Annotated in this window: 50 protein-coding genes (2 of these 50 only partly in view); 32 read left to right on the forward strand and 18 right to left on the reverse strand. The window is 62.5% G+C overall.

The window, feature by feature from the left end:
* A protein-coding gene (gene bamA, locus C0058_RS11660) for an outer membrane protein assembly factor BamA (RefSeq protein ID WP_102368638.1) crosses the window boundary here: on the reverse strand, window positions 1-2,320 show its 5' portion. 53 nt of this gene lie to the left of the window's left edge; 2,320 of the gene's 2,373 nt are visible here — the first part of the coding sequence; it begins with the start codon at window positions 2,318-2,320; the stop codon falls past the left edge of the window.
* Between the two features lie 213 nt (window positions 2,321-2,533).
* Between bamA and C0058_RS11665 the strand changes: the two genes are divergently transcribed.
* From C0058_RS11665 to C0058_RS11675, 3 genes are all read left to right on the forward strand, one after another.
* A complete protein-coding gene (locus C0058_RS11665) occupies window positions 2,534-3,217 on the forward strand; it encodes a response regulator transcription factor (RefSeq protein ID WP_008430480.1) in 684 nt (227 codons plus the stop codon).
* The gene (locus C0058_RS11670) at window positions 3,214-4,494 is read left to right on the forward strand and encodes a HAMP domain-containing sensor histidine kinase (RefSeq protein ID WP_032898573.1); all 1,281 of its coding nucleotides are present in this window, start codon (window positions 3,214-3,216) and stop codon (window positions 4,492-4,494) included. The genes C0058_RS11665 and C0058_RS11670 overlap by 4 nt, the downstream gene beginning before the upstream one ends.
* 80 nt (window positions 4,495-4,574) lie before the next feature.
* Window positions 4,575-5,024 carry a hypothetical protein gene (locus C0058_RS11675; RefSeq protein WP_087695389.1) on the forward strand — a complete coding sequence of 150 codons (450 nt, stop codon included), beginning with the start codon at window positions 4,575-4,577 and terminating at the stop codon, window positions 5,022-5,024.
* Window positions 5,025-5,130: 106 nt separating this feature from the next.
* Here the strand turns inward: C0058_RS11675 and C0058_RS11680 are convergent, their stop codons facing one another.
* Complete coding sequence (locus C0058_RS11680) at window positions 5,131-7,956, reverse strand: winged helix-turn-helix domain-containing protein (RefSeq protein ID WP_102368639.1); 2,826 nt, start codon at window positions 7,954-7,956, stop codon at window positions 5,131-5,133.
* Window positions 7,957-8,532: 576 nt separating this feature from the next.
* On the opposite strand from C0058_RS11680, the gene C0058_RS11690 reads away from it, so the two are divergent.
* From C0058_RS11690 to C0058_RS11730, 9 genes are all read left to right on the forward strand, one after another.
* The gene (locus C0058_RS11690) at window positions 8,533-8,805 is read left to right on the forward strand and encodes a DUF2282 domain-containing protein (RefSeq protein ID WP_003211270.1); all 273 of its coding nucleotides are present in this window, start codon (window positions 8,533-8,535) and stop codon (window positions 8,803-8,805) included.
* The gene (locus C0058_RS11695) at window positions 8,802-9,230 is read left to right on the forward strand and encodes a DoxX family protein (protein WP_003211272.1); all 429 of its coding nucleotides are present in this window, start codon (window positions 8,802-8,804) and stop codon (window positions 9,228-9,230) included. The genes C0058_RS11690 and C0058_RS11695 overlap by 4 nt, the downstream gene beginning before the upstream one ends.
* 45 nt (window positions 9,231-9,275) lie before the next feature.
* A complete protein-coding gene (locus C0058_RS11700; protein ID WP_003211274.1) occupies window positions 9,276-10,043 on the forward strand; it encodes an alpha/beta fold hydrolase in 768 nt (255 codons plus the stop codon).
* Between the two features lie 25 nt (window positions 10,044-10,068).
* A complete protein-coding gene (locus C0058_RS11705) occupies window positions 10,069-10,341 on the forward strand; it encodes a hypothetical protein (RefSeq protein ID WP_003211275.1) in 273 nt (90 codons plus the stop codon).
* A 56-nt stretch (window positions 10,342-10,397) separates the two neighbouring features.
* Window positions 10,398-11,249, forward strand: coding sequence for a DUF692 domain-containing protein (locus tag C0058_RS11710; RefSeq protein ID WP_102370241.1), 852 nt, complete (start codon window positions 10,398-10,400; stop codon window positions 11,247-11,249).
* Window positions 11,246-12,022 (forward strand): DNA-binding domain-containing protein, encoded by a 777-nt coding sequence (locus C0058_RS11715; protein ID WP_102368640.1) that lies wholly within the window; start codon window positions 11,246-11,248, stop codon window positions 12,020-12,022. Before C0058_RS11710 ends, C0058_RS11715 begins: the two co-directional genes overlap by 4 nt.
* A 4-nt stretch (window positions 12,023-12,026) precedes the next feature.
* A complete protein-coding gene (locus tag C0058_RS11720; protein WP_102368641.1) occupies window positions 12,027-12,563 on the forward strand; it encodes an alpha/beta fold hydrolase in 537 nt (178 codons plus the stop codon).
* 92 nt (window positions 12,564-12,655) lie between these two features.
* Window positions 12,656-14,020, forward strand: coding sequence for an MFS transporter (locus C0058_RS11725; protein WP_023658995.1), 1,365 nt, complete (start codon window positions 12,656-12,658; stop codon window positions 14,018-14,020).
* Window positions 14,021-14,095: 75 nt separating this feature from the next.
* Window positions 14,096-15,226: an MFS transporter gene (locus tag C0058_RS11730; RefSeq protein ID WP_017478989.1), complete on the forward strand. Its 1,131-nt coding sequence runs from the start codon at window positions 14,096-14,098 to the stop codon at window positions 15,224-15,226.
* Between the two features lie 855 nt (window positions 15,227-16,081).
* Here C0058_RS11730 and C0058_RS11740 read toward each other — a convergent pair.
* Complete coding sequence (locus tag C0058_RS11740) at window positions 16,082-16,603, reverse strand: DUF3087 family protein (RefSeq protein WP_087693365.1); 522 nt, start codon at window positions 16,601-16,603, stop codon at window positions 16,082-16,084.
* A 153-nt stretch (window positions 16,604-16,756) separates the two neighbouring features.
* Between C0058_RS11740 and C0058_RS32780 the strand changes: the two genes are divergently transcribed.
* Both C0058_RS32780 and C0058_RS11745 read left to right on the forward strand, forming a co-directional pair.
* Window positions 16,757-16,930, forward strand: coding sequence for a hypothetical protein (locus C0058_RS32780; RefSeq protein WP_008430128.1), 174 nt, complete (start codon window positions 16,757-16,759; stop codon window positions 16,928-16,930).
* Between the two features lie 24 nt (window positions 16,931-16,954).
* Window positions 16,955-17,149, forward strand: coding sequence for a DUF6021 family protein (locus C0058_RS11745; RefSeq protein WP_003210890.1), 195 nt, complete (start codon window positions 16,955-16,957; stop codon window positions 17,147-17,149).
* A 35-nt stretch (window positions 17,150-17,184) separates the two neighbouring features.
* Here the strand turns inward: C0058_RS11745 and C0058_RS11750 are convergent, their stop codons facing one another.
* Window positions 17,185-17,430 (reverse strand): DUF6555 family protein, encoded by a 246-nt coding sequence (locus tag C0058_RS11750; RefSeq protein ID WP_023658994.1) that lies wholly within the window; start codon window positions 17,428-17,430, stop codon window positions 17,185-17,187.
* 158 nt (window positions 17,431-17,588) lie between these two features.
* Between C0058_RS11750 and C0058_RS11755 the strand changes: the two genes are divergently transcribed.
* The 5 genes from C0058_RS11755 (at window position 17,589) to C0058_RS11775 (ending at window position 22,571) form a co-directional block, all read left to right on the forward strand.
* Window positions 17,589-18,419, forward strand: coding sequence for an arylamine N-acetyltransferase (locus C0058_RS11755; RefSeq protein WP_102368642.1), 831 nt, complete (start codon window positions 17,589-17,591; stop codon window positions 18,417-18,419).
* A 123-nt stretch (window positions 18,420-18,542) separates the two neighbouring features.
* Window positions 18,543-19,295 carry an outer membrane beta-barrel protein gene (locus C0058_RS11760; protein WP_003210885.1) on the forward strand — a complete coding sequence of 251 codons (753 nt, stop codon included), beginning with the start codon at window positions 18,543-18,545 and terminating at the stop codon, window positions 19,293-19,295.
* A gap of 233 nt (window positions 19,296-19,528) precedes the next feature.
* The gene (locus tag C0058_RS11765) at window positions 19,529-19,897 is read left to right on the forward strand and encodes a cytochrome c5 family protein (RefSeq protein WP_003219191.1); all 369 of its coding nucleotides are present in this window, start codon (window positions 19,529-19,531) and stop codon (window positions 19,895-19,897) included.
* A gap of 77 nt (window positions 19,898-19,974) precedes the next feature.
* Entirely contained in the window at window positions 19,975-21,303 is a 1,329-nt protein-coding gene (locus C0058_RS11770; protein WP_168197529.1) for a D-arabinono-1,4-lactone oxidase, read from the forward strand.
* Window positions 21,303-22,571: a DSD1 family PLP-dependent enzyme gene (locus tag C0058_RS11775; protein ID WP_087693357.1), complete on the forward strand. Its 1,269-nt coding sequence runs from the start codon at window positions 21,303-21,305 to the stop codon at window positions 22,569-22,571. The genes C0058_RS11770 and C0058_RS11775 overlap by 1 nt, the downstream gene beginning before the upstream one ends.
* Window positions 22,572-22,698: 127 nt before the next feature.
* Here the strand turns inward: C0058_RS11775 and C0058_RS11780 are convergent, their stop codons facing one another.
* Window positions 22,699-23,640, reverse strand: coding sequence for a transporter (locus C0058_RS11780; protein ID WP_102368644.1), 942 nt, complete (start codon window positions 23,638-23,640; stop codon window positions 22,699-22,701).
* Window positions 23,641-23,843: 203 nt separating this feature from the next.
* Here C0058_RS11780 and C0058_RS11785 point away from each other — a divergent pair, with 203 nt between their 5' ends.
* Both C0058_RS11785 and C0058_RS11790 read left to right on the forward strand, forming a co-directional pair.
* Entirely contained in the window at window positions 23,844-24,881 is a 1,038-nt protein-coding gene (locus C0058_RS11785; protein ID WP_102368645.1) for an AraC family transcriptional regulator, read from the forward strand.
* 111 nt (window positions 24,882-24,992) lie between these two features.
* Window positions 24,993-25,430: a carboxymuconolactone decarboxylase family protein gene (locus C0058_RS11790; protein ID WP_003219182.1), complete on the forward strand. Its 438-nt coding sequence runs from the start codon at window positions 24,993-24,995 to the stop codon at window positions 25,428-25,430.
* A gap of 198 nt (window positions 25,431-25,628) precedes the next feature.
* Here C0058_RS11790 and C0058_RS11795 read toward each other — a convergent pair whose 3' ends face one another.
* The gene (locus tag C0058_RS11795) at window positions 25,629-26,393 is read right to left on the reverse strand and encodes a helix-turn-helix transcriptional regulator (protein ID WP_003219180.1); all 765 of its coding nucleotides are present in this window, start codon (window positions 26,391-26,393) and stop codon (window positions 25,629-25,631) included.
* 99 nt (window positions 26,394-26,492) lie between these two features.
* Between C0058_RS11795 and C0058_RS11800 the strand changes: the two genes are divergently transcribed.
* Entirely contained in the window at window positions 26,493-27,623 is a 1,131-nt protein-coding gene (locus C0058_RS11800) for an MFS transporter (protein ID WP_102368646.1), read from the forward strand.
* Here C0058_RS11800 and C0058_RS11805 read toward each other — a convergent pair.
* Window positions 27,613-29,775: a TonB-dependent siderophore receptor gene (locus C0058_RS11805; protein WP_102368647.1), complete on the reverse strand. Its 2,163-nt coding sequence runs from the start codon at window positions 29,773-29,775 to the stop codon at window positions 27,613-27,615. The two genes, C0058_RS11800 and C0058_RS11805, sit on opposite strands and share 11 nt — an antisense overlap.
* Window positions 29,776-29,965: 190 nt before the next feature.
* On the opposite strand from C0058_RS11805, the gene C0058_RS11810 reads away from it, so the two are divergent.
* Window positions 29,966-30,745 (forward strand): acetoin reductase, encoded by a 780-nt coding sequence (locus C0058_RS11810; protein ID WP_102368648.1) that lies wholly within the window; start codon window positions 29,966-29,968, stop codon window positions 30,743-30,745.
* 133 nt (window positions 30,746-30,878) lie between these two features.
* Here the strand turns inward: C0058_RS11810 and C0058_RS11815 are convergent, their stop codons facing one another.
* A complete protein-coding gene (locus C0058_RS11815; RefSeq protein ID WP_102368649.1) occupies window positions 30,879-32,744 on the reverse strand; it encodes a sigma-54-dependent Fis family transcriptional regulator in 1,866 nt (621 codons plus the stop codon).
* A gap of 310 nt (window positions 32,745-33,054) precedes the next feature.
* Between C0058_RS11815 and C0058_RS11820 the strand changes: the two genes are divergently transcribed.
* Genes C0058_RS11820 through C0058_RS11830 form a run of 3 tightly spaced genes read left to right on the forward strand, consistent with a single transcriptional unit; the run spans window position 33,055 to window position 36,185 of the window.
* Window positions 33,055-34,032 (forward strand): thiamine pyrophosphate-dependent dehydrogenase E1 component subunit alpha, encoded by a 978-nt coding sequence (locus C0058_RS11820; RefSeq protein WP_003219159.1) that lies wholly within the window; start codon window positions 33,055-33,057, stop codon window positions 34,030-34,032.
* A 39-nt stretch (window positions 34,033-34,071) separates the two neighbouring features.
* The gene (locus tag C0058_RS11825) at window positions 34,072-35,091 is read left to right on the forward strand and encodes an alpha-ketoacid dehydrogenase subunit beta (RefSeq protein WP_003219158.1); all 1,020 of its coding nucleotides are present in this window, start codon (window positions 34,072-34,074) and stop codon (window positions 35,089-35,091) included.
* On the forward strand, window positions 35,088-36,185 hold the full coding sequence (locus C0058_RS11830; RefSeq protein ID WP_102368650.1) for an acetoin dehydrogenase dihydrolipoyllysine-residue acetyltransferase subunit: 1,098 nt from the start codon (window positions 35,088-35,090) through the stop codon (window positions 36,183-36,185). The genes C0058_RS11825 and C0058_RS11830 overlap by 4 nt, the downstream gene beginning before the upstream one ends.
* Before the next feature lie 141 nt (window positions 36,186-36,326).
* Here C0058_RS11830 and C0058_RS11835 read toward each other — a convergent pair whose 3' ends face one another.
* Complete coding sequence (locus C0058_RS11835) at window positions 36,327-37,229, reverse strand: helix-turn-helix domain-containing protein (RefSeq protein WP_102368651.1); 903 nt, start codon at window positions 37,227-37,229, stop codon at window positions 36,327-36,329.
* 140 nt (window positions 37,230-37,369) lie between these two features.
* Between C0058_RS11835 and C0058_RS11840 the strand changes: the two genes are divergently transcribed.
* The 3 genes from C0058_RS11840 to C0058_RS11850 all read left to right on the forward strand — a co-directional run bounded on the left by C0058_RS11840 (window position 37,370) and on the right by C0058_RS11850 (window position 41,273).
* The gene (locus C0058_RS11840; protein WP_003219154.1) at window positions 37,370-38,728 is read left to right on the forward strand and encodes a glutamine synthetase family protein; all 1,359 of its coding nucleotides are present in this window, start codon (window positions 37,370-37,372) and stop codon (window positions 38,726-38,728) included.
* Window positions 38,729-38,889: 161 nt separating this feature from the next.
* Entirely contained in the window at window positions 38,890-39,978 is a 1,089-nt protein-coding gene (locus C0058_RS11845) for a polyamine ABC transporter substrate-binding protein (protein ID WP_003219153.1), read from the forward strand.
* Window positions 39,975-41,273 (forward strand): FAD-binding oxidoreductase, encoded by a 1,299-nt coding sequence (locus tag C0058_RS11850; protein ID WP_102368652.1) that lies wholly within the window; start codon window positions 39,975-39,977, stop codon window positions 41,271-41,273. The genes C0058_RS11845 and C0058_RS11850 overlap by 4 nt, the downstream gene beginning before the upstream one ends.
* Before the next feature lie 827 nt (window positions 41,274-42,100).
* Here the strand turns inward: C0058_RS11850 and C0058_RS11865 are convergent.
* The 7 genes from C0058_RS11865 to C0058_RS11895 are packed head-to-tail and all read right to left on the reverse strand — an operon-like array spanning window position 42,101 to window position 48,549.
* Window positions 42,101-43,132 (reverse strand): ABC transporter substrate-binding protein, encoded by a 1,032-nt coding sequence (locus C0058_RS11865; RefSeq protein WP_102370242.1) that lies wholly within the window; start codon window positions 43,130-43,132, stop codon window positions 42,101-42,103.
* Window positions 43,133-43,149: 17 nt separating this feature from the next.
* Window positions 43,150-44,253: an FAD-binding oxidoreductase gene (locus tag C0058_RS11870; protein ID WP_008430551.1), complete on the reverse strand. Its 1,104-nt coding sequence runs from the start codon at window positions 44,251-44,253 to the stop codon at window positions 43,150-43,152.
* Entirely contained in the window at window positions 44,250-45,593 is a 1,344-nt protein-coding gene (locus C0058_RS11875; protein WP_102368653.1) for an NAD(P)/FAD-dependent oxidoreductase, read from the reverse strand. The genes C0058_RS11870 and C0058_RS11875 overlap by 4 nt, the downstream gene beginning before the upstream one ends.
* On the reverse strand, window positions 45,590-45,880 hold the full coding sequence (locus C0058_RS11880) for a (2Fe-2S)-binding protein (RefSeq protein ID WP_003218277.1): 291 nt from the start codon (window positions 45,878-45,880) through the stop codon (window positions 45,590-45,592). Before C0058_RS11880 ends, C0058_RS11875 begins: the two co-directional genes overlap by 4 nt.
* Window positions 45,880-46,674 carry an ABC transporter permease gene (locus C0058_RS11885; protein ID WP_003218275.1) on the reverse strand — a complete coding sequence of 265 codons (795 nt, stop codon included), beginning with the start codon at window positions 46,672-46,674 and terminating at the stop codon, window positions 45,880-45,882. Before C0058_RS11885 ends, C0058_RS11880 begins: the two co-directional genes overlap by 1 nt.
* A gap of 4 nt (window positions 46,675-46,678) precedes the next feature.
* Complete coding sequence (locus C0058_RS11890) at window positions 46,679-47,524, reverse strand: ABC transporter permease (RefSeq protein ID WP_003218273.1); 846 nt, start codon at window positions 47,522-47,524, stop codon at window positions 46,679-46,681.
* Entirely contained in the window at window positions 47,521-48,549 is a 1,029-nt protein-coding gene (locus C0058_RS11895; RefSeq protein WP_003218271.1) for an ABC transporter ATP-binding protein, read from the reverse strand. Before C0058_RS11895 ends, C0058_RS11890 begins: the two co-directional genes overlap by 4 nt.
* A gap of 241 nt (window positions 48,550-48,790) precedes the next feature.
* Here C0058_RS11895 and C0058_RS11900 point away from each other — a divergent pair, with 241 nt between their 5' ends.
* Complete coding sequence (locus tag C0058_RS11900) at window positions 48,791-49,621, forward strand: IclR family transcriptional regulator (RefSeq protein WP_003218269.1); 831 nt, start codon at window positions 48,791-48,793, stop codon at window positions 49,619-49,621.
* A gap of 118 nt (window positions 49,622-49,739) precedes the next feature.
* Here the strand turns inward: C0058_RS11900 and C0058_RS11905 are convergent, their stop codons facing one another.
* Together C0058_RS11905 and C0058_RS11910 are read right to left on the reverse strand one after the other, a co-directional pair.
* Entirely contained in the window at window positions 49,740-50,438 is a 699-nt protein-coding gene (locus C0058_RS11905) for a response regulator (protein ID WP_008430557.1), read from the reverse strand.
* Entirely contained in the window at window positions 50,413-53,799 is a 3,387-nt protein-coding gene (locus C0058_RS11910) for an ATP-binding protein (protein WP_102370243.1), read from the reverse strand. The genes C0058_RS11905 and C0058_RS11910 overlap by 26 nt, the downstream gene beginning before the upstream one ends.
* 354 nt (window positions 53,800-54,153) lie before the next feature.
* Here C0058_RS11910 and urtA point away from each other — a divergent pair, with 354 nt between their 5' ends.
* Together urtA and urtB are read left to right on the forward strand one after the other, a co-directional pair.
* Window positions 54,154-55,362 carry an urea ABC transporter substrate-binding protein gene (urtA, locus tag C0058_RS11915; RefSeq protein ID WP_003218263.1) on the forward strand — a complete coding sequence of 403 codons (1,209 nt, stop codon included), beginning with the start codon at window positions 54,154-54,156 and terminating at the stop codon, window positions 55,360-55,362.
* Window positions 55,363-55,558: 196 nt separating this feature from the next.
* Window positions 55,559-56,263, forward strand: partial view of an urea ABC transporter permease subunit UrtB gene (gene urtB, locus C0058_RS11920; RefSeq protein WP_003218261.1) — the 5' portion only. 213 nt of this gene lie beyond the right edge of the window; only the first 705 of its 918 coding nucleotides appear in the window; the start codon lies at window positions 55,559-55,561; the stop codon falls past the right edge of the window.

Consider the following 56,263-nt stretch of genomic DNA (forward strand, 5'->3'; position numbering starts at 1 on the left):
GCGTACGAACCGGCAACGCCAGGTTGATACTCAACGGCCCCAACGGGCTGTACCACGTAGCCCCAACCCCCACAGATGCACCCAGCTGACTCAGGTCAACCCCATTACAACCCTGGGTAGTACTGAGGGCACACTTGTCCGAATAAACGTTACCCACATCCCAGAACACAGACGTTCGCACCGATTTATTATCTTTAAGGAACGGCATCGGAAACAGATATTCCGCCCCCCCGGTAATCAGGATGTTGCCCCCCAACGCCTCAGGACTGCGGTCGCTGTAGTACTGCTGGCCCGCACTGGCATACGCCCCTGTCGCCGGCGTACTGCGCGGCCCAAGCGTGCCGCTTTCAAACCCGCGCACCGAACCTTCACCCCCGGCCGTGTAGTTTTCATAAAACGGCAGGCCGTCCGTCGAGCCGTACCCGTTGGCGTAACCGAGCTTGGTATGCAAACGCAGCGTCGTCGAATTGGTGATCGGCACAAATGTCTGCCCGGAATAATCGAGTTTGTAGAAACTCAAGTCACTGCCCGGAAGCGTCACCGTCAGGTTCAGGTTCTGCGAGTAACCACGGGTCGGCATCACGCCTTTGTTCAACGTCGACTCCGACCACCCAAGGTTGGCCTTGAAGTTGGTGAACTCACTGCCTTCGCGCTGAAGAAAATCGTAGATCTCATCAGAGCTGTAGATGCCCGGGTCGATACTGTCGTGTTGCACCGTCAGGCCGAAACTCAACCGCGAGGTTTCATTGATCGGGTAGCCGAGTGTGGCCCCCAGGCCGTAACTGTTGATGGAGTAGTAGGAAACACCGCTGCCATCGTCGTAGTAGTTGTTGTAATCGGTGGCACTGTAGAACGCGTTATAGCCCAGGCTCACCCCGTCCGGCGTGAAGTAGGGGTTGGTAAAGCCAATGTTGTACTTGCTCTGGTACTGCGAGCGGGTCAGGCCCAGGCTGGCGTAATCCCCGGTGCCCAGGAAGTTGTTCTGGGTGATCGAACCGCCAAGGATCAGCCCGGCATCCTGGGCAAAACCGACGCTGGCGGTAATCGAGCCGGACGCTTGTTCTTCGACCGCGTAGTTCACATCAAGCTGGTCGTCGACCCCCGCCACGGCTGGGGTTTCGACGTTGACCTCCTTGAAGAAGCCCAGGCGCTCAAGGCGAACCTTGGACTGGTCGATCAGGTAGGTCGACGCCCAGCCACCTTCCATCTGGCGCATTTCCCGGCGCAGCACTTGGTCGTCGGTCTTGGTGTTGCCACGGAAGTTGATGCGGTTCACATAGGCCCGTTTGCCCGGGTCGACCGCAAACACGATGTCCACGCTGTGGTCTTCATCGTGGGGCGTGGGCATGCCGTTGACGTTGGCGAAGGTGTAGCCGTCGTTACCCAGGCGCCGGGTGATCAGGTCCGAGGTGGTGGTCATCAGCTTGCGCGAGAACACCTGGCCTTTCTGCACCAGCAACAGGGCTTCAAGCTGGTCCTGGGGCACTTTCAAGTCGCCGCTGAGCTTCACGTCACGCACCGTGTATTTCTCGCCTTCGTTGATGTTGACGGTGATATAGACGTGCTTCTTGTCCGGGGTGATGGACACCTGGGTCGAGGTGATGTCCATGTTGATATAACCACGGTCCAGGTAATAGGAGCGCAGGCGTTCCAGGTCCCCGGTGAGTTTTTCACGGGCGTACTTGTCATCGTTGGTGAAGAACGAGAGCCAGTTGCTGGTCTTGAGGGTGAACGTGCCGATCAGTTCCTTGTCGGTAAACACGTGGTTGCCCACCACGTTGATGTGCTGGATCGCGGCCACGGAGCCTTCGTCGATCTTGACCTTCAGGCCCACGCGGTTACGCGGCTGCGGCAGCACTTCGGTGTCGACCGTGGCCGAATAGCGACCCTGGGCCACGTACTGGCGCTGCAGTTCGTTGCGCATGCCTTCCAGGGTGGCGCGCTGGAAGATCTCGCCCTCGGCCAGGCCCGACTGCTTCATGCCCTTGAGCAGGTCTTCGGTGGAGATGGCCTTGTTGCCTTCGAACTCGATGCTGGACACCGATGGGCGCTCGACCACATTGATGATCAGCACCGTGCCGTCGCGGCTCAATTGGATGTCCTGGAAGAAGCCGGTCTTGAACAACGCACGGGTGGAATCCACCAGCCGTCGGTCATCCGCTTCGTCCCCCACGTTCAGGGGCAAGGCACCAAACACGCTGCCCGCCGAGACCCGTTGCAGACCGTTGATACGGATATCCGAGATTTTGAAGGCTTCAGCGTGTGCAAGTGTGACATTGAGCAGCAGCGCAACCGAGCAGAGCAGGCGCGAAAAATTCATCAAGATCTTTTCCAGAACACATCGACAAGCAGCGCAAGCGCGCCGGGATGACTCGCCGCAGACGGGTCACCACAACGCGGCCAGACGGGTGGACGGCAAGCATAAGAGCGGCGCGGGTTTGGTGCGGTTAACCAAGTGTCAAGTTAGGTAAAGGTTGGCCCCGGGGCGATGAGGCTGGGCGATACTGTGGGGGTACCCTTTCACGAGCTCGCCATGATCCGCGTATTGCTAGTCGACGATGACCAGGAACTGACTGAAATGCTGGGCCAATACCTGGAGCATGAAGGCTTTGAGGCGACCTGCGTGCACACCGGCGAGGAGGGTGAGGTCGAGGCACTGTCGGGGCGCTACAGCATTGTGGTGCTGGACGTGATGCTGCCCAGGCTGTCGGGCATAGAAGTGCTCAGGCGCATCCGCGCCAGCAGCCAGGTGCCGGTGGTGTTGCTCACGGCCCGGGGCGACAACATCGACCGGATCACCGGGCTGGAACTCGGCGCGGACGATTATGTGCCCAAGCCCAGTTCCCCGGGTGAACTGGTGGCGCGGCTGCGCGCGATCATGCGCCGGGTGCAACCCGTGGGCCAGCCGACCGGGGAGGTCATAACGACCGGCGCCCTGATGCTGTGGCCCGGCAAACGCCAGGCCCGTTGGAACGGTTGCGAGCTGGGGCTGACCAGTACCGAATTCAGCCTGCTTGAAGTGCTGGCCCGGTGCGCCGGCCAGGTGGTGAGCAAAAAGGACCTGTCCCTCAATGCCCTGGGCTGCCCGTTGACCCGTTACGACCGACGCATCGACGTGCACATCAGCAGCATTCGCCAGAAATTGGGCCCGCGCCCGGATGCCAAGGCCTGGATCCAGAGCGTGCGCGGCCTCGGTTACCTGTTGATCGCCGAATGATGAAACCCAGCCGGCTGTTCTGGAAACTGTTCCTGGCCTTTTGGCTGGCCACCAGCCTGACGTTCCTGGTGGGGTTGAGCATTCTCGTGGCGGGCAGCCTTGGCCCGGGGGATCACCATCTGGATGCGATCCTGGCCAGCGAAGAACAGTTGCTGGAACAGTACGGTGTCGAGTCGGGCCGCCAGCTCCTGGCGGTGTGGCAGCCACCCCACGGCCAAGCCATTGGCGTTTATGACAGTGCCGGTCAATTGCTGGCCGGCACGCCGGTCTCGCAGGTGGCTTATGAAAAGTCGCTGATCAGCAAGGACGGGGCCGCGCTGTCCCTCAGGTCTTCCCATCCTCCCCACGAACCCGGGCGCCTGGGCCACTGGATCCCGCTGATCATCGGTACGCTGATGAGCGCGCTGTTCAGTGGGTACATGGCCTACTACCTGGCGTGGCCGCTGGCTTATCTGCGGCGGGCGATGGGCGACGTTGCGCTGGGCCGCTTCGAAACCCGGGTGCGGCCGATGATGGGCAAGCGCCGTGATGAAATCGTCGACCTGGCCGAAGACTGCGACCGCATGGCCAACCAGCTCAAGCTGCTGGTGGAGGCCCAGCAACAGCTGCTGCACGACATCTCCCATGAACTGCGCTCACCGTTGACGCGCCTGCAAGTGGCCATCGGGCTGTTGCAGCAAGACCCGGCACGCCAGGAAATGCTCGGGCGCATCCAGCGTGAATCGGCGCGCATGGACACGCTGATCGAGGCGCTGCTGACCCTGGCGCGTGTGCAGGGCCGTCCCGAAAGCATCGAGCGCGAGCCGGTGGATATCGTCGAATTGCTGGCCGTGATTGTCGAGGATGCTCAGTTCGAGGCGGGTATCAAAGGCTGCAGTGTCAGCTTGCAGGCGTGTCCGGACTTTGTCAGTCGGGCCAGCGGCGAGCTGCTGTATCGGTGTTTCGAAAATGTCATTCGAAATGCCGTGCGCTACACGCAGCCTGATACCACGGTGCGGGTTTCGGCGGAGGTCAGCCCCGACACCCGTTGGCTGCGGGTATTGATCACCGATCAGGGTCCGGGCGTTGAAAACCTGCGGTTGCGGAGTATTTTCGAGCCTTTCGAACGTGGCCCGCATGACACCGATGCCGGTTTCGGACTGGGCCTGGCGATCGCCTTGAGGTCCGTGGAAATGCATGGCGGCACCATCGAGGCGCACAACGAGCCGTCCGGCGGGTTGAGCGTGGAAATCATCCTGCCTCGGGTGGGATCTTTACACGATATTACATTGGCTTGACCGCCCTGTACGCCCTGCGCCTTTAGACTTTTCTCCTGCGTGAGCTGATGTTCAGTGACGCCATTGGCGTGGAGGTGGCGATGTTTCAGGTGCACAAAAAAGGCTTCGTGGCCGGCAAGAAAATGGTCGACGGCCTGGTGCCTTACGATTTCTTCTGCGAAGACAGCCCGGCGATCAACCTGTTCGTGTTTACCGGCTCTGCCGCCCTCGGCGAAACGGTGGAGGAGCAGACACTGTGGGGCTTTACCCGGCTGGAACGGTTTGAAGCCATGACCGGCGCCCTGGTGGCGAACCGGAAGAACGACGGCTGGTTTCAAAGTGTTAGCGTGCTCACCGGGCCCAACCAGAACGGTACCCAAAGTGTGAAATTCCAGCGCGTGCTGAAGATCATCAAGCACGCCACCGCCACGGGCCGCGCGACCAGCAAGTTTGAATATGAGATTCATACGGATGAAGGCGACACCTACTTCACCCGCCGACCCGCTGCACCCGACAGTGCGCAAACCGTCATTTATGCGGCGGATCAATAGCGCGGCTGCCGGAGTTCAAAAAGAGCGAAAAGGGGACAGATTTATTTATAAAATAAATCTGTCCCCTTTTTACCGTCCTCTTTTTACCGTTACCTGCCGGCAGCCTCTACCGGTGCTGAAACCTTGGCAACGAAGCAATCCGCATCTTCGGCTCCTGCAACCTGGCCAGGTCACTGGCAATCTGCGCCCGCCAGAAATGCGCCCCGGCCAACTGCGCATCCACCCACGCCTGGCGCAGCAACACCTTGGCCTTGTCCACCGACCCGTACTGGGCCTGGCGCAGAATCAGCTGCGCCTTGATCCGCAACATCTGCGGCACGAACCAGCGCTCATGCCGGCCCAGCGCCAATTGCAGGGTGTCTTCCAATACCTCCAGCGCCAGTTTCTCCAGGCCCAGCCGCGCCAGCCCCAGGGCGTATTCACAACGCAGCAAGCTATAAAGCTGGCTGTCGCCTTGCCCATGCAGGTGATGCAAGGCCTCACCCAGCAACGGCACGCCTTCTTCGGGCGACCCCTGGCGGATCAGCAGGATGCTCTCGAAGCACAGCCGAAACTGACGCCAGATGTGCAGGTCCTGCTGGGTCGTGCTGTCTTGCAGCAAGCCCAGGTAGTACCGCACCTTGGGCAGGTTGGACGCCAACAGCGCCAGGGGAATTGCCCCCAGGCACAGGGTGTACCAGAGTGTCGCGGGGTGATCGAGGGTGATGGCTTCATCGACGCAACTGCCGATCAGGCGCAGCGCCGGGTCGACATCGCCTTCCAGCAACTGCACCTGTGCCTTGAGGCAGCGGGCGGCGATGCGCTGGTCAAAATGCACGTCGATAATATGCGAGCGCGGCGCTGACGGTGACCCCAGCGCCTCGTCGATATTCTGTCGGGCGCCGGCCAGGTCGCCCATGTGAAACAACGCCAGCGCGCGCATGCGTTTACCCAGCAGTTGCTGGTTGCCGCTGTTGTTCAGGCTGATGTAGCGCTCGGCCAATTCCAGCGCTTCGGCGTACTGGTTGCAGCCGCAGCGGTCACTCCACAGGCCCCACAGCGCCCGCAGCTTGTGCTCGGCATCGCCCAGGTCGCGGGCGTCTTCACGCACCTGGCGCCAGGCTTCGCGCATTGGCCCGCCGGTGCCATAGGTGAGCATCAGCACGCTGGCCAGGGCGGTTTGCAACAGCATGCGCTGGCGCAGCGGCAGCGGGGTGGTGGCGGCGCTGGCCAGGCCTTTGTCGACCCAGGTGCGGCACTCGCTGACCAGCGACAGGCGCAGCCACAAAGGCACACCGCCCAGGGTCAGTTCGATGCCGGTGGGCAGGTCGCCCGAGGCTGAAAAGGCCCACTCCAGCGCGGTGCGGATGGTGTTGATTTCCGGGCCGTAGAGGCCGATCCAGGTCTCGGGAGAAAGCCCGTCGAGGGTCTGCCCGGCTTCCTGCAATACGCCCAGCGCATACAGTGCATGACGCTGGCGGGTGGCGTCGGCTTCGCCGTGTTCGTTGAGCTTCTCCAGGGCGTAGGCGCGGGTGGTTTCCAGCAGGCGGTAGCGCTTGAGCAACTGCGATTCACCGGCGATCAGCAGCGACTTGTCCATCAGGCTTTCCAGCAAGGGCAGGGCATTGCGGGCATCGAGGGTGCTGCTGGCGGTCATGGCCTTGACCGCGTCCAGGGTAAAAGAACCGGTGAACACCGCCAGTTGGCGCAACATGGCCTGTTCGTCGCCGGTGAGCATCGAGTAGGTCCAGTCCAGGGTCGCGCTCAGTGAACGGTGGCGGGCGAGGGCGGTGCGCCGGCCGGTCATTTGCAGGCGGAAGCTGCCGTCGAGCAACCCCACCAGGTCCTGGATGCCAAAGGTGCGCACCCGCGCTGCGGCGATTTCGATGGCCAGGGCGTTGCTATCGAGCTTGCGACAGATGGCGCTGGCGGCGGCGACGTCGGTGTCCTTGAACACGAAGGCGGGGTCGAGGGCCTTGACCCGTTCGATGAACAGGGCGATGCCCGACCAGGTCATGGCTTGCTCGGCACTCAAGTTCACGTCTTCGTCCGGCACCAGCAACGGGGCGAGGTCGTGCACCCGTTCGCCCTCGGCCCGCAGCGGCTCGCGGCTGGTGGTCAGCACGCAGCACTGGGGCGCGCAACGCAGCAGCACTTCGACGACGTCGGCGGTGGCTTGCAGCACGTGCTCGCAGTTGTCGAGCACCAGCAGCAACGGGCTGTTGGCGAGCATCGCGGCCACGCTTTGCAAGGGCTCGTCACTCACGCTCTGGATGCCCAGGGCGTTGGCGAGCATGCCGGCCACCCATTGGCCGCTGGTGGCGGGGGCCAGGTCGACGAAGCACATGCCCTGGTGAAAGCGGCCCTGCAGCAGTTGCGCCACGGCCAGGGCCACGGTGGTCTTGCCGATGCCGCCGGGGCCGGTGATGGTCACGAAGCGCTGGCTCAGTACCTGGTCGGCCAGGCTCAGGATCAGCTGTTCGCGACCAATCACTGTGCTGGGTGGCGGTTGCAGGTTGGGCACGTCCACCGTCGGGGTGGGTACCAGCGCCTGGGCGATGGCGCCTTCACTCACTGCCTGCATTGTCACCGGCGCGACAAACCGATAACCCCGGCCTGGCACGGTGACGATGTAGCTGAAGTTGCCGTCATCCCCCAGCGCCCGGCGCAGCGCAACGATCTGCGCGCGCAGGTTACATTCCTCCACCACCACCTTGGGCCAGGCGAAAGAGATCAGCTCGGACTTTTCCAGCAACTCGCCAGCCCGGCTGGCGAGGGCGATCAGCAGGTACAAGGCGCGGCTGCCGAGGGTCACCGGCTCGCCGTTGCGCAGCAATACATGCTGGCGCGCCAACAAGAGAAAGGGGCCAAAACCGATTGCATTCTCGGTGTGGTCCGGGGCCTGGGGGACGAGGTCCGTGAAGGACGCTGCGGGGTATTTGCTCGAACTCATCAATTTGTCCTTTTTTGTAGTCGGGCTTGTTATTGGCGATCAGGCCATTCGCCCTTTTGGGTGCTTACGTGCGGCAGCAGGCTTGGAGAGTTGAAGTCGATCAAAAAGGTGAGAGTTGTCGCCCTCCTTTGGGGCATGGACGTTGTTATAGGGCGCGGGGCCGTTGGGTTTCAGGCGATGAGACTGTTTCAATTTAGAAACATTTTATTACTAGAAAACCTGATGTAGCAGAATGTATGCCAGTTGGCATGTAACAAAGATGACAACAACCGTATGAAATTTATGGGGATTTTTGAGGTCGTCGAAAGCGGGGGAAGGTGGGTGTTCGGAAAGGCGAATATTTCTAATTGTGTCGTTCGGGATGCCGAATAAAACGGCGGTGGTTTGGCGTGGTTTTTTTGGCTGTGTATCAGACTGTGTATCAGCACCCACCTGATACACCGGCATGAATAGAAGGAGGAAACGCGACACAGACGGGATACACGCCTGGCTTTAAATCTGTCTACCAGATGGCGCAGGCGGTCACCCACCGCACAAGCGCCCTGGCCACATTCAGTCAAGCCAGGAGATTCAACAATGAAGCGCCATTACGCAGCCCTTGCCGCCACCCTCGCACTGTCCCTCGGTGCCTTCGCCGCCACTGCCCATGCCGAGGATGCCAAGCCTCAGGAAAAATGCTTCGGCGTGTCCCTCGCCGGTGCCAACGATTGCGCCGCCGGTGCCGGGACTTCCTGCGCCGGCACCGCCAAGGCGGATTACCAGGGCAACGCCTGGGTGCTGGTGGACAAAGGCACCTGCACCCAGATCAAAACCCCCAAAGGCTTCGGCAGCCTGACGGAACAACCATGATTGCCCTGGCCCCTGCGGTGCTCAAGCGTGTGCTGCCTGAGGCGCTGCTGTTGCTGGTGGCCCGCCTCGGGATCGCTTCGGTGTTTTTCCTCTCGGGCCGCACCAAGGTGACCGGTTTCCTGCAGCTCAAGCCGTCGACCTACACCTTGTTTCGCTCGGAATACGCCTTGCCGCTGGTGCCGCCGGACTGGGCAGCGCACCTGGCGACCTACGCCGAGCATCTGTTCCCGCTGTTGCTGGTGCTGGGCCTGCTGACCCGCCCGGCGGCTGCCGCGCTGTTGGGCATGACCCTGGTGATCGAGGTGTTCGTGTACCCCGACGCCTGGCCGACCCACCTGACCTGGGCGGGCTTGTTGCTGCCGCTGCTGGCGTATGGCGGCGGGGCCTGGTCACTGGACCGCGTGCTGTCCGGCCAACGCCGTTAACCCTTTCACAACAATGATCAGGCCCCAAGGCCTGTGGAGAGTCGCATGCGTATTCTTTCTTCCCTGGCGATCGCCATGGCACTCGCTACACCGTTGGTGGCCTCGGCCGCCGATGCAGCCAAGCCCCAGCCGGGCACCGGTAAAAGCGTGGTGATCGTGCCCGGTTCCTTTGTCGACGGCTCCGGCTGGCGAGTGGTGCACGACATCCTGATTCACAAGGGCTACAAGGTCACCGTGGTGCATCAGGGCCATGAAAGCCTCGCCGCCGACGTGGCCGAGGCCCGCGAAGTGCTGGAGCAGCAGGTCGGCCCGGTGGTGCTGGTGGGTCACAGCTCCGGCGGCGGGGTGATCTCGATTGCCGGTGACCGCGACAAGGTCAAGTCGATGGTCTATGTCTCGGCCCTGCAACCGGAAGTCGGCGAGAACATGAGCCAGTTGCTGTCGTCGATGCCGGCGCCGAGCAATGACGTGATGCAGACCCGCGACGGCCATCTGTTCTTTGATCGCACCAAGTTCAATGCCGACTTTGCTGCCGACCTGACCACCAACCGCACCGACTTCATGGCCGCCTCCCAGGTGCCGGCCACCACCGCGCTGTTTGGCGGCACCGTGTGGGCCGCGGCCTGGCACAAGAAGCCGACCTACGCCGTGGTGTCCACCGAAGACCGTGCCCTGAGCCCCGATCTGCAGCGCTGGATGTACAAGCGCGCCGGCTCGAAAGTCACTGAAATCAAGGCCAGCCACTCGGTGTACATCTCCCAGCCCGAGGCTGTGGCGAAGGTCATCGAAGACGCGGCATCCGTCATCAAATAAACCCCACCCCCGAGGAGTAATACCCATGAGCACATCCATCAAATCCCGCTTGAGCCTTGCCACTGCTGCCGCCCTGATCGCCATGGCGTCCGCTTCCTTCGCGGCCGCCGCCAGCGCCGCCGACCAGCCGGAACAGCCGGGTCGCTGCTACGGCGTGAACAACTGCAAGGGCGAAAGCCTGTGCGCCACGGCCAAGAACGATTGCAAGGGCCTCAACAGCTGCAAGGGCCAGGGCGTTGTCGTCAAGACCCCGTCCGAGTGCCTGAAGCTGGGCGGCACCACTACCGAACCGAAGTAACACCCCGGCGGGCCCAGGTTGGGCCCGCCGCCTATTTATGCAACGGAGACCACATGATGCCGACACCCAACCCGCGTTTTCCAGGCTATGGCCTGGGGCTGCGCAAGGAACACTACAGCGAGTTCCTGGAGAACCCGGTGGCGGTGGATTTCGTTGAAGTGATCTCCGAGAATTTCATGGTCGCGGGCGGCCAGCCCCGGCACATCCTGCGCCAGATTCGCGAGCGGTATCCGGTGGCGCTGCACGGGGTGTCGATGTCGATCGGCACGGCCGAGGGCCTCGATCGCGATTACCTGAAACGCCTCAAGTCGCTGGTGGACGAGATCGAACCGCTGTTTGTGTCCGACCACTTGAGCTGGTCCCGCAGCGGGGGTTTCAACTCCCATGATCTGTTGCCGGTGCCTTACACCCATGAGGCATTGGACCGGGTCTGCGCCAATATCGACCTGGCTCAAGAAGTGTTGGGCCGCACGATGCTGTTTGAAAACCCGTCCAGCTACCTGGCCTTTGATGGCGCGTCCATGAGCGAGTGGGAATTCATCGCCGCCATGTCCCGGCGCACCGGCTGCGAGCTGTTGCTGGACGTCAATAATGTGTTTGTCAGCGCCAGCAACCATGGCTTTGACGCTCTCGCGTTTCTCGACGGGATTCCGGCCGAGCGGGTCCGGCAAATTCACCTGGCCGGCCATAGCCAGGGCCGCGATTTGCTGATCGACAGCCACGACAGCCCGGTGTGTGATGGCGTCTGGGACTTGTATGCCAAGGCCGTTGCGTTGCTCGGCCCGGTCGCCACGATGATCGAGCGCGATGACGAGATCCCGCCCCTGGCAGAGCTGCTGGAGGAGCTGTCGCTCGCCCGCATGCTCGGTGCCTCCGAGGCCTACAAGCGTGCGCAGGTGCGCTCATGAATCTCGCGCAATGGCAGCAGGCTTTTCATACCTGGCTGGTGAGTGCCTCGGAGCAGTCGGCCGAGATGTTGGGTAACAAGGCCGCGGGACTGGCGGTGTATCAGAACAACTACCGCGCGCAATTGGTGGGTTGCCTGGAACAGGCGTTTCCCAACCTGCGGCGCTGGGTCGGGGACGAGGCGTTCCTGGCCGCGTGCGTCAGCCATATCGACCGGCATCCGCCCCATGCCTGGACCCTGGACGTCTATCCCGAGGGTTTTCACCTGACCCTGGGCGAACTGTTCCCCAACAATCCCGACGTGCATGAACTGGCCTGGATCGAGTCGTCGCTCAATGAAGCGTTTGTCGCCGCCGATGCCAGCCCGTTGCCCATGGACGTGCTGGCGTCGGTGGATTGGGACACGGCACGCCTGCAACTCACGCCGTCGCTGCGGTGCCATGGGCTGACCACCAACGCCGAGGCGATCTGGTCGGCATTGTGGCAGCAAACCCCGGCGCCCGAGGCGCTGATGCTGGCCGAGGCCGGTGGGCTGCTGGTGTGGCGCCGCCAGTTCACCTCGCGCTTGCGCCAGGTCGATGCGCTGGAGTTCCAGGCCTTGGTGCACCTGCAAGGCGACGGCAGTTTTGCCGGGTTGTGCGAGTTTCTGGTAGCGCGCCTGGGGGAAGAGCAGGGCGTCGCGAAAGCCGGTGAGCTGTTGGCCGGCTGGATCGGCAGCGAGTTGATTGTGGGGGTCGTTGAAGACCTTTCTGTGTCGCATTTTTCGGAGCTATAAACCTATGTCTTTTTTCAATCGCCGGCGCTTTCTGATTTCCAGCGCCATTGCTTCAGTGGCGTTGTCACTGCCGGTCATGGCGACGCCCGCCCGTTGGACGATCCGCCAGGTCAGCACCGACCTGCTGGATATCGGCTACTACGAGGCCGGCCCGGAAGAGGGCAGGCCGATCATTTTGCTGCATGGCGCGGACGGCGACCTGGAGCGCTTCGCCGAGGTCGCACCCTACCTGGCCGCCCGGGGCTTTCGGGTAGTTGCCCCGTACCTGCGTGGCCATGGCACTACCACGCCGCTGGACAAGGCGGCACCCGCCAGCACTCAGGAAGTGGTGCTCGGCCAGGACGTGCTGGACTTGATGAACGCCTTGCACATCCCCGAGGCGGTGCTCGGCGGGTTCGATCTCGGCGGCCGCGCTGCCACCGCCGCGGCGACCTTGCGGCCAAGCCGTTGCGTGGCATTGGTCACCGTCAACAGCGCGCCGCAGCCCGCCCTGGCCGAGGTGCTGGTGCAGATGGCGCAGATGGGCAAATGGCGCACCTGAACATGAATATTTGGACAGCCGCGCATTTGCCCGCTGAAAAAAAAGGCCGCTGCCCGTAATCTAGACGCCTTTGCCACGTGTGCGGATTGTCCATGTCTTCAGTAGCTGATGGGTTGCCCAGTGATAAGCGTCTAGCGGCGGTTGTCGCCATTTCCCTGGGGATCGGCATGGCGACCCTCGACACGGCCATCGTCAACACCGCGTTGCCGACCCTGGCCGAAGGGATTGGCACCGACTCCGCTTCGGTGATCTGGGTGGTCAATGCCTACCAGTTGGCGACCATTGCGGCGGTGCTGCCCTTTGCGTCCCTGAGTGATGTGGTCGGCCACCGCCGGGTGTTCCTCGGCGGCTTGCTGGTGTTTGTGGTGGCGTCGCTGTTTTGCGGGCTGGCCTGGTCACTGCCGACGCTGACTGCCGCCCGGGTGGTGCAGGGCCTGGGCGCTGCGGCAATCATGAGCGTGAACATTGCGCTGTTGCGGCATATCTACCCGGCAAAAATCCTCGGCCGAGGGCTGGGGTATAACTCATTGGTGGTGGGGCTGGCCTTTACCCTGGGGCCGACGGCGGCGTCGGCGATTCTATCGGTGGCTACCTGGCACTGGTTGTACCTGATCAACCTGCCCCTTGGGGCATTGGCCTTGTGGCTCGGGGTGCGGGCGATTCCGGTGATCCCGATCACCGGGCATGCCTTCGACCGGCTGGCGGCAATTCTCTGCGCCGGGTTGTTTGCCCTGCTGGTGCTGGGCCTGGGCTCGGCGGTGCACGGTGCGCAGGCGGTGTTGACGCTGGGGCTGATCGCCGTGGCGCTGCTGTGCGGGCTGTTGCTGATCCGCCGTCAGGCCGGGCACCCGGCGCCGATGCTCGCGGTGGATCTGTTCAAGCGCCCGCTGTTCACCTTGTCGGCCCTCACCGCGATTTGCGCGTTCAGCGCCCAGGGGCTGGCGTTTGTGTCGCTGCCGTTCCTGTTGCAAACGGTGTTGGGGCACAGCCAGGTGGCCACCGGTTTCCTGATGACGCCGTGGCCGGCGGTGGTCGCGGTGATGGCGCTGATTGCCGGGCGCCTGGCGGACCGTATCTCCCTGGCGTTGTTGTGCGGCATCGGCCTGGTGATGTTGAGCGCGGGCATGGCCTCGCTGGCGACCCTGGGCAACGACGCCTCGACCTTCGATATCGGTTGGCGCATGGCCCTGTGTGGCGCCGGGTTCGGTTTTTTCCAGTCGCCCAACCTCAAGGCGATCATGACCAGCGCACCGATTGCCCGCAGCGGGGGAGCCAGCGGGATCGTCGCCACGTCGCGGTTGATGGGGCAGACACTCGGCGCTTCGTTGGTGGCGTTGTGTTTCCACCTGTCCCTGAGCAGCGGCCCGCAGTACGCGTTGTGGCTGGGCTGCGGGTTTGCCCTGGTGGGCGCGGTGGCCAGCGGGTTGCGCCTGATGCAGGACGGCGCCAAGGTTTAATTATTTGGGCCTTGTAAAACCTTGAGGTAGACGGCTACCGTGGCCGTCTAAATAATTCTGAATGTTTCAGCTTTTATGTCTGATCTGGCCCAACGCAGTGCTGATTCCCACTCCCGCCGTGCCGCGCTGACCCTTGGCCTGTGCCTGCCCAGTGACGTGTTGCTGTACCTGGTGCTGCCGATGGAGTCCCAGGCGTTCGGTATCACCCTGGCCCAGGCCGGGGTGCTGCTGGCGGCCAACCGCCTGGTGCGGATCTTCGGCTACAAGCATGTTCTGAATTTCTACGCCCGCAACGGTGATCGGCTGACGTGCTCCATTGCCGCCGGCGCGGCGGCGGTGTGTGCTCTTGGCAACTCGATGCTGTCCGGGTTTGCGGCCTTGCTGGGGCTGCGGTTGGTCTGGGGCCTGTGTTTTGCGGCGTTGAACCTTTCCACTCAAGTATTGGCTACCTCTGAACCGCTGGGTGCGGCGCGGCGGGCGGGGCGGTCGCGGGCGTTGATTGCCCTGGGGCCGATGCTGGCCTTGCCGTTGGGTGGGTGGCTGACGTTGCAGGTGGGGCCGCGGCCGATCTTCTGGATTCTGGCGGTGTGTTGCCTGGTGGGGTTGTGGATGGCGCGGGGGTTGCCGACTGCGGGTCACAATTTGCATGGCACGCCGGGGCGGCGGTTCAAGTTGCCTGACAGTGTGGCGACCTGGTCGTTTATCGAAGGGGTGGCGCTGGATGGGTTGTTTATCTTTGGCCTGTCGATTCAGGCGCAGAAGCTGCTGGGTGGCAATGCGGTATTGATTGCCGGTGGGTTGATGGCGCTGCGATATGTTTCGGAGTTGCTTCTGAGCCCGCTGGGGGGGCGTGCTGCGCAGCAGTTTGGTGCTACGTCGATGTTGCTGCTGTTTTCGTTTCTCAGTGCGTTGGCGTTGGGGGCGTTTGGTAGTCATTGGGTGATTGTGGGGGCGGCGGCGGTGTTGGTGCTGCGGGCGTTGCAGTTGCCGTTGGTGACGACGCTGGTGGCGGAGCGTAATCCGGGGGCGATGCGGGTTTCGGCGTTGGCGTCGAATGCGGTGTGGCGTGATGTGGGGGCGGGGCTTGGGCCTTTGCTGGCGGGGTTGTTGTTGCCGGTGGCGTCGGCGCCTTGGGTGTTTGGCGTGGCGGGGGCGGCGATTGCGGTCAGTGCGGTGTTTTGCTGGCGGGCCAGGGGTTTAGCATGAGATGGGGGGAGGGGGGTACATATCCGTTTCTTCGGTAACGGCCACTTAGGGTTCCGCTCTTACAGCGGGTCACTTTTGGCAAACGCCCGGAATGCCGGCCCAGCCAAAAGTAACCAAAAGGTCTTTGCCCCACCACTCGGTGCCTCGCCTAGGCTCGGCATGCCCGCACTCTGGCCCGGTTCCGCGGGCCGCCGCGACGGGCCATCCATGGCCCGGCGCGGCTAAATCGGCATCCCTGCCGATTTACCCGCTCCACCGTGCCTACTTGTGGCCATCGTGGTTGACGGGGCCCGCAGATCAAAATCAAAAGCAGATCAAAAGCAGAGCACAGCGGCCTCCCGGCCGGCTTGAGTGTTAAAAGCAAAAGCAAAAACCAGAGCGAAAACAGGTCTGCTTTTATGTGGGAGCGGGCTTGCTCGCGAAAAACCTGAGAGCGCCGCGTTCATCCAGAATGCCAACGTCATCGTTAACGACCTTCGCGAGCAAGCCCGCTCCCACATTTGGACCGTGCCCGCTTTAGCTTTTGATTTGGCTTCTAAACACTCAAGCCGGCCGGGAGGCCGCTGTGCTGTTGATCTGCTTTTGATCTTAGGCGCCCCGTTAAACCACGCTGGCCGAACGCAGGCTTTGGAGCGTGGGTAACCCGGCAGGACGCCGGGTTAGCCGTCCTGGGCCAGGGATGGCCCATGACGGCGGCCCACGGTCCAAAGCCGGAGTGAGGGCACTCCGAGCCTAGGCGAGGAGCCGAGTGGTGGGGCAAGAGCGTTTTGCTTACTTTTGCGCTCTTCAAAAGTGAGCCGCTGTAAGAGCGGAACCCATATCAGCCATCACCCAAATAACGGATATGCCCCCCAATCAGCGAGCCTTCACAGCCTCAACCCAATCCGGATCCAGCCGCGTCTGGTCAGGCTCAATCCCCAACCCCCGCATCTTCTCCAGATGCTCATCAACCTCGCGCACCAACTGCGCCTGAGAACTCGAATTGGCGTCCAGTTCGTGCATCTGCATCAACCCAAGGTGATAAAACCGCAGCAACTTGATCGCCACCGGATCATTCGCCTTCACCCCGTCAGTCACCTTGTGCATCACATTAGTCACACTCATCAGGCTGCGCTTGAGCTGCCACCCATACACCGCCGGCGCGAACCAGGCCTGGTTCCAGAACGGCCCCCGCACCAGCCCTACGGTAATCAACACCCCGGCAAACACCCCGCCCACATTAAAGCGAAAATTATCCCCCCCAGGCTCACCAAACAGCATCACCGCCAGGCTGGAAAGCACCATCGCCAACACCACAAACAACCCCGCGACTATCAACGTACTGCGTCGCGTCTGCTGGCGAAAAACAATCGGGTCGCACGGTTTGAGCTCAAACATCCAGGGTCAGTCTCCATGGCACAAGTAGGGTTATAACGCCGGCCAGCATCTTCTCATGCTTCACCCGTCGGAGTGACGGTAATCAGGTTGAACGATGGATCAGCGCAATTTCTCTAACCCCTGTAGGCAACCGACCCCCAAGCGAGGTGAATCATGACCCGGTACCAGCAACAGCCGCCCGGCACACCCAACCCCGACCGCACGCCCGGCGAAGAGGAGCGTGACAACGACGCCCTGCGCCCCAACGACCCGGCCGAACGGCAAGACGACGAAGAGCAGGTCGAGGAAGACCTGGAAAACCTGCACGACAAGGCCCGCCCGCTGTAGACCCGGCGCGCCAAGGAGGTAGTTATGACTAATCGTACAAGCGGCCCGCATTCATCCGAGCATTCCAGCGGCAAGGACGAATTGGGTTTCGACCCCGATTCCCCGGACGTCGCCGACCCACAGGTCGACCCGGTAGGTCCCGCCATTGCCCCGTTGGACAAGCCAGAAAAAACCGGCAAGAAGCCGGCCTATGATCCCCTCGGTGATCTGAAAAAGTGAAACAAGCCCCGCCGTCGTGCGGGGCTTTTTATTCCTCAACCAAGCCGTTTCGGGGCTGTCCATGTCACCTCGGTGATGCCGAACTTCTCCGCCCAGGGCCGAGTGGTCTTTTTCACCCGCTCATGGCCCGGTCGGCCTATGCGCCCCACGTGGGCAATGTCGGCGTCAACGGCCGCCCAATGCCACGCTTCGGCGTTGTTCATGACCTCGGCACGCACCACAAAGGTTTTTGGTTCGCCGTGTAGCAAGTAGTGGATGGTGTAGATCATTGCGGTACTCATGATGCCTCCCTGTCTTGTAGTGAATGGATATAAATCAGTTCAGAAAGGTTCAGAAAGTTTGTGCATCTGAGGACTTGCATTTGATTCAACCCACAATTGGCAAATAACCGCCGTCAGGGTATTAGTGGTGCTTTCGCCACCGACTCCAGGATTGCGTCATGCCAGAGCTGACCCACAGCCGCCTCTACCTGCAACGTCTGGGCTACGACACGCCGCCTCCGCCCACCCTGCAAACCCTGCAGGATCTGCAGTTGCGCCATGTCAGCACCTTCGCGTTTGAAAGCCTGTCGACCCTGCTGCACGCACCGGTGCCGATCGATTTGCCGAGCGTCGAACAAAAAGTCCTGTTCGACGGCCGTGGTGGTTATTGCTACGAGCTGAACCAGCTGTTCCTGGCCTTGTTGCAGGAGTTGGGCTTCGAGGCGCGGGGCATTACCGGCCGTGTGGTGATGGGGGGGCCACCCGATGCACTGACGGCGCGCACCCATCGGCTGAGCTTGGTGACCCTGGACGGCGTGCGTTACATCAGTGATGTCGGCTTTGGTGGCATGGTGCCCACCAGTCCGTTGCAACTGGACACCGATGCCACCCAGGCCACCGCCCATGAACCCTATCGCCTGAGCCTGGAGGAGGGCAGCTACACCTTGTGGGCGCAGGTCGCCGGTGAGTGGCGCGGCTTGTATGTGTTCGACCTGCAGGTGCAGTCACACTTCGACTACGAGATCGGTAACTGGTACGTCTCCACCCATCCGGATTCGCCGTTCCTCGGCCAGCTGAAAGTCGCACTGATTGGCCCGGGATTTCGCCGCACGCTGAACAACGGCCAGTACGCGATTCACTACCTGGACCGGGCCAGCGAAAAGCGTGCAATCGAGGACGTCGAAGAGTTGCTGAACCTGTTGCAGGCCAGCTTTGGCATTCGCCTGCCGGCGCATCCGCAGTTGCGGTCAATTCTCGGTCGTTTGCTGGCTCCCGTCCAAGACGCTTGATATAGAGCCTTCGCTGAACCGTTTTACCTCGAAAAAGGTGCAAATTAATTCGAACCTTTCGCCAAAACGAGGGTTCGAAGCGTTTCCTGAATAATTTGCCACCTGCAATGGAGACGTAAAACGATGTCCAAACTATTCGGAAAGATCCTCAAGAATTCCTCGGTCCTGGCCTTGATCGCGGCACCTGGTGTGGTGTTCGCCGCAGCGCCGACCGACCCGATTTCCACCTTCGGGATCCTCGGCAGCTACAACGACTTCAAACTCGAAGGCGGTAGCCAAAGCGACAAGGACCACATGCCTGAAGCCGGCCTGTTCTATAACTTCGGCAACAAGCTGACGGCTGAATCCGGCTTTATCTACCAGGCCGGTATCGAAGCCAAGTACGGCGAGAAGAGCGACAACAAGCTCAAGGAAGGCCAGGCCGACCTCGACCTCGGCTGGCGTGCCGCGCTGGATGCGCGCAACTTCGTCGACGTGCTGGTGGGTGGCGGCTACAGCTGGACCCGCTACGAGCCGGACTCGGGCGACTACGACATGAAACTCACCAACAAATCGCCGTTCGCCAAGGCGGCCCTGGGCTACAACCACCAGTTCGACGACATGACCATGCGTGTTGAACTGGGCGCCCGCCATACCATCGACGGCCGCGCCAAGCTCAAGGTCGACGGCATCGGCAGCGACACCGTGGACCTCAAGGACCGCACCAACCCGTACGCCGAAGTCAGCCTGCTGATGAACCAGAAAGGCGACCTGCCGGTGATGGCGGGCCTGTACTACACCCGCACCGAGTACAAGCTCGATGACGATTCGTACGTGGCCGACAACACCAAGCTCAAGCGTGACGAGTATGGGTTCAAGGTCGGTATCGCGTTCTAAATCTGCCTGACTGATTGTTCCCACGCTCTGCGTGGGAATGCATCCCGTGACGCTCTGCGTCACAACGCGGACGCAGAGCGTCCAAGGCGGCGTTCCCACGCAGAGCGTGGGAACGATCAGCCGCTGAAGCCTGTCCGCCCAAGCCCCCCTTTCTGTCCCCCAATACCCTCAACGCCGCGCCCTGGCTGCCTTAGTGTGGATCACGCTTTCACACAATAAGAGAGAAGGTGGCTATGCGGGCAATCAACCCCCGTCGCATCAGTCTGCTGCTGGCCGTGACCTGCCTGCTGACAGCCTGTGGCGACAAACCGAAACATCCCCCCGAACGTGCCACGGCGGCCAATGCCATGCCGAGCGACGCAGCCCTGGCCCAGGTCTACGACACCAGTTGCAAGCTGTGCCACGCCAACCCGGCCTCCGGTGCGCCGCTGACCGGTGACGGCCCGGCCTGGAGCCCGCGCATCGCCCAGGGCCCGGACACCCTGCTGGACCACACCATCAATGGCTACAACGGCATGCCCCCGATGGGGATGTGCGTGCAGTGCTCCGAAGAGCAATTCCTGGGGCTGATCAGCTTTATGTCGGGTCAACACATCCAATAAGAATAACGGGGTAGGCGATGGGGCTTTCACGGCGAGAATTATTGCAGCGCGGCGCGGTGGCCGGCGCGTTCATGGCATTGACCAGTAACCCGGTACTGGCCCAGCTGGCCCGGGCACCGCGGCTGATTCCCTGGCGCAATTGGTCGGGGGCGCAAACCTGTCTGCCCCTGGCGCGGCTGGCGCCGAAGAACCTTGATGAACTGGTGCAGGTCATCGGCCAGGCACCGGGCAAGGTGCGGCCGGTGGGCTCGGGCCATTCGTTCAGTGCCCTGGTGCCCACCGACGGCACGCTGCTGTCCCTGAGCTACTTCAATGGCCTGCTGGATCACGACCCGCAAACCTTGCAGGCCACCTTCGCCGCCGGCACGCCGATGTCGCGCATGGGCCAGGCCTTGAAAGACGTCGGGCAGGCGCTGCCGAACATGGCGGATATCGACTACCAGACCCTGGCCGGGGCGATCTCCACTTCCACTCATGGCACCGGCGTGGGCTTCACCTCATATTCCGGTTGCGTCACCGGCCTGCAATTGGTGACCGCCCAGGGTGAGGTGCTGGAGTGCGACGCCAAGCGTCACCCCGAGGTGTTCAGTGCCGCCCGGGTGTCCCTCGGGGCCCTCGGCGTGGCCACCCAGGTCCGCTTGCAAAACCGCGCACCGTACCGCCTGCGGGAGCGCCAGTGGATCGCCAAGACTGAAGAACTGCTGGAGGACGTGGCTAAGAACACCCGGGAAAACCAGCACTGGGAAATGCTCGTGGTGACCCATTCCGACTACGCCCTGTCCATCGCCCTGAACGAAACCACCGACCCCGAAACCCCGCCCATCGACCCGGCGGAGGCGGGCGGCAACGAGTTTGTGTCGATCATCGAGAAACTCGACAAATACGGCAGCGATTTCCCCGAGGCCCGGCGTACCTTGCTCAACAGCCTGCGCTTTTTTGCCAGCTTCGATGACCGCGTGGCCGAGTCGTTCCAGGTGTACGCCAACGTGCGAAACGTGCGTTTCAACGAGATGGAATATTCGGTGCCCGCCGAGCACGGACCGGCATGCCTGCGGGAAATCCTCAAGCTGATCAACGACAAGGACCTGCGCACCTGGTTTCCCATCGAGTACCGCTACGTCAAGGCCGATGACATTCCGCTGAGCATGTTCGAGGGCCGCGACAGCTGTTCGATTTCCGTGCACCAGCACTACACCATGGACCACCACAACTTCTTCGCCGCCGTAGAACCGATCTTCTGGAAATACGCCGGTCGCCCGCACTGGGGCAAGTTGCACACCCTCAATGCGCGCACTTTGCAGCCGCTGTATCCGCGCTGGGAGGAATTTACCCGAGTGCGCCGCGAGCTGGACCCCAGCGGCAAATTCCTCAATGCGCACCTGTCGTCTATTCTGGGAGTGGCCTGATGAACCGCAGACATTTCATGCTCGGCACCGGCGTGTTGCTGGTGGGGGGGGCCATCTTGCTCAGGCCCGGCGACCGGGGCAGCCCGTACACCGAGTATTTCCGCAGCCTCAACCAGGAACTCAAGGCCCATGGGCCGATGCGCCCGGTGATGCTGATCGACCTCGATCGCCTGGACCACAACATCGACGTGGTGATGCAGTCAGTGCAGCGCGGCGGCAAACATCTGCGGCTGGTGGAGAAATCCCTGCCGTCGCCGGGGCTGCTGGCCTATATCGCCAAGCGCGCAGGCACTCAACGGTTGATGTCGTTTCACCAGCCATTTCTGAATCACGACGCCCAGGTGTTTCCCGACGCCGACATCCTGCTGGGCAAGCCGTTGCCGGTGCGTTCCGCCGAGTTGTTTTACCAAACCCACAAGGGCCCGTTCGACCCGTCCCGGCAGCTGCAATGGCTGCTGGACACGCCCGAGCGCTTGCAACAATACCTGGCGCTGGCCCAGGGATTGGGCACGAAACTACGGGTCAATATCGAGCTGGATGTGGGCCTGCATCGCGGCGGCATCAGCGACAACGCGGTGCTGGGGCAAATGCTCACGCTGATCAGCGCGCATCCGCAGCAGCTGGAATTCAGCGGGTTCATGGGCTACGACCCGTTCGTGGGCATGGGCGTGCCGGGGATTCTCGGCTCGCCCCAGGACCTGTTCGACAAAGTCATGCAGCGCTACAACGGCTATGTGGATTACACCCGCCAGCACTTTGCGCCGCTGTGGCGCGACGGGCTGACGTTGAATACGGCAGGCAGCCCGAGCTATCGCATTCACGAGCAGGAGAAGCTCAGCAGCGAGGTGTCGGTGGGCACGGCGTTGCTCAAGCCGACGCACTATGACTTGCCGTCGCTGAGCGAGCATGTGCCGGCGGCCTATATCGCCACGCCCGTGTTGAAAAGCACCGGGCCGGTGGACATTCCGGCGCTGGACGGCAAGTCGCGGTTGTTCTCGTGGTGGGATGCGAATCAGCGCGCCACGTTCTTTATTTATGGGGGCAACTGGATGGCGGAGTTTGAATCGCCCAGGGGCTTGCAGAGCAATGACCTGTATGGGCGCAGCTCCAATCAGGAGATGGTCAATGGTTCGCCCAAGGTGGGGCTGAACGTGGAAGACCAGGTGTTTCTGCGCCCGACCCAGAGTGAGTTTGTGCTGCTGCAGTTCGGCGATTTGCTGGCAGTACGGGGCGGGAAAATCGTCGATACCTGGCCGGTCTACACCTGACAACGCCGTCCCACTGTAGGAGCGAGCTTGCTCGCGAAAAACCCAAGGACGACGCGTTCATCCAGACGGCCCGCGTTATCGTTGACGTTTTTCGCGAGCAAGCTCGCTCCTACAGTTTTTGCCGGGTTTACAGGGCAAACGGAATCGTCAACTTCGCCCACAACATGTCGCCTTCCGGCCGGTTCTGCACATCAAACTCCTTGGCCCAGCGCACCTCGGCACTCGCATACTTGAGGAAGGTGAAATACACCGCCGGACCGATCGCAAACACCTGGCCCTTGACCCCGTCATCCACATCTTCGCCATAGATGTTCACCACGGTATGCCCGTATTGCTTATCGTCGGTGGTCTGCTTGAGGTAGTAGCCGTTGAGCCCAAGGCTGAGGTTATCCGTCACCTTGTAGCTGGCCGAGTAGTCGAAGTGAAAAATCTGCCCCGACCGGTAATGGGTGTCGGGGTTTTCCTTGTTGAAGCTGTAGGTGGTCTTGATCGACAGCTCAGTGCGCTCGTTGGGCATCCAGGTCGCCGACACCAACGGTTTGTAGGTGTAGAAATTGTTGCTGGTATTGGCCAGACGCGTGGCGTCGTATTCGCCGGTGGGCAGGGTGATTTCCAGGGCGGTGCCCACTGTCAGGTTCCTGCCCAGGTCCCAGAGGATGATCGGCGCCACGGTGGTGTCGCCCATGCTTTCCCGGGTGTCGGACATGCCGAACAGCGACACCTGTTGCTTCAGGTACGGCTGGGCGATGTAGCCGCCCAGGCGCCCGCCGAATACCCGCAACGGGCTGAGGTAATCCAGGCGCGGGATGATCGCGTCGGACTTGATCTTCACGTCCGGCACCTTGCCACCCAACGAGCTGATATCGAGCTTCCTGGCTTCGTAATGGTTGTAATAGATGTTGAAGGCGAACATGTGGTCGGGCAGGTTGTTGACGTCCAGCGGCAGGATGTAGAAGCCATCGGTGCCGGGGCCGATGTTGTCGACGCCGCCTTCGGTGGCCAGGGCCGGCAGGCTGATGAGGGTCAACAGGGCGAGTTGCACGGGGTAAAACGCACGGGTCGTGTTCATGTCTGGGCTCATTATTATTATCAGGACGACGCTGCCTATAGAAATAAGCCCTCGGCGCCCGGCGGGGCAGGGTATTGGCGGCCACATAGGGGGACTTTGGCGGACAGCTTTCATCCAGAGTGCAGCAGTTCTTGCAAGAGCCTATGATTGTCAGGATGTTTCCAAAACAAGAACTGAAGCACTCAGTCGGGAATCGAAGATCCATGCAAAGGAAAGCCGTTGATCCGCACTATGATCTGGCCCTGGTCTCGCCATTTCTGTTGCAAACCCTCGGCCAAGTGGTCGCGCAAAAAGGCGCGAGCGCCGAGCACCTGTGCCGTGGCCTGGGATTCACCCTGGCCGACCTGGACGACCCGGCCCAGCGCATTTCCTATCGCCAGGCGGTAGCGATGATCCAGCGTGCACTCAAGGTGTTGCCCGACCAGGGGCTGGGCCTGTGGGTAGGCCATCAGAACGTACTCGGCACCCTGGGCCTGCTCGGCCATGTGATTTCACTGTGCAAGACGTTGCGCGATGCGTTTGCCATCGGGGAACGTCATCAGCACACCTCCGGTGGTATCGCCACCTCGCGCACCCATGAAGGCCCCCAGGAAGTTTTCGTCGATATCGAATGCCTGCTGCCCTACGCCGAGGTGCAGGTGTTTGCCGCCGAGGAGTTCTTCGCCAGCCTGATGGTGTATGGCCGCGCCCTGGTGGGCGAGGGCTTCATGCCGCTGCGGGTCGAATTTATCCACGCCGCGCCCACCTATGTCGCTGACTATCACCAGCTGTTGGGTGCGGATGTGCGTTTTGGCTGCCTGCATAACCGCATGGTCCTGGCCAGCCACTGGCTGGATGTGCGGCTGCCGAATCACCATGCCCTGGCCTTGCGCCAGGCCCTGGAACTATTGGAACTGGAAAGCGCGCAACTGCATCAGAAAATGGATTTGATCCAGGCGGTGGAGCGCGCGATTTCCCGGGATTTGCAGGGCAGCCAGCTGGAAAAGGTCGCCAGTGACTTGAACATGAGCGGGCGTACCTTGCGCCGGCGCCTGACCGAGCATGGGCTGACGTTCGAGGGCTTGCTGGAACAGGTGCGCAGGGCAAGGACCATGGGCTTGCTGAGCAACCCGGGGTTGTCCATCGAACGGATCACCGAGGAAGTTGGCTACAGCGATGTGCGCAGTTTTCGGCGGGCGTTCAAGCGCTGGACCGGGCTGAGCCCCAGTGCGTTTCGCGGTGAAGGCGCAGGGCCGGGGTGATCGTCAGGATTGGCCCCATTGGCTACCTGATCTTTCCCCGGATTGGCTATTTGTCCAATGCCCCCTCGTCACTACTCTAGACACCAATCCCCACTGTTCTGGAGTATCACCATGCAAGCTCGTACCGACTTCTACACCGCCTCCCCGGATGCCATGAAAGCCATGCTGGCCCTGGAGGCTGCCGTCGGCAAACTGTCCATCGAACTGCCGCTGCTGGAACTGGTGCGCCTGCGTGTGTCGCAGATCAACGGCTGCGCCTTCTGCCTCGACATGCACACCGCCGACGCCCGCAAGGGGGGCGAGACCGAGCGCCGCCTGTACACCGTGTCGGCCTGGCGTGAAACGCCGTTCTTCACCCCCCGTGAACGCGCCGCGCTGGCCTGGGCCGAAAGCCTCACCCTGCTCAGCCAGACCCACGCACCGGATGCAGACTTCACCGAACTGGCCGCCCACTTCAGCCCGCAAGAGCAAGTCGACCTGAGCGTGGCGATCGCCACCATCAACAGCTGGAACCGTCTGGCGGTGGGTTTTCGCAAGATGCCTAAATAACCCGACAAGACGCCGGGATGACTGATCGTTCCCGCGCTCTGCGTGGGAATGCCGCCCCGGACGCTCTGCGTCCAGCGGGCGATGTAAGGCTCAAGTCTTGCGTACGGGTGACGCGGAGCGTCACGGGATGCATTCCCACGCAGAGCGAGGGAACGATCAATGAAGCCGATCTACCACCGGGTTACAGCCAGTCGGCATTCACTTGAAGTAACCCCGTGGCGTGGCGCCGGTCATGGCCTTGAAGAAGGCGATCAGCGCACTGTCACTGGCAAAGCCCAACTCAAAGGCGCAGTACCCGAGACTGCGCCCGGTGGCGAGCAGCTCGATGGCGCGCATCAGGCGCCACTGCTGGCGCCATTGCTGATAGCCCATGCCGGTTTCCCGCAGGAAGATCCGGCCGATGGTTTTGCCGCTGGCGGCCACCTGGCGTTGCAAGGCTTGCAGCTCCGGTGGCAGCGCGTCGAGGTTCTGCAATAACGGCGCCAGGCGTTTGTCCGTGGGCAGGGGCAGCAGCAGCGGTTGCTCGACTGCCTCGCGGATTTCACTCAGGCACAGCGCCAGCAAATGCGCGTATTTGCCCTGTTGCCAATCGGTGTCGAACGCCGCCATTGCCATGGGCTCCAGCACCGCCCGCAGCAGCGCACTCACCTCAATCACCCGCACTTGTGCCGGCAACTGCCCGGCCAATGCCGGGCTGACATACACCGAACGGTAATCCACGGTCTGTTGCATCACTGCCCGGTGCGGCACACCGCCGGGAATCCACGCTGCCCGAGTGGGCGGCAACAGGCACAGTTGGTTGGCCAGGGTAATGCGCGTGCAGCCCTGTTGGGTGAACAGCAATTGCCCGCGCTGATGCTGATGTACACCGGAGTCGTGATCACCCAGCAGGGCGGCGATGCCCACCACGGGCGCGTCGAAGCGGTCGGGATCGAAAGGTGTCTGCGCCGCCAGCCATGCCATGGGATGTCCGATTTCATTGATAAGGTGTCGAAGTCTGGATAATACGCCAGCTGCCGCTGTTTAGACTCCCTGGCCTGTTTACTCGTGAAGAGCGTCTGGATGATGTTGAAAAACTTGCTGGTGCTGGCGGTGGCGCTGCTGATGTTCCCGCAAATCGCACAAACCCTGTATAGCCCTGCGCTGGCGGATATCGGCCAGGCGTTTGCGGTAGGGCCCGAGGCGGCGGGGCAGACCTTGTCGGTGTACTTTCTGGCCTTCGCGTTCGGGGTCGTGGTGTGGGGACGCTTGTGTGACCGCTTCGGCCGGCGCCCGGTGATGCTGGCCGGGTTGGCCCTTTATGGCGCGGCCACAGCGCTGGCCTTGGGCGTGCGTTCGTTCAACGGCCTGTTGCTGGCCCAGGCGGTGGCGGCGTTTGGTGCGGCGGTGGGGTCGGTGGTGACGCAAACCGTGCTGCGCGACCGCTTCAGCGGTGCCGGGCTGGCGCAGGTGTTTTCAGTCGTGGGCATTGCCCTGGCGGCCAGCCCCGCCATTGGCCTGTTCACTGGCGCGGGCCTGGTGCAGCACTTTGGCTATCGCGGGGTGCTCACAGGCTTGTTGCTGCTGGCGCTGACGTTATTGGCCTGGTGCCTGTGGGCCTTGCCGGAAACCCGCCCGGCCTCGCTGCCCACAGCGTCGTTGCGCGGCACCCTGGGCCTGATGCTCAAGGATGCGGCGCTGTGGCGTTCGGTGGGGCTGGTCGCGGTCTTCAATATCGCGCTGTTGAGCTATTACAGCCTGGGGCCGTTTGTGTTCCAGCGCCTGGGGTTGTCTGCCGAGCAGTTCGGCTACAGCGGCGTCCTGCTGGCGTTGGGCTCGGGGCTTGGGGCCTGGCTCAACAAGGGGTTGCTCAAGCGCGGGGCCGGCAGCGAACAGCTGGTGCTGGCAGCCGGTGGCGTGATGTTAGTGGGCAGCGTGCTGGTGGTGCTGTTACAGGACCGTTGGCTGTTCGTGTTGCCGATGCTGTTGGTGGTCATGGCCTTCGGCATGGCGATTCCCAATGTCCTGGGGGCGGCACTCACGGCTTATCGCGACCGCCTTGGCACCGCCGGTGCCTTGTTCGGTTTGCTGTATTACCTGGTGATCGGGGTGGGGTTGACCCTGGCAGCCTGGGTCCAGCAGTTGGGCTGGACCCTGTTGGTGTGCGCCTTGGCGGCGCTATGCCTGGCGATCCCGCGTACCGTCAGAAATTGACCGTGGCACTCAAGCGCGCCGTCAACGGCGCACCCTGGAACAGGTAGTCATCGCCCATGTATTCGCCAGCATCGCGCCAGTAACGCTTGTCGAACAGGTTGTCGACGCTCAGGCGAAACACCGTTTCATAGCCATCGAGTTTGGTGGTGTAGCGGCTGCCGACGTTGACGATGGCGTAGTCGCCCACTTCCACATCACCGGTGCGATTGGCGTACTTGTTGGCGCTGTATTGCACGCCGCCGAGCAGCGCCAGGCCGTCGACCCAGGGCAGGGCGTAGTCGGCGTACAGACTGGCCCGCAGTTTCGGCACGTTGATCGCCTGATGGCGTTCGTATTCCGGCGTGCCGCTGCCCGTCACCCGTGCACGGATGGCCGCGACGCTGGCGGCGATCTGCAAGCGCTGGGTGGCCCAGCCGTTGGCGGACAATTCCAGGCCGGTGTTTTTCTGCTCGCCCTGTTGCACGTAGGTGTAGTCGCCGGCGTCATCCGGCCTGGCATATTGATAGGCCTGGCGAGTCTGGAAGATCGCGGCGGCAAAGCTGATGCGGCGCCAGTCGTATTTCACCCCGGCTTCGATCTGGCGGGAAACTGTCGGGGCGAGGGTTTCATCTTTATTCAGGGCAAACCACGGCGCGGTACCGCCCAGGGACAGGCCTTTGCTGTAGCTGGTGTAGAGCGACAGGTTTTCAATCGGTTTGTAGATCAGCGCCGCCTGGGGCAGGAACACATACTGCCGGGTGTGGCGCGACTCGTTGCCCTGATCATCGAAAGCCTTTTCGTCCAGGCGCACTTCGCGGCCGCCCACGATGGTCTGCCATTGCTCGTTGAAGCTGATGCGGTCGGTGACGAACAGGCCGTATTGGCGGCTGTCGAGGTTGCGATGACTATCGTTCAGGGGCTTATCGGTGGGCGCGAAGTTTTCCGGGTCCTGATTGATATTGCCGGAGCCAATCATCTCGTTGACCGATTCGCGCTTGTCCACCACTCGCCGAAACGCACTGCTGCCAAACGTCAACTCATGCCCCAGGCCACCGGTATTGAACAACCCGGTCATCGCGGCCTGGATTTCATCATCGCGCCGGGTGTCATCAGGGCTGCGGAAGTCATAGATATCGTAGTTGCCTTCCGGGCTGAAGTAGTTCGGTACCTTGGCCCCGGCACAGCTCGCGGACCCGTAGCAGCCCCACGCAAACGAACTGTAATCATCAATCACCACCTTGCTGCGCGCCGCGCTGACGCTGCCTTTCCACTGGTCACTGAAGCGATATTCAAACTTGCCGTTGAGGTTCAGCGAATCAATCCCTACCTGATTCGCACCGCTCTGATGCCCCAGCAGTTTTTTCGGCGACGCGTCGTGCGGCACCTCGGTCCCGCCCAGCAGCTGATAACCCGGCACCGAGCGCTGTTGCTTGTTCTGATACTCGGCATCCAGCTGCAATACCGCGTCGGGGCTGATGTTCCAGTCGAACGCCAGGGACAGGAAATCCCGGTGGCCATTGGCATGTTCGACATAGGAATGCAGGTCTTCATGGGCCACGTTGGCGCGCAGGCCGAACTGCTGCTCGCTGCCAAACCAGCCGCCCACGTCGGTGGCCAGGTAACCACTGCCGCGATCATCGGTGGACACCGTCACCGAGCGCACATCCTCCGGGCGCTTGGTCACGTAATTGATCACGCCGCTGGGCTCGGAAATCCCGCTTTGCATACCCGACAATCCCTTGAGCAGCTCCACGCGCTGCTTGTTCTCCAGGGCAACGTTCTGCTCGCCGGTGATGGTGCGGCCATTGATCTTGTAGCTGCTGGCGGCATTCAGCGAGAAACCGCGCACCACGAAGTTTTCGTAGTAGCCGATGGGCGCATAGCTGTCGCCCACCGAGGCGTCATTGCGCAGCACTTCGCTGAGCAAGCGCGCCTGCTGGTCCTTGATCAACGACTCGTTGAACACCGCGATCGAGGCCGGCGTGTCGAGCAACGGCGCCTCATTGAAAGCGCCCACCGACGCGGTGTCGGTGTTATAGCCGGATTCATCCTGGCCCTGGACCTTCACCTCCGGCAGCTCGATATCAGCCGCCTGGCTGCTTCCAATACCTGCGCTGAGCAACAGGCCGAGGGCAAAACGTGAAGGGGCAGCGGGGCGAAGACGCAAAACCATGGGGGAAGGCCTGAGAGCGCAGAGCGGAGGGCGCATAAGCTAGGCATAACGGCGGCGTTTTACAAGTTTTCGAGAATGGTTCGCTTTGAGACGTCCCGTCTCAGCCCGCAGATCAATCCTGCTGCTGCTCGACAGCGGCCCCTGGCAACTGCGATAGACAAGGCTTCTCTCACCGTTGAAGGAGATCGTCATGAGTATCGCTGGAAAAGTTGCACTGGTGACCGGCGCCGGGCAAGGCATCGGCCGGGCCATCGCCCTGCGCCTGGCGCGGGATGGCGCCGACATAGCGTTGGTGGACATCAACAGCGCGAAGATTGAAGCGGTGGCGGCCGAAGTCGTTGCACTGGGGCGCAAGGCCTCGGTGTATGTCGCCGATGTCTCGAAGCTGGAGCAAGTGGTCGCGGCGGTGGACCATGCCCACCAGACCCTGGGCGGCTTCGACATCATCATCAACAACGCCGGTGTCGCACAGATTGATGCACTGCTGGACGTGACTCCGGAACAGGTCGACCGCACGCTGCGTATCAACGTGCAGGGCACACTCTGGGGCATCCAGGCCGCAGGCAAGAAATTCAAGGCGCTGAAGCAGAAGGGCAAGATCATCAATGCCTGCTCGATTGCCGGCCATGAAGGCTTTGCGCTGCTGGGGGTGTATTCGGCCACCAAGTTTGCCGTGCGCGCGCTGACCCAGGCCGCGGCGAGGGAACTGGCCATTGACGGGATTACCGTCAACGCCTACTGCCCGGGTGTGGTGGGCACCGACATGTGGGTCGAGATCGACAAGCGCATGGCCGAGATTACCGGCGCCGAGGTGGGGGCGACGTACAAGAAGTATGTGGACGGGATTGCGTTGGGCCGGGCGGAAACACCGGAGGATGTGGCGGGGCTGGTGTCGTACCTGGCGGGGCCGGATTCGGATTACATGACCGGGCAATCGCCGTTGATTGATGGCGGGATTCTGTACCGCTGAGCCGGCGGAATCACTCGGTCAAAAAATGTGGGAGCGGGCTTGCTCGCGAAGGCGGAGTGTCAGCCACCGGAAATGTTGACTGGTACACCGCCTTCGCGAGCAAGCCCGCTCCCACATTTTTGACCGTGTTGGGTCAGTGCTTGCCGGGCATGTCGATACCCAGCTGGTTAACCCGCCGATACAAGGTCGCCCTGGAAATCCCCAACGCCTGCGCCGCCGCCAGCGGCTTCCATCGATGCCGAATCAGTGCGTCCAGCACCAACTGCCGTTCCGGGCTGACGCTTTCCGATGTTTCCACCGCAACCGCGTTACCGCGAACTTCCACCGGCAAATCCGCCAGTTGAATCGTCCCGCCATCGCACACCGCACACGCATACGCCAACACATGCCGCAGTTGCCGCACATTCCCCGGCCAGGCATAACCCAGCAGCGACTCCAGCGCCGCTGCCGCGATCCCGACCGCAACACCGCTGTGCCGCGCCTCCTGCTCCAGAAGCCGATTGATCAATGCCAGTTTGTCCATGCGCTCGCGCAATGGCGGCACACAGAACCGCGCACAGCCCAACCGGAAATACAAATCCTCGCGAAAGCTTCCAGCACTCACCAGCGCCGCCAAGTCCCGATGGCTGGCGCAGATCACCTGGATATCCACCGCCCGGGTTTTTGCCCCGCCCAGCGGCGCCACTTCACCTTCGGCCATTACCCGCAGCAGTCGCGTCTGCAACGCCAGCGGCATGTCGCCGATCTCGTCGAGAAACAACGTGCCGCCATCGGCCTGCAACAGCAGCCCGGTCATGCCCTTGCTGGAGGCACCGGTAAATGCCCCGGCCACGTAGCCGAACAGTTCGCTCTCGATCAGGTTTTCCGGGATCGCCGCGCAGTTCACCGCCACAAAGGGTCCGTCGCGACGGGCGCTGCGTTCATGCAACTGGCGGGCAAACACTTCCTTGCCGGCGCCGGTTTCGCCCTGGACCAGCACCGGCAGGTTGCGGTCCTTGACCCGCACGGCCAGGCGCAGATGTTCTTCTACTCGCGGGTCTACCTGATGACTCGAAGACACCGTCGCACGTGCAGCCTTACGCCGCGGCGCGCTGACCCGTACCTGCAACGCCCCCGGCTCGCCGAGCCAATGCAACTGCTGCGTCGATTGATCGGTCACGGCGCGCAACGCGTCCAGGTCAAACACTTCGCCGATATGCTCCGGCAACTGCCCGAAGCGCAATCTCAGGGCCTGCCGCGCCTTGCTGTTCAAGGCTTGCAGCCGCCCATCCTGATCCCACGCCAGCAGCATGTCCGGCTGGCTGTCGACGTAACCGGGCGTGCTGTGGGCCTGCAACATCCAATGTTGCCGGGCGCTGTGCATGAAAAACGCGTTCTCGATGGCCCGCGCGCTTTGCGCCACCATCTGCCGCACCAGGTGCTGGCTGCGCCGGTCATCCGGCGATTTCAGGGCGGAGGCGTCCATCACGCCCAGCAGGTTGCCCTGGGGATCAAAGATGGGTGCGGCAGAGCAGGTCAGGCCGATAAACGCCGCACGAAAGTGGTCGCGCTTGTGCACGGTGACCGCGGCCTTGCTGGTCAGCACCGTGGCCACGCCGCAGGTGCCTTCCTCGGCTTCCGACCAGCAGGTGCCCAGGTACAGGCCGGCCTTGCGGCAGTCGTTACGAATGCCGGCGTCCACACGATGGTCGATGGTCTGGCCCTGGGCGTCGGTAAGCATCACGCAGTAATCGGCGTGGCGCACCCGGTTGTGAATCTGCCCGACTTCCTCGCTGGCGATGCGCATGAACAGTTCGGCGCGTTCGCGGCATTCCTTGAGCAGGGTGCTGGTGAGGATGCGCGGCCCTTGCAGTGAACCGGGGTCGAGGTGGTGCTGCTCCATGGAGCGGCGCCAGGAATCAAAAATCAGCGACGGCACCGGAGCCTGGGGCAGGCGGTCGGCGTTGCGTACCACGCGGCTGACACAGTCGACATGGTCCTTGGAGTTCACGGCGAGCATTGAAGCCTCCGGTTCTCGATCCTTGTTGTTATGCCCGCCATTAAGCGCCCATGGGCCGGGAGGAACAAGGCCGGCCTGACCAACTGCCCGAGGTGAGACGCAGCGTCTCATTGCGCCGCAGACGCTGCGGGCAGGTTGCAACGGCGCGTCTCATTGAACGGCCCACAGTGGCACGTCCACGCTTCCAGGCAACTGCTCTGGGTCAAGGCTTTCCCGGGTTTTCCAACGGATTGGCACAGGCCGTGCTGAGTGCCTTGCAGCTGGCCTGATCCAGCCTTTTGTGTGTCGAGACAACCTGGAGAACAACAAGATGTCCACTCACCTGTCCACCGATCAATTGCTCCATGCCTACACCGTGATGCGCACCATCCGTGATTTCGAAGAACGCCTGCACGTGGAATTCGCCACCGGCGAGATTCCCGGTTTCGTGCATTTGTATGCCGGCCAGGAGGCCAGCGCCGCCGGGGTCATGGCCCACCTCAACGATGAAGATTGCATCGCGTCCAACCACCGTGGCCACGGCCATTGCATCGCCAAGGGTGTGGACGTGTTCGGCATGATGGCCGAGATCTACGGCAAGAAAACCGGGGTGTGCGGCGGCAAGGGCGGCTCCATGCACATCGCCGACCAGGAGAAGGGCATGCTCGGCGCCAACGGCATTGTGGGTGCCGGGGCGCCGCTGGCAGCCGGTGCGGCGCTGGCGGCCAAGCTCAAGGGCAGCGCGGGGGTGGCGGTCGCGTTTTTCGGCGACGGCGGCTCCAACGAGGGCGCGGTGTTCGAAGCGATGAACCTGGCCTCGATCATGAACCTGCCGTGCCTGTTCGTGGCCGAGAACAACGGTTATGCCGAAGCCACCGGGTCCGGCTGGTCGGTGGCCTGCAAGGACATTGCCGAGCGCGCCGTGGGTTTTGGCATGCCGGGGGTGATTGTCGACGGCAACGACTTTTTTGCCGTGCACGCCGCCCTCGGCGTTGCGGTAGAGCGTGCCCGCAGCGGTAAAGGGCCGACGCTGGTGGAGGTCAAACTGAGCCGTTTCTACGGCCACTTCGAAGGCGATGCGCAAACCTATCGCGGCCCGGACGAAGTGAAAAACCTGCGGGAAACCGGCGACTGCCTGAGCCTGTTTCGCCAGCGCTGCACCGCCGAAGGCTGGCTCGACGCGGCTCAGTTCGAACGCATCGACACCGAAGTCGCGCAGCTGATCGAAGACGCCGTGCGCCTGGCCAAGTCCGATCCCAAACCCCAGGCCGCCGACCTGCTGAGCGATGTCTACGTCGCCTACCGCTAACCGCCACCCACTACAAAAACAATCCGTGGAGAAGTCATCATGGCTAGAAAAATCAGCTATCAGCAGGCAATCAACGAAGCCCTGGCCCAGGAAATGCGCCGCGACCAGAGCGTGTTCATCATCGGCCAGGACGTGTCCGGCGGCACCGGTTCGCCCGGTGAACAGGACGCCTGGGGTGGCGTGCTCGGCGTCACCAAGGGGCTGTATCCGGAGTTCCCCGACCGCGTGCTCGACGCGCCACTTTCCGAGGTCGGTTATGTGGGCATGGCCGTCGGTGCAGCCACCCGTGGCATGCGCCCGGTGTGCGAGTTGATGTTCGTCGACTTTATCGGCTGCTGCCTCGACCAGTTGCTCAACCAGGCGGCGAAGTTTCGCTATATGTTCGGTGGCAAGACCACCACGCCGCTGGTGGTGCGCGCCATGTACGGCGCCGGCCTGCGTGCGGCGGCCCAGCATTCGCAGATGCTCACCTCGATGTGGACGCATATTCCCGGGCTCAAGGTGGTGTGCCCGGCCACGCCCTATGACGCCAAGGGCATGCTGATCCAGGCGATCCGCGACAACGACCCGGTGATTTTCCTCGAACACAAAATGCTCTACAGCCTCCAGGGCGAAGTGCCGGAAGAGCTGTACACCGTGCCGTTCGGCGAAGCCAACTACGTGCGTGAAGGCAACGATGTAACCCTGGTGACCTACGGGCGCATGGTGCACATCGCCCTGGAAGCCGCCGCCAATCTGGCGCGCCAGGGTATCGACTGCGAAGTGTTGGACCTGCGCACCACCAGCCCGCTGGACGAAGACAGCATCCTTGAAAGCGTGGAGAAAACCGGGCGCCTGGTGGTGATCGACGAGTCCAACCCACGCTGCTCGATTGCCACGGACATCAGTGCATTGGTGGCGCAACGGGCGTTCGGCTTCCTGCGCGCGCCGATCGAAATGGTCACCGCGCCTCACACGCCAGTGCCGTTCTCCGATGCCCTGGAGGACCTGTACATCCCCAACGCGGCGAAGATCGAAGCTGCGGTGCTGAAGATTGCCGACAAGAGGAATGCCGCATGATCCATACACTGACCATGCCCAAGTGGGGGCTGTCGATGACCGAGGGCCGGGTTGATGTCTGGCTCAAGCAGCCGGGCGACCCGGTGGAGAAGGGTGAAGAAGTGCTGGATGTCGAGACCGACAAGATTTCCAGCAGTGTCGAGGCACCCTTCAGCGGGGTGCTGCGGCGGGTGTTGGCCCAGAGCGATGAGACCTTGCCCGTGGGGGCATTGCTGGCAATCGTGGTGGAAGGCGAGGCCAGCGAGGCCGAGATTGATGGGGTGATCGAGGCGTTCCAGGCGGGGTTCGTTTCCAGTGCCGCCGAGGCTGAAGCCAGCGGGCCATCGGCACAGAAGGTCGAGGTGGGCGGGCGCCTGCTGCGCTATCTGGACCTCGGGGAGGGCGGCACACCGCTGGTGCTGGTGCACGGCTTTGGTGGCGACCTGAATAACTGGCTGTTCAATCACCCGGTGCTCGCGGCTGAGCGGCGGGTGATCGCCCTGGATTTGCCGGGGCATGGCGAGTCGGGCAAGTACCTGCAAACGGGCGAGCTTGAGGAGCTGAGCCAGGCGGTATTGGCACTGCTGGATTATCTGAAGGTTGACCGGGTACACCTCGCCGGGCATTCCATGGGCGGGCTGGTTTCCCTGAACCTCGCGCGGGTGGCACCGCAGCGTGTGGCGTCGTTGACCCTGATCGCCAGCGCTGGGTTGGGTACGCAGATCAACAGTGACTACCTGCAAGGTTTTATCGACGCGAGCAATCGCAATGCACTCAAGCCGCAACTGGTTCAACTGTTCAGCGATCCGGCGCTGGTGACTCGGCAGATGCTGGAAGACATGCTCAAGTTCAAGCGCCTGGAGGGTGTGGAGCAGGCGTTGCGGCAGATCACCGGGGCGTTGTTCAGCGGTGGTCGGCAGTTGGTGGATCTACGCAACGTTGTCGGGCAGCAGCCGAGCCTGGTGATCTGGGGCAGTGAGGACGCAATCATTCCGGCGAGCCATGCCCAGGGGTTGGAGGCTCAGGTGGAGATACTGCCGGGGCAGGGGCATATGGTGCAGTTGGAGGCGGCGGAGCGGGTGAATCAGTTGATGCTGGCGTTTCTTCGGACCTGATCGTTCCCACGCTCCGCGTGGGAACGATCTTCAAATGTGGGAGCGGGCTTGCTCGCGAAGGCGGTGTATCAGTGCCAGATTTATTGACTGACCCACCGCATTCGCGAGCAAGCCCGCTCCCACACAAGCCAGCTCCCACACTTACCTCTGGCGCTTCAGGGTCTCGCTGGGCAACTCCTGAAACAACGCCCGATAACTGTTGGAAAACCGCCCCAAATGCCAGAACGACCAATTCATCGCCACCTCCGCCACGGTGGTGTCCACTGACGGCGGGTTCAACAACTCCCGCCGTGCACTGTTCAACCGGCGCAACCGCAACCACTGCGCCGGGCTCATCCCGGTATACGTCTTGAACCCGTGCTGCAACTGGCGCAACGGCACCCCGGCAATGCGCGCCAGCTGCAGCAGGTTGACGGTTTCATCCGGCACATCCGCCGCCCATTCGCCAATGCGCGCCATGATGATTCGCTCCTCGGTGCGTCGCTGCAATGAGCCCTTGTCGAGGCACACGCAGGCGTTGTCGAGGATGAACAGGCAGTCGTCCAGTAACTGCTGAGTCAGCGCATCACGACTCGGCGGGTCAAGCGTCGCCGACAGCCGCGTCAGCGTGCCGCTGAGCCAGCGGCTGAACAACGGGTTTTGCAGGGAGTTGAGCGGGGCCATGAACAACCCCTCCAGCTTCGCCACATCCAGACCATGGCGCTGGACAAACTGCGGCCCGAACACCACTGCCACTTCGCGGTAGTTTTCCGGGGTGATCCAGGTGTTGCGGCTTTCGCCATTGAGCACGTACAGCGCGTTGTCGCTGCCATCGAAACAGAACGCCAGGGAACCCGGCGGCGCGTTGAAGTTCTGCTCCACCCGGGTGTTCATCCGCTCTTCGTACACCTCGACACCTTGCAGGTCGAGGTAGCGGATCTGCCCGGCGAAATGCCCTGGGGACATCTGCTGGTACTGCTGCACCCAACCGGGTGTCGCACTGCATTGAGCGGCCACATCACCGGTGGTGAAGGCCTGTACGCGCAAAGCTGTTGCCTGTGTCATGGGTAACCTGGGCGCACTCTATTGGTGCGTTGTGGTTGGCGCAAAGTGGATAGATGCCGTTGGGCGGCTGGCCCAAGATAGACCTCAATGCGCCGCGAGGGAAGCCCGCGGCGCAGCATCCAACCCATGACGAGGTCCTTATGAACGCCCCCTTCGATCAGCTGTCCGCCTGGCTGAAAGAACACAAGATTACCGAAGTCGAATGCGTGATCAGTGATTTGACTGGCATCGCACGCGGCAAGATTTCGCCCACCAACAAGTTCCTGCATGAGCGAGGCATGCGCCTGCCGGAAAGTGTGTTGCTGCAAACGGTAACCGGGGACTTTGTCGACGACGATATCTACTACGACCTGCTGGACCCGGCCGACATCGACATGATCTGCCGCCCGGTGTCCAACGCCACCTACGTGGTGCCATGGGCCATCGAGCCGACGGCCATCGTGATCCACGACACCTTCGACAAGCAGGGCAACCCCATCGAACTGTCGCCGCGCAACGTGCTGAAAAAGGTCCTGCAACTCTATACCGACCAGGGCTGGCAGCCGATTGTCGCGCCGGAGATGGAGTTCTACCTGACCCAGCGCTGCGAAGACCCGGACCTGCCGCTGAAGACCCCGCTGGGCCGTTCCGGTCGCGCCGAAAGTGGCCGCCAGTCGTTCTCCATCGACGCTGCCAACGAGTTCGACCCGCTGTTCGAAGACGTCTACGACTGGTGCGAAGCCCAGGGCCTGGACCTCGACACGCTGATCCATGAAGACGGCCCGGCGCAGATGGAAATCAACTTCCGCCACGGCGATGCCCTGGACCTGGCCGACCAGATCACCGTGTTCAAACGCACCCTGCGCGAGGCTGCACTCAAGCACAACGTGGCGGCCACCTTCATGGCCAAACCGGTGGCCGACGAGCCCGGCAGCGCCATGCACCTGCACCAGAGCGTGGTGGAGATCGCCACCGGCAAGCAGGTGTTTGTCGATGAGCACGGCAACAAGAGCCAACTGTTCCTCAACCACATCGGCGGCCTGCAGAAGTACATCCCCAAGCTGCTGCCGATGTTTGCGCCTAACGTCAACTCGTTCCGCCGCTTCCTGCCGGACACCTCGGCACCGGTCAACGTCGAGTGGGGCGAAGAAAACCGCACCGTCGGCCTGCGGGTGCCCAGCTCCAGCCCCGACGCCATGCGCGTGGAAAACCGCCTGCCGGGCGCCGACGCCAACCCGTACCTGGCCATCGCCGCCAGCCTGCTGTGCGGCTACCTCGGCATGATCGAAAAGGTCGAGCCCAGCGCCCCGGTGGAGGGCCGCGCCTACGAGCGCCGCAACCTGAGGCTGCCGATCACCATCGAAGACGCCCTGGCGCGCATGGAAGAGTGCGACACCGTCAAGCAGTACCTGGGGGACAAGTTTGTGCGCGGCTACGTCGCGGTCAAGCGCGCCGAGCACGAGAATTTCAAGCGGGTGATCAGCTCCTGGGAACGTGAGTTCCTGCTGCTGAGCGTCTGACGACTCGTCCGTAGCAGCTGTCGAGCCTTAGCGAGGCTGCGTCGGGCCCGCCGCAATTGTGTCTGATACATCGCTACGCAGCCTCGCCAAGGCTCGACAGCTGCTACGGGCAGAATGGCTGGATGAATACATAAAAATCAATCAAGCAAAGGGGTGTCGATATGCGTCTGGTGAAAAAGCTTCTCCCGCTGGCCTTGGCGGCGTTGTTCAGCAGCGCGGGCCACGCCGCGCAGACGGTCAGTGTGTACAACTGGACCGACTACATCGGTGAGACCACCTTGGCCGACTTCCAGGCCAAGACCGGGATCAAGGTGATCTACGACGTGTTCGACTCCAATGAAACCCTGGAGGGCAAGCTGCTTGCCGGCCGTACCGGCTACGACGTGGTGGTGCCGTCCAACCACTTCCTGGCGCGCCAGGTAAAGGCCGGCGCGTTCCTCAAGCTGGACCGTTCGCAGCTGCCCAACTTCAAGAACCTCGACCCCAAGCTGCTCAAGCTGCTGGAGAAAAACGACCCGGGCAACGAGCATTCGGTGCCGTACCTGTGGGGCACCAACGGCATCGGCTACAACGTGGACAAGGTCAAGCAGGTGTTGGGCATCGACCATATCGACTCGTGGGCCGTGCTGTTTGAACCGGAGAACATCAAGAAGCTCCACGAGTGCGGCGTCGCGTTCCTCGACTCGGCGGATGAACTGTTCCCGGCGATCCTCAACTACATGGGCAAGGACCCGCGCAGCGAGAATCCCGAAGACTACAAACAGGCCGAGGCCAAGCTGCTGACCCTGCGGCCGTACATCACTTATTTCCATTCCTCCAAGTACATCTCGGACCTGGCCAACGGTGATATCTGCGTCGCCTTCGGTTATTCCGGCGACGTGTTCCAGGCGGCCAACCGTGCCAAGGAAGCCAAGAACGGCGTGAACATCGCCTACTCGATCCCCAAGGAAGGCAGCAACCTGTGGTTCGACCTGCTGGCCATCCCGGCGGACGCCGCCAACCCGAAAGCCGCCCATGCCTTCATCAACTACTTGCTGGACCCTGAAGTGATCGCCAAGGTCAGCGCCAGCGTCGGCTACGCCAACCCGAACCCGGCGGCCAAGGCCTTCATGGCCCCCGAGCTGGTGAACAACCCCGAGATCTACCCGTCCCAGGAAGTGCTCGACAAACTCTACATTTCCACCACCCCGACGCCCGCCGTCATGCGCTTGATGACGCGGTCCTGGAGCAAAGTGAAGACCAACAAATGAACCGTTCCTCCTCCGACCACGCTCGTTCCTATTACCTGGCTTCGGCCAACGCCATGCCCCGGCGCCCAGCGCTGGGGGCTGACCTGACCGCCGATGTGTGTGTGATCGGCGGTGGGTTCACCGGGGTCAACACCGCCATCGAACTGGCCCAGCGTGGGCTGTCGGTGATCCTGCTGGAGGCCCGGCGGATTGGCTGGGGCGCCAGCGGGCGCAATGGCGGGCAGTTGATTCGCGGGATTGGGCATGACGTATCGGGCTTTGCCAGGTACGTGGGGGAGGAGGGCGTGCGTTACCTGCAGCAGGCCGGGATCGATTCGGTGGCGCTGGTGGGCGAGCGGATTCGCGAGCACGGGATTGACTGTGATTTGCGCTGGGGGTTTTGCGAGTTGGCGAATACGCCGGCGCAGTTTGCGGCGTTTCAGGGGGAGCTGGAGAGCCTGGCTGCCTTGGGGTATGCGCCTGAAACGCGGTTGGTGGCATCGCAGGATATGGCGCAGGTGGTTGGCTCAGGCTTGTATGCCGGTGGCCTGGTGGACATGGGCTCCGGGCATCTGCACCCGTTGAACCTGGTGCTGGGGGAGGCGGGTGTGGCCGAATCCCTTGGGGTGCGGATCTTTGAAGACAGCCCGGTGCTGGAGTTGATCCATGGCGACACGGTGCAGGTACGTTGCGAGTTTGGCAGAGTGCGCGCCGGCAACCTGGTGCTGGCGTGCAATGCGCATCTGGAGGAACTGGAGCCGAAGTTGAGCGGCAAGGTGCTGCCAGCGGGGAGCTACATCATTGCGACCGAGCCGCTGTCGGTTGGGGTGGCTGATCAGTTGATTCCGCAGAACCTGGCGTTGTGTGATCAGAAAGTGGGGTTGGATTATTACCGCCTTTCGGCGGATCGGCGGTTGTTGTTTGGGGGGGCTTGTCATTATTCGGGGCGTGATCCGGTGGATATCGCGGGGTATATGCGGCCGAAGATGCTCAAGGTTTTTCCGCAGTTGGCGAATACCGCGATTGAGTTTCAGTGGGGGGGGAAGATTGGGATTACGGCTAACCGGTTTCCGCAGGTGGGGCGGTTGAAGCAGCACCCGAATGTGTTCTATGCCCAGGGGTATTCGGGGCATGGCCTTAACGTGACGCATTGGTGTGCGCGGTTATTGGCGGAAGGAATTCATGCGGGGCAGAGTAAAGGGTTGGATATTTTCAGCCAGGTGCCGCATATGACGTTTCCCGGGGGGAAGGTGTTGCGTTCGCCGCTGTTGGCGTTGGGGATGTTGTGGTATCGGGTTCGGGAGATGGTGGGGTGATTGATTGGGTACATATCCGTTTCTTCGGTAACGGCCACCTAGGGTTTCGCTCTTACAGCGAGTCACTTTGCAAAAGCGGCAAAGTAACCAAAACGCTCTGCCCCGCCTGTCGGCACCTCGCCTAGGCTCGGCGTTCCCTCACTCCGGCACCGCGAAGCGGGCCGCCGCGACGGGCCATCCATGGCCCGGCGCGGCTAAACCGGCGTCCTGCCGGTTTACCCGCTCCGCACTGCCTGCGTTCGGCCTCGGGCTGATTGGGGCAGTCAGATCAAGATCAAGATCAAAAGCACAGCGGCCTCCCGGCCGGCTTGAGTGTTAAAAGCAGAGGCAAGATCCAGAGCTGACGCAGAGCCGCTTTTCTGTGGGAGCGGGCTTGCTCGCGAAAAACCTGAGAGCGCCGCGTTCATCCAGAATGCCCGCGTCATCGTTAACGACCTTCGCGAGCAAGCCCGCTCCCACATTTGGACCGTGCCCGCTTTAGCTTTTGATTTTGCTTTTAACACTCAAGCCGGCCGGTAGGCCGCTGTGCTCTTGATCTGCTTTTGATCTTGATCTTAGGCGCCCCGTTAAACCACGCTGGCCGAACGCAGGCTTTGGAGCGTGGGTAACCCGGCAGGACGCCGGGTTAGCCGCGCTGGGCCAAGGATGGCCCATCGCGGCGGCCCACGGTCCAAAGCCGGAGTGAGGGCACACCGAGCCTAGGCGAGGTGCCGAGTGGTGGGGCAAGAGCCTTTTGGTTACTTTTGGGCTCCTTTCAAAAGTGACCCGCTGTAAGAGCGGAACCCATTTAAGCCATCACCCAAATAATGGATATTCACCCCCAAAGCCTACCGCTCAATCGACCGACTCCACCGCGCATTCCACTCGGGTCGTGCCTGGTTCACCTGATCCCAGTCAATCGAAATCGCCGTCTGCAAATAACTGTTCATCGCCTCTACCCGCGCCCGGGTTTTGTCGGTAGTCGGCGTCGTAGGATTCGAAGGAATCTGATCCCCCAGTTCCAAAGCCGGCGCCTGAGCCTCTGCGGTCAACAAGAACTGCGCCAGTTTTTGCGCCAACTCCGGCTGGTCATTCCGCGCAATCACACACTCCGCCACGTTCAACACCACCGCGCCTTCTTTCGGCTGCGCATACTCCATCGGCACACCCAACAACTGTTGCGTGGTCACCTGCGTCGGCGTCAGCGGAAAGATCGCCGCCTCATCCGTCTGCACCATCTCGGAAATCTTCGCCGAGCTGGCGATGTACTCCAGCACGTTGGGCCCGACGGTTTTCGGCCAGGCCTTGAACCCCGGCTCCACGTTGGTCTCGCTACCCCCCTGAATCCGGTTGAACATGAGGAACCCGTGCAACCCAAATGTAGACGAGGCCAACGACTGGAACACCACCTTGTCCTTGAAGCGCGGGTCGGCCAGGTCCATCCACGACGTCGGCGGCGCCCAGCCCTTTTCCTTGAACATCTTGGCGTTGTAACCCAACCCGGTCACCCCGAGCGTCACCGCAACCGCTTCTTCCTTGATCTTCGCCTTGGCCGGAATCTGGTCCAGGATCGGGTTGGGCGTGAGCTTCTCGCACAACCCCATGGAAATCGCGCGGTACATGATGCCGTCGTCGAGGAACATCACGTGCATCTGCGGGTTGTCCTTGTTGGCCTGCACCTTGGCCAGGATGTCCGACGAGGTGCCCGGCACGATCACCACCTTGACGTTATTGGCCTTTTCGAACGCGGGCAGCACCTTGTCGGCGTAGACCCGCTCCATGGTCCCGCCGTTCATGCCCAGGTACAGCGTCGGTGCGGCATGGGCCGCCGTGCTCAACAGGGCGAGGGACAGGCAAGACAGCGCAGTACGTTTGATCATGTGCATAAATCTTCCTCTCAGGCTTGGAAACGACGGATGGAAAATGCTTCGATGGGTTGCCGGCTGGCCCCCGTGCAGACGATTTCTGCCAGGGCTTCACCGACCGCGGGGCCGAGCTGGAACCCGGCGCCGGCAAAGCCGAAACCGTGAAGCAGGCCGGGTTGGGTGCTGCTGTCGCCGATCACCGGTTCGTGGTCGGGTAGATAACCTTCGGTGCCGCTCCAGGTGCGGATCGCTTGGGCACCTTTGAGGAACGGGTACAACTCGCCGGCGTTGCGCAGAATCTCCAGCACCGCCGCCTGGCCCGGGCGGGCTTGTTGCGGGCCCAGGGCAAAGCCGCGCCCGCCACCGAGGATGCAATTGCCCCGGGCGACTTGCCGCGCATAAATCCCGCCGCCTTCCACCCCGGTGCTCACGTCCATCACCACCGGCAACGGCTCGGTCACCAGCATCGCCGGGTGCGCCGAGGTCATCGGCACCGGCTCGCCAAAGTGCGCGGCCACGGTGCCGGCCCAGGCGCCGGCGCAGTTCAGCAGCCAGGGGGCTTGCAGCTGCAGCCCATTGGCACAGCGCAACTGAAACCGCTGGCCGTCATGTTCAAGATGGGTGACTTCGGTTTGCTCCATCACCCTCGCACCGTGGCGTTGCGCTGCGCGGGCAAAGGCGGGGGAGACCAGGCGCGGATTGGCGTGGCCGTCTTCGGGGCATAACGACGCGCCGACTGCCACATCACCCACCCACGGGAACCGGGCGCGCAGTTGAGCGTGGTCAAGCATTTGCAGGCCCAGGCCAAAGCCGCGTGTAGCGTCGGCGTAAGCCTGCAGAGCCGCCAGATCGTCATGACTGCGGGCCAGTTTCAAATGCCCGGAGCGCACGTATTCGCCGTCGATGCCAATCAGCCCCGGCAAGTCGGACCACAGCTCATGGGCACGTTGCGATAGCGGCAGTTGGTGCAATGGCCGCCCCTGGCGCCGCACGCCGCCATAGTTCACACCACTGGAGTGCGAGCCACAAAAGTCCCGCTCCAGCAGCACCACGCGGCGACCTTTCTGCGCCAGCATCAACGCCGCCGAGGCCCCGACTATCCCGCCACCCAACACGATCACTTCACTGTCGATCATGGCTGCACCTCCACGCCAAACGGCAAGGGTTTGATCGGTGCCTGGCCACGCAGGCGGCCAACGTTTTCAATCTCGCGGCCACTGCGCTGGGCAACGATTTCCGCCGCCGCCAGCCCGCACATCCGGCCCTGGCAGCGGCCCATGCCAACCCGGCAATGGGCCTTGACCCGGTTCACTTCCCAGTGGCCTTCGTCCACCACCGCGCGTACTTCGCCGACGCTGACTTCTTCACAGCGGCACAGGATCAGTTCGTCCGGAGCTTCAGCGGCCCAGTTTTCCGGGAAGGGGAAGGCGGTTTCCAGGCCGTGGCGAAAGCGCTGGATACCTGCCAGTTGTTGTTCCAGCACGGGCCCGCGACGGTGGTCGATGGCAACACCGCTGTCTTCGAGCAAGGCCAATGCCGCTCGCTCGCCGGCCATTTGCGCCGCGTCGGCGCCCATGATTCCTGCACCGTCGCCAGCCAGATACACGCCCGCGACACTGCTACGCCCGGCCGCATCTCGCTGGGGCAACCAGGCGCGGTTCAATGCATTCCAGGCAAATTCACACCCAAGCAAATCCGCCAGTTGGGTCTCGCTGCGCAGGGCATGGGCGAAGGCCACGGCATCACAGGCGATTTCCTGCTGGTCCCAGTGGATGCCCGTCACTCGTTGCTCGCCCTCAATCCGCGACAACGTTGCCCCTTGATGCACCGGGATGCCGTGGGCCGTTAGCCAGGCGCGGTAGTACAAACCCTTGGCCAGGGTCGCCGGCTGGCCGAGCAATGCCGGCAGGGCGCGGCATTGGGCGCTGAACGGCGCGCTGTCGAGCACCGCCACCACCTTGGCCCCGGCCTTGGCGTACTGATACGCCACCAGGTACAGCAACGGCCCGCTGCCGCAAAACGCGACGCGCTCACCGATGGCGCAGCCTTGATACTTCAGCGCGATTTGCGCCGCGCCCAGGCTGTACACACCGGGCAGCGTCCAGCCCGGCACGGGCAGGATGCGGTCGGTGGCGCCCGTGGCGACGATGATCTGCGCGTATTCGATGCTTTCGGCGTGGCCGTTGTTGAGCATGTCCAGGCGGCCATTTTCCGCATTCCACACCAGGGTTTCCGGCCGGTAGTCGATCCGGGTGGCCAGCTCATCCATGGTGCGATGCAGCGCTGTCGCCTTGCCCGCTTCAAACCCATACAGCTGCTTGGCCGAGCGCTGGAAGTTCGCCGGCTGGCGCCGATAGATCTGGCCGCCACCGCGCAGGCTCTCGTCCACCAACACCGGGGTTACGCCATGGTCCAGCAAGGTCCGGGCTGCGGTAATGCCCGCCGGGCCTGCGCCCACTATCACCACGCTCTTCATGCCTGGCGCCCCGGGTCACGGCGAATCGCCTGGCCGTCTTCCAGCAAGGTCGAACAGGCGCGCACTCGCCGACCATCTTCCAGGCGTACCCAGCAATCCTGGCAGGCCCCCATCAAGCAGAAACCGGCGCGGCGTTCGGCGCTGAAATCACTGCCCCGCAGGTGCTCGGCGCAGGTCAGTACCGCAGTCAGCAAGGTGTCCCCGAGCAGGCCCGTGGCAGGCTGCCCATCGAGGGTGAACGCCAGGCTGGGCCGCTCGGTTTCCGCCAGTCGTTTGAACAGTGCCATCAATGTTTCCCTACCAACACGCGATCCAGGCCGTAGACCCGGTCCAGCAGAATCATGGCCGCCGCCGTCAACCCGATCACCAGCGCCGACACGGCCGCCATCATCGGGTCGATGGATTCGGTGGCGTACACGTACATGCGCACCGGCAAGGTCTGGGTGGCCGGCGAGCTGACAAAGATCGACAGGGTCACTTCATCGAAACTATTGATGAACGCCAGCAACCAGCCGCCGGCCACGCCGGGCAGAATCATCGGCAAGGTGATCTGGCGAAACAGGGTGAAGCGGCTGGCGCCGAGGGATTCGGCAGCCTGCTCGGCGCTGCGGTCAATGCCGATGGCGGCCGCCAATACCAGGCGCAATACGTAAGGCGTGATGATCACCACGTGGGCCAGCATCAACCAGGTGAAGCTGCCGTTGACGCCCATCATTGCGAACAGCCGCAGCATCGCCACCCCCAGCACCAGGTGCGGGATGATGATCGGTGAGAGGAACAGCGCACTGAAGAAGTTACGGCCGGGGAACTGGTAGCGACTGATTGCCAGCGCCGCCGGTACCGCGATCAACGTCGCCAGGGTGGCGGCAACGAACGCCAGGACCAGGCTGTTGTAGAACGCCTGGATAAAGTCCGCGCGCTCGAACACCGCATGAAACCAGCGCAGGGAGAAGCCCGAAGTGGGCAGGCTCAAGGTGTTTTCCGGGGTGAAGGCCACCAGGCACACCACCACCAGCGGCGCCATCATGAACAGCACCACCAGGCCGTGAAAGCCCAGGGCCAAAGGACCGTTTCTGGACATCGTCTTATACTCCCAGGGACTTTTTGTAGCGGCCTTCGACCATGCGGTTCCAGCTCAGCATGATCAGCAAGTTGACCAACAGCAGCACCACCGCGATGGTCGCGCCCATGGGCCAGTTGAGTTCCGAGAGGTATTGGTCGTAGACCACCGTGGCGACCATCTTCAGGCGGCGTCCGCCCAGCAGGCCGGGGATCGCGAAGGAGCTGGCAGCCAGGCCGAACACGATCAGGGTGCCGGACAGCACGCCGGGCATCACCTGCGGCAACACGATCTTGCGCATCACCGTGGCCTGGCTGGCACCCAGGGACAGCGCCGCCTGTTCCGCCGACGGGTCGAGCTTCTGCAGGGAGGTCCACACCGGGATGATCATGAACGGCAGCATCACGTGCACCAGTGCGATGATCACGGCGAACGAGGTGTACAGCAGCTTCACCGGCTTGCCGCCCAGGGCCTGGATCACCTGGTTCACCAGGCCATCGGCACCCAGCAGCAGGCTCCAGCCGAAGGCCCGCACCACCACCGAAATCAGCAGCGGGGTGAGGATCAGGATCAGGAAGATCGAGCGCCATGGCGTGCCCATGCGGCTGAGGATGTAGGCCTCGGGCACGCCGATCACCACACACAGCAAGGTCACCAGGGCACTGATCCAGAAGGTGCGCCAGAAGATTTCGTAGAAGTACGAATCGCTGAACAGCGACAGGTAGTGGGCGAAGGTCCACTCATCGGCCTTCACCCCAACCTGATAGTCGAACACGTTGAACGACAGCACCAGTGTCAGGCCCAGGGGCAGGATCAGCAGCCCGAAAAACAACACCAGCGCCGGCAACGACAACAGGTAGCCACGGCTCATGCGCGCACCTCATCCGCGGCCAGCACCCGCAACAGGTTCGACTCCCAGTCCAGGCCCACTGCAGCGCCGCAAGCCAATGGCGCGCTGCCGTCATTGCGGCGGACCACGGTCAGCTCGCCGATCTGGGTCTTGATGCGGTACAGCCATTGGCTGCCGAAGAAGTAGCTGTCGAGGATCCTGCCTTGCAGCCGGCCGTTGCCGGCCGCCACCAGGTCGATCTTTTCCGGGCGCAGGCTCAGGGTCAGTTCGCCGTTGCCGGGCTCGAAGCGCACTTGCGGCGCGCCGAGTTGATCGAAGTCGCCCGCCAGCAGGTTGGCCTTGCCGACAAAATCCGAGATAAAGCGTGTGCGCGGGTGTTCATAGAGTTTGTACGGCGCGTCGATCTGCGTCACGCGCCCGGCCTGCATCACTACTACCCGGTCGCTGATGGACAGCGCCTCGGCCTGGTCGTGGGTGACCATCAGGGTGGTGATCCCGACTTCACACTGGATGCGACGGATCTCGAACTGCATCTCTTCGCGCAGGTTGGCGTCGAGGTTGGAGAGGGGCTCGTCCAGCAGCAACACCGGCGGCTCGATCACCAGGGCGCGGGCCAGGGCCACGCGCTGGCGCTGGCCGCCGGACAGTTCCCGCGGGTAGCGCTCGGCGTGGGGCGCCAGGCGCACCAGTTCCAGCACGGTCTTGACTCTGCTTGCGATCTCAGTGGCAGGCACCTTGCGCATCTTCAGGCCGAAGGCGACGTTGTCGCGCACGCTCATGTGGGGGAACAGCGCGTAGCTCTGGAACACCACGCCGAGGCCGCGGCTGGCGGGTTTGGCATGGGTGATGTCGCGACCGTCGAGGACGATCTGGCCACCGGTGACGTCGACGAAGCCGGCGATCATTTGCAAGGTGGTGGTCTTGCCGCAGCCCGAGGGGCCAAGCAGGGACACGAATTCGCCTTTTTCCACCGCAAGATCAGTGGCGACCACCGCGTCGACGGCGCCGTAGCGTTTGCTCAAGGCGTTGAGTTGGAGAAAAGCCATGTCTGCGTTCCACCTTTTTGAGTCGCGTCGAAACGCGCTTTTTTGTTTTGGGCAGATGCGAAAAGGGTGTTGCGGGTGCGTTGGCGCTCGATCTTGAGTCGGCTGCCGTTAGTTGTTCATTTCGCCCCTGTGGACGCAGATTAGGGCGAAAGACTAGGATGGCGGAAGATGGAATTTCACTGGATAGAGTACTTTTTTCAGTTTCATTCACTGACCAGAATTTAGTGTGAGATATCGGCTTATGGATTCCACTGAGCGGAATGAAAGTGTCAAGGAAGTCGGCGCCGGTGGCGTCTCCCGGTTGTTTGCATTACTGCGCATCCTCGGCGCGGCGCCGGACGGTGGTGAACGGGTGACGCAACTGGCGCAGCAGGTGGGGCTGTCGCAACCCACCACCCACCGACTGCTGCGCAGCCTGATGGACGAGGGCATGGTGGAGCAGGATGCGCGCAGCAAGCGCTATCGGCTGAGCCTGGAGTTCTTTGCCCTGGCGGCGAATGCGGGCAACACCGGCAACCTGCGGGACCTGGTGCGGCCGAGCATGTTGCGCCTCAGTGCATCCTTGGGGGATTCATTGTTCCTGCTGGCGCGCAGCGGGTTTGATGCGATCTGCCTGGACCGCAGTGAGGGGCCGTATCCGATCCGTACCTTTACCGGTGATATCGGCGGCCGCGTTGCGCTGGGGGTGGGGCAGGGCAGCCTGGCGATTTTGGCGTTTTTGCCGGAGGAAGAGCGCGAGACGGTGATCCGCTACAACTTGCCGCGGCTCAAGGATTTTCACCTGTACGACGAGGTGTTTTTGCGTTCGGAGGTGGAGAGTGTGCGGCGGTTGGGGTATGCGGCGCGCAATACCGGGGTGCTGGAAGGCATGGCCGGGTTGGCGGTGCCGATCCTGGATCGCAATGGGCATGCGGTGGCGGCGTTGAGTGTGGCGACCATCAGCGACCGGCTGGGGCCGGGGCGGTTGCCGACGGTGGTGGAGTTGTTGAAGCGCGAGGCGGCGGCGATCGGGCCGAAGATCAACCCGTTTGATCCGACGTTGCGCCGGCCGTCGCAGATCTTCGGTGGGTAGGTAATACCAGTAACGACACAGATCAAATGTGGGAGCGGGCTTGCTCGCGAATGCGGTGTATCAGTAAAAAATTTGGTGACTGACACACCGCATTCGCGAGCAAGCCCGCTCCCACATTTTAGACCGTGGCCATCTGTGGGATCCGGGTTGGACTCATCGCCGCCATCGCCACCGAAGTCGCCGCCGTGCGCGTCTCCACTCCCAGCTTCACATACACATGCTCCAGATGCTTGTTCACCGTCCTCGGACTCAACCCAAGAATGTCGCCAATATCCCGATTGGTCTTGCCACACGCCACCCAACGCAGCACTTCCACCTCCCGCTCCGTCAGTTGAAACCGCGCCGACAATAGCTTGTGCGCCGGCTCATCCTCCAGGGTGATCACGCTCGGCTGTGTCGCCGCACGCGCCGACAGCAAAATCCGCGACGTACGCAAATGCGCCGCCACCCGCGCCAGCACTTCATCCGTCTGGATCGGCTTGGTCACGTAGTCACTCCCGCCCACCTCGAACCCCTGCACCACATGCTTGCTGTCGGTGAGCCCGGTCATGAACACCACCGGAATATCCGCGCTGGCCGGTTGCGCCTTGAGCCGGCGGCAGGTTTCAAATCCGTCCAACCCGGGCATCACCGCGTCCAGCAGGATCAAATCCGGGCGTCGGCGTTGCACGCGGTTCAGCGCGCTGAGGCCGTCCAGCGCCACCAGCACCATGTAGCCGGCGTCGTCCAGGGCGTCGGAGAGCATGGCCAGGTTGTCCGGGGTGTCGTCGACAATCAGCACCACGCCGGGCTCAGCGCTGTGGGTCAAGGCATTCATCTTCGGCCTCCTTCAGGATGCGGTTGAGTTCTTCCAGGCGAAAGCTTTTCAGCAAGGCCCGGAGCTTGTTGATGAACGGTGAGGTACCTGGGCTGTCCAGCACGATGGCGTCGAGCTTTTCATGCAAACCACGCACATAGCCAATGGCGCTCAGTTCGGCGAGCACCGCGAGTTCTTCTGCGCTGGGTAGCGCGCCCTGGGGCGCGACCGGCGCGCCGAGCGGTGTGCGACGGCGCAGCCATTGCAAGTTCAGGTGCAGTTGCAGGCGTCCGAGCAGTTCAGGGGTACGCACCGGCTTGGCCAGGTAGTCGTTGCAGGCGCCGGCGATGCTGCGTTCGCGGTCGTCAGTGAAGGCGTTGGCGGAGATGATGATAATCGGCGCGGTGGACAACGCGTTACGCCGGATCATCCGGCTGGTGGCCCAGCCGTCCATGGTCGGCATCGACAGGTCCATCAGGATCAGGTCCGGCGACAGCAGCGCCACCTGGCGGATCGCCTCCTGGCCGTTGCTGGCCTGGGACACCTCGAAGCCCAGGGGCGTGAGCATGCCGCTGAGCACCTTGCGATGGTCCACGTGGTCATCCACCACCAGGATGCGCCGTCGTTCGCCGTGGTAGCCGATGATGTCGTGCTCCACATGCACCACGGCTTGCGGCACGCGGACCTGGGACAGGAACAGCCGTACCTGGAAGCAGGTGCCCTTGTCCAGCTCGCTGACCACCCGCAATTCGCCGCCCATCAGCGAGGTCAGCATGCGTGTGATGGTCAGGCCCAGACCCACGCCCTTGTCCTGGCGCATCAGGTCGCCGCGTTCAAACGGCTGGAAAATCCGCTCGATCTGTTCGGGGTCAATCCCGATGCCGGTGTCGATGATTTCGAAGTTGGCGGTCTCGCGCATGTAGCTGACCCGCAGGCGCACCTCGCCGCTGTCGGTGAAGTTGATCGCGTTGCCCAGCAGGTTGATCAGGATCTGCCGCACGCGTTTTTCATCACCACGCACCACAGCAGGGATCTTGCCCACGCAGTCCAGGCGAAAGCGCAGGCCCTTGTCTTCGGCCTGGGGGGTGAACATTTGTTCCAGGTCGTGGATCAGTTCCGGGAAGGGGATTTCGGTGAGCTCCAGGCGCAGCTTGCCGGCCTCGATCTTCGCCACGTCCAGCAGGCCGTCGATCAGCGACAGCAGGTGCGAGCCGCTGCGCAGGATGGTCGCCAGGGCGTCCTGATGCTGTTCGGGCATGGCACTGTCGCGCTGCAGGATCTGGGTGAAGCCAAGGATGCTGTTGAGCGGCGTGCGCAGCTCGTGGGACAGCCCGGTGACGTAGCGACTCTTGGCCGCGTTCGCTGCTTCCGAGGCTTCCTTGGCCTGTTGCAGGGCCTGGTCGGTGAGGCTGTGGGCGGCGATCTCCTGCATCAGCAGCGAGGTTTGCCGGTCGGATTCTTCCTGGGCCACCCGCCGGCTTTCGCGGGTGAGTACTACCCACCAGGCGAGTACGGCGGCCAGCACCGAGAGCGTGAGGAACGCCTTGAAAAACGCCTGGTACAAGGTTTGCGAATGGGGCAAACCCTGGGCCGCCTGCATGTAGATCAGCGCCAGCGCCCCGGCGAGCATCAGCACCAGCGCCATCAACAATCCGAGGTAATGCGCCAGCCGGGTATGCAGGCGCGGTACCAGCGTGGTCGGCAACAACCAGCGCAACACCCCTTCGAACTGGCTGGCCAGGCGCGCGTGGGGTTTGCAACGGTCGCCGCAACGCGCATCCAGTGAGCAACAGAGCGAGCAGATCGGCGTGCTGTAGGCCGGGCAGAACGCCATGTCGGCGGTCTCGAACGGGTTGCTGCACAGCCCGCAGATCACCAGGCCGGTGCCGGGTTGCGGGTGTATCAATTGCGCCTCGCTGCTGCGCGCAATGTAGTAGCGGCCCTTGGTCAGCCACGCCAATAGCGGCGCCATGATTAACGCGGTGCCCAGCGCGACAAACGGTGGCGCAGCCTGGGCCAGGGCGCCGAACAGGCCGAAGTGGGCGAGAATCGACAGCAGCGAGGCAATCAGCATCGAGCCGACGCCCACCGGGTTGATGTCGTAGAGGTGCGCACGCTTGAATTCGATGTGCTTGGGTGACAGGCCCAGGGGCTTGTTGATTACCAGGTCCGCTACCAGCGTGCCGATCCAGGCAATCGCGATATTCGCGTAGAGCCCCAGCACCTGCTCGATCACATCGAACACGCCGAGCTCCATCAGCATCAGCGCAATGGCGACGTTGAACACCAGCCACACCACGCGGCCGGGGTGGCTGTGGGTCACGCGGGCAAAGAAGTTCGACCAGGCCAGGGAGCCGGCGTAGGCGTTGGTCAGGTTGATCTTCATCTGCGAGATGAACACGAACAGCACCATCGCCCCCAGCGCCCATTCGGGAGAGGAGAACACATAGCCGAACGCGACGAGGTACATCTGGGTTGGCTCGGCGGCGCGCTCCATGGGGATTTCATGTTGCAGGGCGAGGAACGCCAGGAACGCCCCGGCGAACATTTTCAACGCCCCCGGCACGATCCAGCCGGGCCCGGCGCATAACAGCGCGGCCCACCAGCGCTTGCGGTTGGCGCTGGTTTTTTCCGGAAGGAAGCGCAGGTAGTCCACCTGTTCGCCGATCTGCGTGACCAGCGACAGCGCCACGGTGCAGGCGGCGCAGAACGACAGCAGATTGAAGTCGCCACCGTCGCTGCTGCGGCCGACAAAGCTGGTCCAGTCGCTGAAGGCCTCGGGGTTCTTCCACAACACGAAGCCATAGGGCAGCACCAGCAGCACCAGCCACAACGGTTGCGTCCACAGTTGCAGGCGGCTGATCAGCGTTACGCCGTAGGCCACCAGCGGGATCACCAGCAGTGAACAGATGACATAGGCGATGGCCAGCGGGATATGGAAATACAACTCCAGGGCAAGGGCCATGATCGCCGCTTCCAGGGCGAAGAACAGGAAGGTGAAACTGGCGTAGATCAGCGAGGTGATGGTGGAGCCGATGTAACCGAAGCCCGCGCCGCGGGTCAGCAGGTCCATGTCTACGCCATAGCGGGCGGCGTAGTAGCTGATGGGCAGGCCGGTGAGAAAGATCACCAGGCTGATGGCGAGGATCGCCCAGAAGGTGTTGGTAAAGCCGTAGCTCAAGGCCAATACGCCGCCGATGGCCTCCAGCGCCAGGAACGACACCGCGCCCAAGGCGGTGTTGGCGATGCGCAGTTCCGACCATTTGCGGAAGGACTTCGGGGTGTAGCGCAGGGCGTAGTCTTCCATGGTCTCGTCGGCGACCCAGGAGTTGTAGTCGCGGCGGATCTTGACGATGCGCTGGGTGCCGGGGAGGGGGTGCACGGTGGGGAACTCCTGCAAGGATGGGGAGATGGCAGCAATATTCGTGCCCCAGTCCTGCGGGGTGCGCTCTTCGTGGCGAGGGAGCTTGCTCCCGTTGGACTGCGAAGCAGGCCCAGCAAGACCACTTCATTTTTCCAGGCAGAACCGGGTCGCCGGTTTTGGGGCCGCTGCGCAGCCCAACGGGAGCAAGCTCCCTCGCCACAGGGGTTTCCTTTCCCAAGGCGGGCGGGATCCTGCTCGAAAATGGTGCGCAACGGCATACGTCAAATGACGTACCCCGTTACGTCAGGCTGCGTATACCCGCCGTGGCCACCTGCCGCCATGCTGAACCCCTCATTGCAGAGGAGTCGCCCCATGGAATCACGATTGATCCGCTCCAAACCGTTGTTGGCCTTATCACTGCTGGCGGCGAGTCTGTTCAGCCATGGCGTCATGGCCGACAACGAAGGCCTGGCGGTGACGCCTACCGAAGTCACCGTCGGCCAGTTGCACTCGGCCACCGGCACCATGGCGATTTCCGAAACCGGTTCGATCCAGGCCGAACGCCTGGCCATCGAGCAGATCAACGCCTCGGGCGGGATCCTCGGGCGGCAGATCAAGGTGATCCAGGAAGACGGCGCGTCCGACTGGCCGACCTTCGCCGAAAAGGCCAAGAAACTGCTGGTGAACGACAAGGTGGCCGCAGTGTTCGGCTGCTGGACCTCCGCTTCACGTAAAGCCGTATTGCCGATCTTCGAGAAAGAAAACGGCCTGCTCTACTACCCGACCTTCTATGAAGGCCTGGAACAGTCGAAAAACGTGATCTACACCGGCCAGGAAGCGACCCAGCAAATCCTTGCCAGCCTCGACTGGATCGCCAAGACCAAGGGCGCCAAAACCTTCTATCTGGTGGGCTCGGACTACATCTGGCCGCGCACCTCGATGAAGATCGCGCGCAAGCACATTGAAAACGTGCTGCACGGCACCGTGGTCGGCGAAGACTACTACCCGCTGGGCAATACCCAGTTCGGTTCGCTGATCAACAAGGTCAAGCTGAAAAAGCCTGACGTGGTGTTTGCGGCCGTGGTGGGCGGCTCCAACGTGGCCTTCTACAAACAGCTCAACGCAGCGGGCGTGAATGCGTCCAAGCAAACCCTGTTGACCCTGTCGGTGACCGAAGACGAACTGCTGGGCATCGGCGGCGAAAACATGGCCGGCTTCTATGCCTCGATGAAGTACTTCCAGAGCCTCGACAACCCGAACAACAAAGCCTTCGTGGAAGCGTTCAAGGCCAAGTACGGCAAGGACGCAGTGATTGGCGACGTGACCCAGGCGGCCTACCTCGGCCCATGGTTGTGGAAAGCGGCGGTGGAGAAGGCCGGCAGTTTCGACGTGGATAAAGTCGTCGCCGCATCGCCTGGCATCGAGCTGAAAAACGCGCCGGAAGGCTATGTGAAGATCCACGAAAACCATCACCTGTGGAGCAAGTCGCGCATTGGTGAAGTGCAGCCAAACGGGCAGTTCAAGGTGATCTACGAGTCGGATCTGATCGAGCCGAATCCGTTTCCGAAAGGCTATCAATAACCTCGGGTCTGGCGCTGATCTGAATGTGGGAACTGGTTTTGTGTGGGAGCGGGCTTGCTCGCGAAAGCGGTGAATCAGTGAGTGCATCCGGTACTGACACACCGTATTCGCGAGCAAGCCCGCTCCCACACAAGCCAGCTCCCACATAAAGCAGAAGCAGATTGCATTTCAACCTCCCGCTCAGGAGACCATCATCATGGAATGGCTATCGGAATTTGGAGCCATCGCGGCGATGCAGGGGTTCAACGGCTTGTCCGTGTTCTGCGTGCTGTTGCTGATGGCATTGGGACTGGCAATCATCTTCGGCCAGATGGGCGTGATCAACATGGCCCACGGTGAGTTCCTGACCATTGGCGCCTACACCACCTACGTCTGTTCCAGCCTTACCGCGCATTTCGCGCCAGGCTTTCAGCCGTACTACTTTTTCGTTGCCATTGCCCTCTCATTCCTCGTCGCCGGCGCCGTGGGCTGGCTGGTGGAATGGGCGATGATCAGCCGCTTGTACAAGCGGCCCCTGGACACTTTGCTCGCCACCTGGGGTTTGTCCCTGGTGATGCAGCAAACCTTCCGCTCGGTGTTCGGCGCCCGTGAAGTGAGTGCCGAACCGCCGGCCTGGCTGATGGGTTCGGTGAACCTCAGCGATGCCATCGAGATCCCGCGCAACGGCCTGTTCATGATGGGCCTGACCGTGCTGCTGACCGGGGCGATCTTCGTCATGCTCTACCGTTCGCGCTGGGGCTTGCAGGTGCGCGCCACCGTGCAGAACCGCTTGATGAGCCGGGCGGTGGGCATCAACACGCGCAAGGTCGACCGCATGACCTTCGCCCTCGGCTGCGGCGTGGCGGGCGTGGCCGGTGCGGCGTTCACCACCATCGGCTCCACCGGGCCGACCGCCGGTTCG

The organism is Pseudomonas sp. NC02 (assembly GCF_002874965.1).
In the GTDB taxonomy this organism is placed as follows: Bacteria; Pseudomonadota; Gammaproteobacteria; order Pseudomonadales; family Pseudomonadaceae; genus Aquipseudomonas.

What these genes read in the sequence shown, in the direction of transcription:
- C0058_RS11790 (WP_003219182.1), top strand. Translation starts at nt 24,993, where the DNA reads ATGCAAGCTCGTACCGACTTCTACACCGCCTCCCCGGATGCCATGAAA.
- C0058_RS11850 (WP_102368652.1), top strand. Translation starts at nt 39,975, where the DNA reads ATGAACCGTTCCTCCTCCGACCACGCTCGTTCCTATTACCTGGCTTCG.
- C0058_RS11800 (WP_102368646.1), top strand. Translation starts at nt 26,493, where the DNA reads ATGATGTTGAAAAACTTGCTGGTGCTGGCGGTGGCGCTGCTGATGTTC.
- C0058_RS11890 (WP_003218273.1), bottom strand. Translation starts at nt 47,524, where the DNA reads ATGAGCCGTGGCTACCTGTTGTCGTTGCCGGCGCTGGTGTTGTTTTTC.
- C0058_RS11795 (WP_003219180.1), bottom strand. Translation starts at nt 26,393, where the DNA reads ATGGCATGGCTGGCGGCGCAGACACCTTTCGATCCCGACCGCTTCGAC.
- C0058_RS11755 (WP_102368642.1), top strand. Translation starts at nt 17,589, where the DNA reads ATGCCAGAGCTGACCCACAGCCGCCTCTACCTGCAACGTCTGGGCTAC.
- C0058_RS11670 (WP_032898573.1), top strand. Translation starts at nt 3,214, where the DNA reads ATGATGAAACCCAGCCGGCTGTTCTGGAAACTGTTCCTGGCCTTTTGG.
- C0058_RS11725 (WP_023658995.1), top strand. Translation starts at nt 12,656, where the DNA reads ATGTCTTCAGTAGCTGATGGGTTGCCCAGTGATAAGCGTCTAGCGGCG.
- C0058_RS11825 (WP_003219158.1), top strand. Translation starts at nt 34,072, where the DNA reads ATGGCTAGAAAAATCAGCTATCAGCAGGCAATCAACGAAGCCCTGGCC.
- C0058_RS11895 (WP_003218271.1), bottom strand. Translation starts at nt 48,549, where the DNA reads ATGGCTTTTCTCCAACTCAACGCCTTGAGCAAACGCTACGGCGCCGTC.
- C0058_RS11875 (WP_102368653.1), bottom strand. Translation starts at nt 45,593, where the DNA reads ATGAAGAGCGTGGTGATAGTGGGCGCAGGCCCGGCGGGCATTACCGCA.
- C0058_RS11780 (WP_102368644.1), bottom strand. Translation starts at nt 23,640, where the DNA reads ATGAACACGACCCGTGCGTTTTACCCCGTGCAACTCGCCCTGTTGACC.
- C0058_RS11835 (WP_102368651.1), bottom strand. Translation starts at nt 37,229, where the DNA reads ATGACACAGGCAACAGCTTTGCGCGTACAGGCCTTCACCACCGGTGAT.
- C0058_RS11700 (WP_003211274.1), top strand. Translation starts at nt 9,276, where the DNA reads ATGCGTATTCTTTCTTCCCTGGCGATCGCCATGGCACTCGCTACACCG.
- C0058_RS11690 (WP_003211270.1), top strand. Translation starts at nt 8,533, where the DNA reads ATGAAGCGCCATTACGCAGCCCTTGCCGCCACCCTCGCACTGTCCCTC.
- urtA (WP_003218263.1), top strand. Translation starts at nt 54,154, where the DNA reads ATGGAATCACGATTGATCCGCTCCAAACCGTTGTTGGCCTTATCACTG.
- C0058_RS11905 (WP_008430557.1), bottom strand. Translation starts at nt 50,438, where the DNA reads ATGAATGCCTTGACCCACAGCGCTGAGCCCGGCGTGGTGCTGATTGTC.
- C0058_RS11665 (WP_008430480.1), top strand. Translation starts at nt 2,534, where the DNA reads ATGATCCGCGTATTGCTAGTCGACGATGACCAGGAACTGACTGAAATG.
- C0058_RS11870 (WP_008430551.1), bottom strand. Translation starts at nt 44,253, where the DNA reads ATGATCGACAGTGAAGTGATCGTGTTGGGTGGCGGGATAGTCGGGGCC.
- C0058_RS11760 (WP_003210885.1), top strand. Translation starts at nt 18,543, where the DNA reads ATGTCCAAACTATTCGGAAAGATCCTCAAGAATTCCTCGGTCCTGGCC.
- C0058_RS11715 (WP_102368640.1), top strand. Translation starts at nt 11,246, where the DNA reads ATGAATCTCGCGCAATGGCAGCAGGCTTTTCATACCTGGCTGGTGAGT.
- C0058_RS11730 (WP_017478989.1), top strand. Translation starts at nt 14,096, where the DNA reads ATGTCTGATCTGGCCCAACGCAGTGCTGATTCCCACTCCCGCCGTGCC.
- C0058_RS11775 (WP_087693357.1), top strand. Translation starts at nt 21,303, where the DNA reads ATGAACCGCAGACATTTCATGCTCGGCACCGGCGTGTTGCTGGTGGGG.
- C0058_RS11675 (WP_087695389.1), top strand. Translation starts at nt 4,575, where the DNA reads ATGTTTCAGGTGCACAAAAAAGGCTTCGTGGCCGGCAAGAAAATGGTC.
- C0058_RS11765 (WP_003219191.1), top strand. Translation starts at nt 19,529, where the DNA reads ATGCGGGCAATCAACCCCCGTCGCATCAGTCTGCTGCTGGCCGTGACC.
- C0058_RS11785 (WP_102368645.1), top strand. Translation starts at nt 23,844, where the DNA reads ATGCAAAGGAAAGCCGTTGATCCGCACTATGATCTGGCCCTGGTCTCG.
- C0058_RS11830 (WP_102368650.1), top strand. Translation starts at nt 35,088, where the DNA reads ATGATCCATACACTGACCATGCCCAAGTGGGGGCTGTCGATGACCGAG.
- C0058_RS11840 (WP_003219154.1), top strand. Translation starts at nt 37,370, where the DNA reads ATGAACGCCCCCTTCGATCAGCTGTCCGCCTGGCTGAAAGAACACAAG.
- C0058_RS11865 (WP_102370242.1), bottom strand. Translation starts at nt 43,132, where the DNA reads ATGATCAAACGTACTGCGCTGTCTTGCCTGTCCCTCGCCCTGTTGAGC.
- C0058_RS11750 (WP_023658994.1), bottom strand. Translation starts at nt 17,430, where the DNA reads ATGAGTACCGCAATGATCTACACCATCCACTACTTGCTACACGGCGAA.
- C0058_RS11900 (WP_003218269.1), top strand. Translation starts at nt 48,791, where the DNA reads ATGGATTCCACTGAGCGGAATGAAAGTGTCAAGGAAGTCGGCGCCGGT.
- C0058_RS11885 (WP_003218275.1), bottom strand. Translation starts at nt 46,674, where the DNA reads ATGTCCAGAAACGGTCCTTTGGCCCTGGGCTTTCACGGCCTGGTGGTG.
- C0058_RS11740 (WP_087693365.1), bottom strand. Translation starts at nt 16,603, where the DNA reads ATGTTTGAGCTCAAACCGTGCGACCCGATTGTTTTTCGCCAGCAGACG.
- C0058_RS11805 (WP_102368647.1), bottom strand. Translation starts at nt 29,775, where the DNA reads ATGGTTTTGCGTCTTCGCCCCGCTGCCCCTTCACGTTTTGCCCTCGGC.
- C0058_RS11680 (WP_102368639.1), bottom strand. Translation starts at nt 7,956, where the DNA reads ATGAGTTCGAGCAAATACCCCGCAGCGTCCTTCACGGACCTCGTCCCC.
- C0058_RS11845 (WP_003219153.1), top strand. Translation starts at nt 38,890, where the DNA reads ATGCGTCTGGTGAAAAAGCTTCTCCCGCTGGCCTTGGCGGCGTTGTTC.
- C0058_RS11880 (WP_003218277.1), bottom strand. Translation starts at nt 45,880, where the DNA reads ATGGCACTGTTCAAACGACTGGCGGAAACCGAGCGGCCCAGCCTGGCG.
- C0058_RS32780 (WP_008430128.1), top strand. Translation starts at nt 16,757, where the DNA reads ATGACCCGGTACCAGCAACAGCCGCCCGGCACACCCAACCCCGACCGC.
- C0058_RS11705 (WP_003211275.1), top strand. Translation starts at nt 10,069, where the DNA reads ATGAGCACATCCATCAAATCCCGCTTGAGCCTTGCCACTGCTGCCGCC.
- C0058_RS11810 (WP_102368648.1), top strand. Translation starts at nt 29,966, where the DNA reads ATGAGTATCGCTGGAAAAGTTGCACTGGTGACCGGCGCCGGGCAAGGC.
- C0058_RS11820 (WP_003219159.1), top strand. Translation starts at nt 33,055, where the DNA reads ATGTCCACTCACCTGTCCACCGATCAATTGCTCCATGCCTACACCGTG.
- C0058_RS11815 (WP_102368649.1), bottom strand. Translation starts at nt 32,744, where the DNA reads ATGCTCGCCGTGAACTCCAAGGACCATGTCGACTGTGTCAGCCGCGTG.
- C0058_RS11695 (WP_003211272.1), top strand. Translation starts at nt 8,802, where the DNA reads ATGATTGCCCTGGCCCCTGCGGTGCTCAAGCGTGTGCTGCCTGAGGCG.
- C0058_RS11720 (WP_102368641.1), top strand. Translation starts at nt 12,027, where the DNA reads ATGTCTTTTTTCAATCGCCGGCGCTTTCTGATTTCCAGCGCCATTGCT.
- C0058_RS11710 (WP_102370241.1), top strand. Translation starts at nt 10,398, where the DNA reads ATGCCGACACCCAACCCGCGTTTTCCAGGCTATGGCCTGGGGCTGCGC.
- C0058_RS11745 (WP_003210890.1), top strand. Translation starts at nt 16,955, where the DNA reads ATGACTAATCGTACAAGCGGCCCGCATTCATCCGAGCATTCCAGCGGC.